General features: G+C 64.0%; 49 protein-coding genes, 1 tRNA gene and 1 pseudogene (1 of these 51 running past the window's edge). 24 read left to right on the plus strand and 27 right to left on the minus strand.

What is annotated here, in order from left to right; genetic code table 11:
* Positions 1-241, plus strand: the 3' portion of a protein-coding gene (locus tag AC07P1_RS06320; protein WP_494694989.1) for a type I restriction endonuclease. The gene continues 848 nt to the left of window position 1, outside the view; the window shows 241 of its 1,089 coding nt (coding positions 849-1,089); the start codon falls outside the window, past its left edge; the stop codon is at positions 239-241.
* A 52-nt stretch (positions 242-293) separates the two neighbouring features.
* Here the strand turns inward: AC07P1_RS06320 and AC07P1_RS06325 are convergent, their stop codons facing one another.
* On the minus strand, positions 294-1,307 hold the full coding sequence (locus AC07P1_RS06325; RefSeq protein ID WP_494694990.1) for a substrate-binding domain-containing protein: 1,014 nt from the start codon (positions 1,305-1,307) through the stop codon (positions 294-296).
* A 189-nt stretch (positions 1,308-1,496) separates the two neighbouring features.
* Here AC07P1_RS06325 and AC07P1_RS06330 point away from each other — a divergent pair, with 189 nt between their 5' ends.
* Positions 1,497-1,850 carry a hypothetical protein gene (locus tag AC07P1_RS06330; RefSeq protein ID WP_494694991.1) on the plus strand — a complete coding sequence of 118 codons (354 nt, stop codon included), beginning with the start codon at positions 1,497-1,499 and terminating at the stop codon, positions 1,848-1,850.
* 9 nt (positions 1,851-1,859) lie between these two features.
* Here the strand turns inward: AC07P1_RS06330 and AC07P1_RS06335 are convergent, their stop codons facing one another.
* Positions 1,860-2,954 (minus strand): MBL fold metallo-hydrolase, encoded by a 1,095-nt coding sequence (locus AC07P1_RS06335; protein ID WP_494694992.1) that lies wholly within the window; start codon positions 2,952-2,954, stop codon positions 1,860-1,862.
* A gap of 86 nt (positions 2,955-3,040) precedes the next feature.
* On the opposite strand from AC07P1_RS06335, the gene AC07P1_RS06340 reads away from it, so the two are divergent.
* On the plus strand, positions 3,041-3,667 hold the full coding sequence (locus tag AC07P1_RS06340) for a TetR/AcrR family transcriptional regulator (RefSeq protein ID WP_494694993.1): 627 nt from the start codon (positions 3,041-3,043) through the stop codon (positions 3,665-3,667).
* Here AC07P1_RS06340 and AC07P1_RS06345 read toward each other — a convergent pair.
* Together AC07P1_RS06345 and AC07P1_RS06350 are read right to left on the minus strand one after the other, a co-directional pair.
* A complete protein-coding gene (locus tag AC07P1_RS06345; protein WP_494694994.1) occupies positions 3,664-4,752 on the minus strand; it encodes a WD40/YVTN/BNR-like repeat-containing protein in 1,089 nt (362 codons plus the stop codon). The two genes, AC07P1_RS06340 and AC07P1_RS06345, sit on opposite strands and share 4 nt — an antisense overlap.
* Position 4,753: 1 nt before the next feature.
* Positions 4,754-5,023, minus strand: a complete 270-nt coding sequence (locus tag AC07P1_RS06350) for a MoaD/ThiS family protein (RefSeq protein WP_494694995.1) — start codon at positions 5,021-5,023, stop codon at positions 4,754-4,756.
* Positions 5,024-5,122: 99 nt separating this feature from the next.
* Here AC07P1_RS06350 and AC07P1_RS06355 point away from each other — a divergent pair, with 99 nt between their 5' ends.
* Positions 5,123-5,434, plus strand: coding sequence for a hypothetical protein (locus AC07P1_RS06355; RefSeq protein ID WP_494694996.1), 312 nt, complete (start codon positions 5,123-5,125; stop codon positions 5,432-5,434).
* 116 nt (positions 5,435-5,550) lie between these two features.
* Here the strand turns inward: AC07P1_RS06355 and AC07P1_RS06360 are convergent, their stop codons facing one another.
* The 4 genes from AC07P1_RS06360 to AC07P1_RS06375 are packed head-to-tail and all read right to left on the minus strand — an operon-like array spanning position 5,551 to position 9,445.
* A complete protein-coding gene (locus AC07P1_RS06360) occupies positions 5,551-5,838 on the minus strand; it encodes a 2Fe-2S iron-sulfur cluster-binding protein (RefSeq protein ID WP_494694997.1) in 288 nt (95 codons plus the stop codon).
* A 55-nt stretch (positions 5,839-5,893) separates the two neighbouring features.
* Entirely contained in the window at positions 5,894-6,820 is a 927-nt protein-coding gene (locus tag AC07P1_RS06365) for an ABC transporter permease (protein WP_494694998.1), read from the minus strand.
* Positions 6,817-7,914, minus strand: coding sequence for an ABC transporter permease (locus AC07P1_RS06370; protein WP_494694999.1), 1,098 nt, complete (start codon positions 7,912-7,914; stop codon positions 6,817-6,819). The genes AC07P1_RS06365 and AC07P1_RS06370 overlap by 4 nt, the downstream gene beginning before the upstream one ends.
* The gene (locus tag AC07P1_RS06375) at positions 7,901-9,445 is read right to left on the minus strand and encodes an ABC transporter ATP-binding protein (protein ID WP_494695000.1); all 1,545 of its coding nucleotides are present in this window, start codon (positions 9,443-9,445) and stop codon (positions 7,901-7,903) included. The genes AC07P1_RS06370 and AC07P1_RS06375 overlap by 14 nt, the downstream gene beginning before the upstream one ends.
* Before the next feature lie 234 nt (positions 9,446-9,679).
* Here AC07P1_RS06375 and AC07P1_RS06380 point away from each other — a divergent pair, with 234 nt between their 5' ends.
* The 7 genes from AC07P1_RS06380 (at position 9,680) to AC07P1_RS06410 (ending at position 15,535) form a co-directional block, all read left to right on the plus strand.
* On the plus strand, positions 9,680-10,453 hold the full coding sequence (locus tag AC07P1_RS06380) for a GntR family transcriptional regulator (protein WP_494695001.1): 774 nt from the start codon (positions 9,680-9,682) through the stop codon (positions 10,451-10,453).
* A 143-nt stretch (positions 10,454-10,596) separates the two neighbouring features.
* Positions 10,597-11,454, plus strand: coding sequence for an outer envelope protein (locus tag AC07P1_RS06385; protein WP_494695002.1), 858 nt, complete (start codon positions 10,597-10,599; stop codon positions 11,452-11,454).
* A 40-nt stretch (positions 11,455-11,494) separates the two neighbouring features.
* The gene (locus AC07P1_RS06390) at positions 11,495-12,577 is read left to right on the plus strand and encodes a BMP family ABC transporter substrate-binding protein (protein ID WP_494695003.1); all 1,083 of its coding nucleotides are present in this window, start codon (positions 11,495-11,497) and stop codon (positions 12,575-12,577) included.
* Positions 12,578-12,625: 48 nt separating this feature from the next.
* Positions 12,626-13,642 carry an aromatic ring-hydroxylating dioxygenase subunit alpha gene (locus AC07P1_RS06395; protein ID WP_494695004.1) on the plus strand — a complete coding sequence of 339 codons (1,017 nt, stop codon included), beginning with the start codon at positions 12,626-12,628 and terminating at the stop codon, positions 13,640-13,642.
* 13 nt (positions 13,643-13,655) lie between these two features.
* On the plus strand, positions 13,656-14,135 hold the full coding sequence (locus AC07P1_RS06400) for a nucleoside deaminase (protein ID WP_494695005.1): 480 nt from the start codon (positions 13,656-13,658) through the stop codon (positions 14,133-14,135).
* Between the two features lie 155 nt (positions 14,136-14,290).
* A complete protein-coding gene (locus AC07P1_RS06405) occupies positions 14,291-14,875 on the plus strand; it encodes a hypothetical protein (protein ID WP_494695006.1) in 585 nt (194 codons plus the stop codon).
* A 264-nt stretch (positions 14,876-15,139) separates the two neighbouring features.
* Entirely contained in the window at positions 15,140-15,535 is a 396-nt protein-coding gene (locus AC07P1_RS06410) for an EF-hand domain-containing protein (protein ID WP_494695007.1), read from the plus strand.
* Between the two features lie 17 nt (positions 15,536-15,552).
* Here the strand turns inward: AC07P1_RS06410 and AC07P1_RS06415 are convergent, their stop codons facing one another.
* The 7 genes from AC07P1_RS06415 to AC07P1_RS06445 all read right to left on the minus strand — a co-directional run bounded on the left by AC07P1_RS06415 (position 15,553) and on the right by AC07P1_RS06445 (position 26,202).
* The gene (locus AC07P1_RS06415; RefSeq protein WP_494695008.1) at positions 15,553-16,752 is read right to left on the minus strand and encodes a hybrid sensor histidine kinase/response regulator; all 1,200 of its coding nucleotides are present in this window, start codon (positions 16,750-16,752) and stop codon (positions 15,553-15,555) included.
* A complete protein-coding gene (locus tag AC07P1_RS06420; protein WP_494695009.1) occupies positions 16,752-17,387 on the minus strand; it encodes a chemotaxis protein CheB in 636 nt (211 codons plus the stop codon). Before AC07P1_RS06420 ends, AC07P1_RS06415 begins: the two co-directional genes overlap by 1 nt.
* A 2-nt stretch (positions 17,388-17,389) precedes the next feature.
* Positions 17,390-18,208 carry a CheR family methyltransferase gene (locus AC07P1_RS06425; RefSeq protein WP_494695010.1) on the minus strand — a complete coding sequence of 273 codons (819 nt, stop codon included), beginning with the start codon at positions 18,206-18,208 and terminating at the stop codon, positions 17,390-17,392.
* A 15-nt stretch (positions 18,209-18,223) separates the two neighbouring features.
* The gene (locus tag AC07P1_RS06430; RefSeq protein WP_494695011.1) at positions 18,224-21,769 is read right to left on the minus strand and encodes a response regulator; all 3,546 of its coding nucleotides are present in this window, start codon (positions 21,767-21,769) and stop codon (positions 18,224-18,226) included.
* Between the two features lie 265 nt (positions 21,770-22,034).
* A complete protein-coding gene (locus tag AC07P1_RS06435) occupies positions 22,035-23,036 on the minus strand; it encodes a hypothetical protein (RefSeq protein ID WP_494695012.1) in 1,002 nt (333 codons plus the stop codon).
* The gene (locus AC07P1_RS06440) at positions 23,033-23,560 is read right to left on the minus strand and encodes a (2Fe-2S)-binding protein (protein WP_494695013.1); all 528 of its coding nucleotides are present in this window, start codon (positions 23,558-23,560) and stop codon (positions 23,033-23,035) included. Before AC07P1_RS06440 ends, AC07P1_RS06435 begins: the two co-directional genes overlap by 4 nt.
* The gene (locus tag AC07P1_RS06445; RefSeq protein ID WP_494695014.1) at positions 23,557-26,202 is read right to left on the minus strand and encodes a xanthine dehydrogenase family protein molybdopterin-binding subunit; all 2,646 of its coding nucleotides are present in this window, start codon (positions 26,200-26,202) and stop codon (positions 23,557-23,559) included. The genes AC07P1_RS06440 and AC07P1_RS06445 overlap by 4 nt, the downstream gene beginning before the upstream one ends.
* A 126-nt stretch (positions 26,203-26,328) precedes the next feature.
* Here AC07P1_RS06445 and AC07P1_RS06450 point away from each other — a divergent pair, with 126 nt between their 5' ends.
* From AC07P1_RS06450 to AC07P1_RS06460, 3 genes are all read left to right on the plus strand, one after another.
* Positions 26,329-27,099, plus strand: coding sequence for a substrate-binding periplasmic protein (locus AC07P1_RS06450; protein ID WP_494695015.1), 771 nt, complete (start codon positions 26,329-26,331; stop codon positions 27,097-27,099).
* A gap of 289 nt (positions 27,100-27,388) precedes the next feature.
* The gene (locus tag AC07P1_RS06455; RefSeq protein ID WP_494695016.1) at positions 27,389-29,410 is read left to right on the plus strand and encodes a putative bifunctional diguanylate cyclase/phosphodiesterase; all 2,022 of its coding nucleotides are present in this window, start codon (positions 27,389-27,391) and stop codon (positions 29,408-29,410) included.
* The gene (locus AC07P1_RS06460; protein ID WP_494695017.1) at positions 29,295-30,713 is read left to right on the plus strand and encodes an ABC transporter substrate-binding protein; all 1,419 of its coding nucleotides are present in this window, start codon (positions 29,295-29,297) and stop codon (positions 30,711-30,713) included. Before AC07P1_RS06455 ends, AC07P1_RS06460 begins: the two co-directional genes overlap by 116 nt.
* Positions 30,714-31,099: 386 nt before the next feature.
* Here the strand turns inward: AC07P1_RS06460 and AC07P1_RS06465 are convergent.
* Positions 31,100-31,175, minus strand: a tRNA-Arg gene (locus AC07P1_RS06465).
* Between the two features lie 203 nt (positions 31,176-31,378).
* Here AC07P1_RS06465 and AC07P1_RS06470 point away from each other — a divergent pair.
* A complete protein-coding gene (locus tag AC07P1_RS06470) occupies positions 31,379-31,945 on the plus strand; it encodes a c-type cytochrome (protein ID WP_494695018.1) in 567 nt (188 codons plus the stop codon).
* 66 nt (positions 31,946-32,011) lie between these two features.
* On the opposite strand, the gene AC07P1_RS06475 is transcribed toward AC07P1_RS06470, so the two are convergent.
* The 6 genes from AC07P1_RS06475 to AC07P1_RS06500 all read right to left on the minus strand — a co-directional run bounded on the left by AC07P1_RS06475 (position 32,012) and on the right by AC07P1_RS06500 (position 38,906).
* Entirely contained in the window at positions 32,012-33,334 is a 1,323-nt protein-coding gene (locus tag AC07P1_RS06475; protein ID WP_494695019.1) for a sigma-54-dependent transcriptional regulator, read from the minus strand.
* Between the two features lie 100 nt (positions 33,335-33,434).
* A complete protein-coding gene (locus AC07P1_RS06480) occupies positions 33,435-35,225 on the minus strand; it encodes a sensor histidine kinase (protein ID WP_494695020.1) in 1,791 nt (596 codons plus the stop codon).
* Positions 35,226-35,371: 146 nt separating this feature from the next.
* Positions 35,372-36,169: an ABC transporter ATP-binding protein gene (locus tag AC07P1_RS06485; protein WP_494695368.1), complete on the minus strand. Its 798-nt coding sequence runs from the start codon at positions 36,167-36,169 to the stop codon at positions 35,372-35,374.
* Between the two features lie 16 nt (positions 36,170-36,185).
* On the minus strand, positions 36,186-37,007 hold the full coding sequence (locus AC07P1_RS06490; protein WP_494695021.1) for an ABC transporter permease: 822 nt from the start codon (positions 37,005-37,007) through the stop codon (positions 36,186-36,188).
* Between the two features lie 24 nt (positions 37,008-37,031).
* On the minus strand, positions 37,032-38,000 hold the full coding sequence (locus AC07P1_RS06495; protein ID WP_494695022.1) for an ABC transporter substrate-binding protein: 969 nt from the start codon (positions 37,998-38,000) through the stop codon (positions 37,032-37,034).
* 348 nt (positions 38,001-38,348) lie between these two features.
* Complete coding sequence (locus tag AC07P1_RS06500) at positions 38,349-38,906, minus strand: hypothetical protein (protein WP_494695023.1); 558 nt, start codon at positions 38,904-38,906, stop codon at positions 38,349-38,351.
* 199 nt (positions 38,907-39,105) lie between these two features.
* Between AC07P1_RS06500 and AC07P1_RS06505 the strand changes: the two genes are divergently transcribed.
* On the plus strand, positions 39,106-40,251 hold the full coding sequence (locus AC07P1_RS06505; RefSeq protein ID WP_494695024.1) for an ABC transporter substrate-binding protein: 1,146 nt from the start codon (positions 39,106-39,108) through the stop codon (positions 40,249-40,251).
* 58 nt (positions 40,252-40,309) lie between these two features.
* Here the strand turns inward: AC07P1_RS06505 and AC07P1_RS06510 are convergent, their stop codons facing one another.
* From AC07P1_RS06510 to AC07P1_RS06520, 3 genes are all read right to left on the minus strand, one after another.
* Entirely contained in the window at positions 40,310-42,409 is a 2,100-nt protein-coding gene (locus AC07P1_RS06510) for a M13 family metallopeptidase (RefSeq protein ID WP_494695025.1), read from the minus strand.
* 44 nt (positions 42,410-42,453) lie between these two features.
* Positions 42,454-44,454, minus strand: a complete 2,001-nt coding sequence (locus tag AC07P1_RS06515) for a M13 family metallopeptidase (RefSeq protein WP_494695369.1) — start codon at positions 44,452-44,454, stop codon at positions 42,454-42,456.
* 104 nt (positions 44,455-44,558) lie between these two features.
* Positions 44,559-46,598: a M13 family metallopeptidase gene (locus AC07P1_RS06520; RefSeq protein WP_494695026.1), complete on the minus strand. Its 2,040-nt coding sequence runs from the start codon at positions 46,596-46,598 to the stop codon at positions 44,559-44,561.
* 180 nt (positions 46,599-46,778) lie between these two features.
* Between AC07P1_RS06520 and AC07P1_RS06525 the strand changes: the two genes are divergently transcribed.
* A complete protein-coding gene (locus tag AC07P1_RS06525) occupies positions 46,779-46,994 on the plus strand; it encodes a hypothetical protein (protein WP_494695027.1) in 216 nt (71 codons plus the stop codon).
* Between the two features lie 23 nt (positions 46,995-47,017).
* On the opposite strand, the gene AC07P1_RS06530 is transcribed toward AC07P1_RS06525, so the two are convergent.
* Positions 47,018-47,641, minus strand: a complete 624-nt coding sequence (locus AC07P1_RS06530; protein ID WP_494695028.1) for a hypothetical protein — start codon at positions 47,639-47,641, stop codon at positions 47,018-47,020.
* 365 nt (positions 47,642-48,006) lie between these two features.
* On the opposite strand from AC07P1_RS06530, the gene AC07P1_RS06535 reads away from it, so the two are divergent.
* From AC07P1_RS06535 to AC07P1_RS06565, 7 genes and pseudogenes are all read left to right on the plus strand, one after another.
* A complete protein-coding gene (locus tag AC07P1_RS06535) occupies positions 48,007-49,431 on the plus strand; it encodes a S41 family peptidase (protein ID WP_494695029.1) in 1,425 nt (474 codons plus the stop codon).
* 172 nt (positions 49,432-49,603) lie between these two features.
* Positions 49,604-50,725 carry a beta-ketoacyl-ACP synthase III gene (locus tag AC07P1_RS06540; RefSeq protein ID WP_494695030.1) on the plus strand — a complete coding sequence of 374 codons (1,122 nt, stop codon included), beginning with the start codon at positions 49,604-49,606 and terminating at the stop codon, positions 50,723-50,725.
* A gap of 10 nt (positions 50,726-50,735) precedes the next feature.
* The gene (locus tag AC07P1_RS06545; protein ID WP_494695031.1) at positions 50,736-50,975 is read left to right on the plus strand and encodes a hypothetical protein; all 240 of its coding nucleotides are present in this window, start codon (positions 50,736-50,738) and stop codon (positions 50,973-50,975) included.
* Positions 50,963-51,247: a type II toxin-antitoxin system RelE/ParE family toxin gene (locus AC07P1_RS06550; RefSeq protein ID WP_494695032.1), complete on the plus strand. Its 285-nt coding sequence runs from the start codon at positions 50,963-50,965 to the stop codon at positions 51,245-51,247. Before AC07P1_RS06545 ends, AC07P1_RS06550 begins: the two co-directional genes overlap by 13 nt.
* Positions 51,244-51,831: pseudogene (locus AC07P1_RS06555) on the plus strand (GntR family transcriptional regulator); the annotation flags it as partial. The gene AC07P1_RS06550 and the pseudogene AC07P1_RS06555, both read left to right, overlap by 4 nt.
* Before the next feature lie 148 nt (positions 51,832-51,979).
* On the plus strand, positions 51,980-52,111 hold the full coding sequence (locus AC07P1_RS06560; RefSeq protein WP_494695033.1) for a hypothetical protein: 132 nt from the start codon (positions 51,980-51,982) through the stop codon (positions 52,109-52,111).
* 123 nt (positions 52,112-52,234) lie between these two features.
* Positions 52,235-53,959 (plus strand): cation:proton antiporter domain-containing protein, encoded by a 1,725-nt coding sequence (locus AC07P1_RS06565; protein WP_494695034.1) that lies wholly within the window; start codon positions 52,235-52,237, stop codon positions 53,957-53,959.
* An 88-nt stretch (positions 53,960-54,047) separates the two neighbouring features.
* Here the strand turns inward: AC07P1_RS06565 and AC07P1_RS06570 are convergent, their stop codons facing one another.
* On the minus strand, positions 54,048-56,093 hold the full coding sequence (locus AC07P1_RS06570) for a 2,4-dienoyl-CoA reductase FMN-binding domain-containing protein (RefSeq protein WP_494695035.1): 2,046 nt from the start codon (positions 56,091-56,093) through the stop codon (positions 54,048-54,050).
* Positions 56,094-56,239: the final 146 nt, after the last annotated feature.

The following is a 56,239-nucleotide window of genomic DNA, read 5'->3' on the forward strand; positions in this document are numbered from 1 at the left end:
TCGCAGAATAGTCATGCGCGACTCGCAGAGCTATTGCGCAATTCTTCTTGACGACAATAACCGCAAGCCGGTTTGCCGTTTACGGTTCAACAATCTTCAAAAATTATCGTTAGGTCTCTTCAATGACAAAAAGGAGGAGGAACGCGTCACGCTGGAGCATCTCGATGACTTGTACAAGTACACCGAGCAATTGAAAGCGACCGTCTTGTTTCACCTTCCGACAGAGCGAGTAGCATCGTAAGAACCCGGAGGCGAGGCATGCCTCGCCCCTCCCTCTCACATCTCGGTATGTTTTACAGCGGCAGACAAGGTCCGACCGTCGTCCCGGCCAAAAACACCGGCTGCCACAGCTCGTGCAACTCGCCGGCCGGCGTGCCGTCGATCAGCGCCAGCAGCATTTGGATCATGCGCGCGCCGGCCTTGGCCGGCTCCGGCTGGTCGATGGTGGTGACGTTGGCGCCGGCCAAGGTGTCGGCCATGCTGCCCCAGACGATGATGGACATTTCCTTGCCCATTTCCACACCGGCGTCGCGCAAGGCGCGCACCGCGCCGATGCCGGCGATATTGTTGTCGACGATGACGGCGCTCGGGCGCGGCGAGCACGCCAGCAATTGCTGCATCGCCTGATATCCGCTGCGCCGGTCCAGCTTGCTCTCGATTAAGTAGCGCGGATCGACCGCCAGCCCCGCCGCCGCCATCGAGGCGACGAAACTGTCCCGGCGCTGGCGCGCGAAGTTCATCTCCAGCGGCGCGCTGATCAAGGCCACGCGCTTGTGTCCCCATGCCAGCAGGCGCTCCATCGCCATGCTGGTGCCGGAGGCGTTGTCGTAGTCGAACCACGCGTACGGGGCGTCGAGCTCGGTGCGGCCGTAGGCGACGAACGGAAATTTGGACTTGCTCAAAAAGGCGACGCGCTCGTCGCGCACCAGGGTGCGGGCCACCACCAGGCCGTCGACGCGACGGCCCAGCACGGTCTGCTGATAGGAGCGCTGCTCGGCGTTGGGCGACACCGGCGCGATGATGAGGTTCTTACCGACGTCCTCGAGCGCGGCCGACATGCCGGACACCACGTCCAGGAACATCGGATCGCCCAAGTCCGACGGCAGCAGCGGATAAATGATGCCGAACACGTTGGTGCGGCCCAGCGCAAGGCTGCGCGCGAGCGGATTGGGCTGGTAGCCGGCTTCCTGCGCGGCCTTCAGAACACGTTCGCGCGTGCGGACATTGACCTCAGGGTAACCGTTTAACGCCCGGCTCACAGTGGTCTTCGACATGCCGAGGAACTTTGCGAGGAGCTGGAGATTCATAGAGAAACGCTCAATGTTGATCATTGATTATAGCGGCGCGGATGAGCCTGCCGCCACAGTGATCGCCGCCACCATTGAGAAATACAACACTCGGCCGGCCTTGCCTTTTTGTCCGTCATCGCCTAATCTTCAGGCATTGATGTCAATTCTGCATCATCGCGTCCAGCGTTTTGTAACCAGGAGAATATCGTGGCCACCGTAACGTCCGTCAATGCACTGCAAGCTTCGGTCGCACAAGCTGAAAGGCAAGTGCAACAGGGCCAGTCACGCGTGAGCCAGGATGCCAGCCGCCTGGAGCAGAGCCGCAGCCAATTGACGAAAGACCGGCAAACCCTGGCCGATACCCAGCGGCAAAGCACCCAGGCGCAACAGCAGCAGGCCCCGGCAAGGTCGCCCGCCATCCAACTTGGCGCCGCGCTGAGCGGCGCGATCGAACGTCCCAACCGCGCCGAGCAACTGCTGGCGGCCATTCCGACGGCCGCCAGGCCTCAACTGAACGCCCAGGGCCAAACCATCGGCAAGCTGATCAACGTTACCGCCTAGGCGCCGAGCCTAGGCACCTGCCGCCGCAGCTTCGGCCGCCGCCGTTTCCCGCTCCACCAGCGGCACCCACCATTTGCCATCCAGCGCCGGCCGCGCGATATCGAGCGCGAGCCCGATCTCCGGCGTCGCCAGCGGCAAGCGACGCTCGCCCGCCAATTCCGAGATGCGGTTGAACGGATCGTGCCACGCGTGCATCGACAGATCGAAGGTGCCGTTATGGATCGGCATCATGACCTTGCCCTGCAAGTCTATATGCGCCTGCAACGATTCCTCCGGCTGCATATGGACGTCCGGCCATTGCGGATCGTAGGCGCCGGTCTCCACCATGGTGAGGTCGAACGGCCCGAATTGGCGCCCGATCTCCTTGAATCCATCGAAATAACCGCTGTCGCCGCTGAAAAACACCTTCAGGCCACGGTCCTCGATAACAAACGAGGCCCACAGCGTCTTGTTACGGTCGTTCAAGCCGCGGCCCGAGAAATGCTGGGCCGGCGTGGCGACCAGCTTCAGGCCGGCGACCTGGGTGCTCTGCCACCAGCTCAGTTGCCGCACCTTGGCGCGCGGGATGCCCCAGGCGATCAGGCGGTCGCCCACCCCAAGCGGCGTGATGAAGTGCTCGGTCTTGGCCGCCAGTTTGATCACCGCCGCCTTGTCCAGATGGTCGTAATGGTCGTGCGACAGGATGATGCCCTTGATCGGCGGCAGCTCGTCGATGCTGATCGGCGGCTTGTGGAAGCGCTTGGGACCGGCCCATTGCACCGGCGAGGCGCGCTCGGAGAACACCGGATCGGTCAGCCAGAAGTTGCCGTTAAGCTTAAGCAGCACGGTCGAGTGGCCGAGGCGGAACAGGGTGCGATCCGGAGCATCCAATAACTGGCGCTGCGTGATCGCATGAACGGGAATGGCCTGGCGCGGCACGGTGTCGGCCGGCTTGTCGAACAGCACGCGCAGCATCAGGCCCAGGCCTTGCATCAGGCCCATCGCGTGCATCTTGACCGGATTGCGGAACTTGCCGGTGCGGGTGCGCGGGGCGGTGGGCACGGACAGGCCGTCTAGGCCGTCAAGACCTGAGGGGGATTTGGCGATAGCGGTTTGATAAGTCATCGGAACGCTCCAGGACGGATAATGTACACTACACAGTGTAGTTCTAATTTTTGAAAAAGTAAACCAGACGGTGTAAAATAATTGCCATGAACCTTCCCCTCAAGCTCACCGACCGCAAGCGCCAGGCCGTCGTCGACGCCGCCATCGCCGAATTCCGCGCCAGCGGTTTCGAAGCGACCAGCATGGACAAGATCGCCGCCACGGCCGGGGTATCGAAGCGCACCGTGTACAACCACTTCCCCAGTAAAGACGAACTGTTCGCGCAAATATTGCATCAGTTGTGGAGCAGCACGGCGGCGCTGATGGAAACCCCGTATGTGCCGGAGCTGCCATTGCGGCAACAGCTGATGGAGATTCTGGGCAAGAAGATGGCGATGCTGCAGGACGCCTACTTCCTGGATCTGGCGCGCGTGGCGATCGCCGAGACGATCCATTCGCCGGCGCGCGCGCACGAGATGGTGGCGCGGCTGAGCGCCAAGGAGGAAGCCGTGACGCAATGGCTGCGTGCGGCCCAGGCCGACGGCAAGCTGCGCGAGGCCGATCCGGCACTGGCCTCGCAGATGCTGCAGGGGCAGCTCAAGACCTTCGCCTTCTGGCCGCAGGTCACGCTGAACCAGCCGCCGCTGGACCCGGCCACGCAGCAGAAGGTGCTCGACGTCACCGTCGACATGTTCCTGGCCTACTACGGCCGTGAGGCCGACTCAGCCGACTAGGCGAAGCTGACCGCGTAAATCGGCGGCAAGGTGGTGGAGACGGTTTGCCACTGGCCGCCGCCGTCCTCCGACAGCCAGGCGCCGCCGGTCGTCGAGCCCATCAGCAATAATTGGCCGTCGTCGCTGACCGCCAGCCCGTGCCGGTAGACCAGGTCGTAGCAATGCTGCTGCGGCAGGCCGCCGCGCCACGCGGTAAAGCTTCCGCCGCCGTCGATGGTGCGGGTGACCGCCAGCGCCGCGCGCGGCGGCACCCGCTTGCTGTCGGCCTCGGCCGGCACGAACCACGCGGTCTCGCCATCCCGCGGATGGACCGCCACCGCGAAACCGAAATTCGACAACGGCGCCGCGCGCACCTCGGTCCAGTGGGCGCCGTTGTCGACGCTGCGCCAGATGCCGTTGTGATGCTGGCACCACAGCTTGTCCGGCTCGCCCGCGCAGCGCACGATGCGGTGCGGGTCCTGCACCGCCTCCACCTCGGCCAGCTCGGGCGGCATATAGGTCGCCACCATGCCCTTGGCGCGCGGCGCCCAGCTCTCGCCGCCGTCGTTGGTCAGCCAGGCGCCGCCGCACGACACGCCCACCAGCACCGACCGGCTGTCGCGCGGATCGACGCAAATGCTATGGATGCCCGGCACGTCGTAGCCACCGCCCATCCACTGGCTGCGCTCGGGAATGTTCCACAGCGGCTCCACCAGATGCCAACTGTCGCCGCGGTCGTTGGAGCGGAACAGGCCGCCCGGCAGGGTCCCCGCCCACAACACGCCCGGCTGGTCGGGCCCGCCGGCCGCCAGCGACCAGATTTGTTTGACTGTCCACTCGACCTTGTCCTCGCTGTCGGCCGGCTTGGGCGGAAGCGCCGGCGCGGCGATCTCGGTCCACTCGGTCGCGCCCGGATCGAGCCGGTGCAGCTTGCTGCCGAAATGGCCCAGGCTCAGTGCGGCGTACAGGGTGCCGTCGCGCCGGTCCGGCAGCACCATCGACACCGGATCGCCAAGAAAATGCTGCCGGTCCACATGCCACGCCTCGTGCGTGCGGTAGACTTCGAACAGCCCTTTGCGGGTCGCCAGATAGGCGCGGTCGGACATATCAGCCTCCTGATAAAGCTTGCAAGATATAGACTTGGGAGAGGGGGGCGAGCGCGTCGTCCAGGCGTTCGCGCTCGCGGGCGCGCTGGCCGTCGATGAAGATGACGACGTTCTCGCGCAGGCAACCCTGCTCGTCGAGCACGTAACCGCGCAACCTCGGATGGGCGTCGAACGCCTGGTCCAGGGCACTTCGCAGATCGGCCGCGTCGGTCTCCACCTGCGGCACGGTCATGAATCGACCCAGTTGCTGGGTAAAAATCAGTTGCGCCATGTTTATTTTCTCATTGGTCGACTGGATTCAGCACAGATTCTAACGCGGATTGGCGCCGGTTTCGCTAAAATGAAAACGCGTCAACTACCGGAGCACCGCATGTCGATTACGCCGCAAGAGCTGGAACTGCTGATGCAAGAGGTGGAGAAGGAGGACCCGATCGATTTCGCCGACCTGCCGTTCGACGAGCATGATCTGCGGGGATTGATTTCGAACCACCTGTGCGAGATGGCCGACGCCATGGAGAACTTCAGCGACGAGGACAAGCATTTGACCTTGCTGGCCGTCGCGGCCAAGCTGGTGCTGGAGAACATGGTGCTCAACATCCAGCTGTTGCGGCGCCACGGCGTGCCGCTCAGCGAATCGGCCGACGCGCTGCTGAGCCGCCTGCGCAAGGGTGGATCCACGTAGGGCGGATTAGCGTAGCGTAATCGGCCATGCATGCGTGGCCGGCGGCTCATGCAATGGCCGATTACGGCGTTCCGCCTAATCCGCCCTACGTGTTTTAGATTTATGCATGCATTCCATCACGGCAGGCGCCTGGCCGCCGGCGCCACGATCACCAGGTCTGTTTCCGCCACGGCCACGCACGGCAAGATATACCCTTCGCGCTTCTCGTCCAGGCTCAGGCCCGGCCACTCGATCTTGTAGCGCACCGCGCCGCCCGTGCTCAGGCAGATGCAGGTGCGGCAGGTACCGTTGCGGCACGAACTGGGCAAGCGCACGCCGGCCCGCTCGGCCGCCTCCAGCACCGTCGCCGGCGCCGCCGCGTCGAAACTCCAGCCCTGCCCCTCCAGTGTCACCGTGCCGCCCATGCCGTCGATTCCAGATCGTCAAAACATCATCATACAATCCGCGCGGGCCGCGACCTCAATCCGCCTTGAAGTTCTGCCCCAGCGACATCGGTTTATTCAGCAAAATGGTCTGCGGATTACGGCAGATAATCACCAGCACCACGATGGTGGCGAGATATGGCAGCATCGACAGGAACTCCGACGGAATCGCCAGTCCCAACCCCTGGCCGTGGAACTGCAGCACCGTCACGCCGCCGAACAGGTAGGCGCCCACCAGCACGCCGCGCGGCTTCCACGTCGCGAACACCACCTGCGCCAGCGCGATCCAGCCGCGTCCCGCCGTCATGCCCTCCACCCACATCGGCGTGAGCGCCAGCGACAGGTAGGCGCCGCCCAGGCCCGCCATGGCGCCGCCGAACAGCACCGTGCCGTAGCGCAGCGCGATGACCGGAAAGCCGATCGCGTGGGCGCTGTGCGGCGACTCGCCGACGGCGCGTATCACCAGCCCCAGACGGGTGCGCGCCAGCATCCAGCCGATCGACACCACCAGGACCACCGACGCGTAGACCATGCCGTCGAAACGGAACAGCAGCGGGCCGGCGAACGGCATCTCCGACAGCAGCGGAAAACTCAGTTGCGGCATGCGCTCCACCGTCTGCCCGACGAAGCCGCGCCCCATGAACGCGGAGACGCCGATGCCGAACAAGGTCAACGCCAACCCGGTGGCCACCTGGTTGGTTTGCAAGGTCAGCACCAGGAAACCGAAGATCAGCGACATCAGCATCCCCGCCGCCATCGCCGCGAGAAGACCGAGCCACATCTGGCCGGTGGCCAGCGTGACGCCGAATCCCGTCACGGCGCCGACCAGCATCATGCCCTCCATGCCCAGATTGAGCACGCCGGAACGCTCGGTCACCAGCTCGCCCATCGAGGCCACCACCAGCGGCGTGGCGGCGCCCGCCGTGCTGGCGAGGAAAGCGATTAACAGCGCGGTATCGATCATGCGGTTTCTCCAACGGCGGCGGCGGTGACGGGTATAGGGCGCTTGCGCGGTTTGAACCGGTAGTGGATGAACAGATCGGCCGCCAGCAGGTAAAACAGCAGCAATCCCTGGAACATGCCGGTGATGGCCGACGGCACCTGCAGCTCGATCTGCGCCGTCTCGCCGCCGATGTACAGCAGCGACATCAACAACGCCGACAACACCACGCCCAGCGGATGCAGGCGGCCCACATAGGCGACGATGATCGCCGCGAAGCCGTAGCCGGCCGACACCGACGGCTGCATCTGCCCCAGCGGACCGGCCACCTCGCCGACGCCGGCCACACCGGCCAGCGCGCCGCTGACCATGAACGCCAGCCACACGTTGCGCGGTTCGCTGAAGCCCGCGTACAGCGCGGCGGCCGGCGCCATGCCGCTGACCTGCATGCGGTAGCCGGCGAAGGTGTGCTTGCAGAAGAACCAGGCCGCCGCCGCCGCGACCAGCGACAGGATGAAGGCGGCGTTGACGCGCAATCCCTCCACCAGCAGCGGCAACGTGGCCGACTCGCCGAACATCTTCGACTGCGGGAAGTTGAAGCCGTCCGGATCGCGCATCGGCCCGTGCACCAGATAACTCAGTAGATGATAGGCCACGTACACCAGCATCAGGCTGACCAAAATTTCGCTGGTGTTGAAGCGGGTGCGCAACAGCGCCGGTATCGCCGCCCACAGCATGCCGCCCAGCGCGCCGGCGGCCAGCATCAGCGGCAGCACCCACCAGGCCTCGACCTGGTCGAAGTACAGCGCCACGGCGCCGCCGGCGATCGCGCCGACGGTCAATTGGCCATCGGCGCCGATGTTGGCGACGTTGGCGCGGAAACCGATCGCCAGCCCCACGCCGCACAGGATCAGCGGCGTCGCCTTCAGCAGCAACTCGCCGACCCCGTACATGGTGGTCCACGGCTTGATGAAGTAGACATGGAAGGCGTGCAGCGGCTCCTGCCCGAGGAAGAAGAACATCGCGGAGCCGGTCAGCAGCATGGCCGCCGCCGCGATCAGCGGCGACGCCAGCATCATGCGGCGCGAAGGTTCCGGGCGTCGTTCAAGCCTGGACATGGTCCGCTCCCTGGTAGTCGAAATCGCCGCTCATCCACACGCCGATCTGGTTGATGCTGGTGCCGGCGGCCCGCACGGCGCGCGACAGGCGGCCGTCGGCCAGCACCGCGATGCGGTCGCTCAGCATGAATAATTCGTCGAGCTCCTCGGACAGGACCAGTACCGCCGCGCCCTGGTCGCGCATGTCGAGGATGGCCTGGCGTATCAGCATGGCGGCGCCGACGTCCACGCCCCATGTCGGCTGCGCGAACACCATCACCCTGGGGCCCAGCGCGATCTCGCGGCCGACGATGAACTTTTGCAGATTGCCGCCCGAAAGGCTGGAGGCGGCCGAACCCTCGCCGCCGCACTTGACGTTGAAGCGGGCAATCACCTTGCGCGCGAAGTCGCGCACCGCGCCACGCTGTATCAGGCCGTTCCTGACCATGCCGGTCCTGGCGGCCGGCAGATAGCCGGTCAGCAGCGCGTTGTCGGCCAGCGACAGCTCCGGCGCGGCGCCGCGTCCCAGCCGCTCCTCCGGCACGAAACCCAGACCCAGTTGGCGGCGGCGCGCCGCGTCGAGCGCGCCCACGTCCAGCGTCCCAAGGCGGATGCGGCCGGCGCCACCGCGCAGCGGCCGCTCGCCGGATATGGCCTTCAACAACTCCTGCTGGCCGTTGCCGGAGATGCCGGCGATGCCGACGATCTCGCCGCCGCGCAGTTCCAGGTTGATGTCCTTGAGCCGCGTGCCGAAGGGATCTTCGCTGTCGACCGTCAGGCCCTCGAGGGAGAGCATCATCTCGCCCGGCGCGCGCGGCGTGTTGACGCACACCGGCAGCTCGCGCCCGATCATCAACTCGGCCAGCGAGCGCGCGCTTTCCTGTTTCGGGTTGGCGGTGCCGGAGACGCGCCCGGCGCGCAACACCGTCGCCTTGTCGCACAGCGACTGGATTTCGTCGAGCTTGTGGCTGATATACAGGATGCTCACCCCTTCGGAGGCCAGGCGTCGCAGCGATTCGAACAATTTGAGCACCGCGTCGGGCGTGAGCACCGAGGTCGGCTCGTCCATGATCAGCAGCCGTGGCGACTGCAGCAGGCAGCGCACGATCTCCACCCGCTGCCGCTCGCCCACCGACATGCTGTGCACCAGCCGCTGCGGATCGAGCGGCAGGCCGTATTGTTCCGAAACGGCCCGGATGCGCGGCGCCAGTTCGGCCGGCGCCACCTTCTCGTCCAGCGCCAGCGCGATGTTCTCGGCCACCGTCAGCGTCTCGAACACCGCGAAGTGCTGGAACACCATGCCGATGCCCAGTTTGCGCGCGTCGTGCGGGGAATTGATATGGACCTGGCGTCCCTCCCATATCACCTGGCCGTCATCGGGCTTCGTCACGCCGTAGATGATCTTCATCAGCGTACTTTTGCCGGCGCCGTTCTCGCCCAGCACCGCATGGATCTCGCCAGGCATCACGGTCAGGTCGACATCCGCGTTGGCGACCACGGACGGGTAGATCTTCGAGATGCCGAGCATCTGCAGACGGGGTGCTTCCTTCATCCGCTGTCCTTATCGTATACAAAGTAGTTACGCCACCAGACGCAATTAGCATGCCACGAACATGCCACGCGCGATCCCGGGCGGCGCGCCCATCTGGACAGCACTGCGCACTAAAGATGACGAAAACATCACCAAAAACGTGCGCCGCATCCTCCGGGTTGTACACAAAGCGCCCGCCGGCGTGAGCACACTTCCTGCTTATACAGGCGTGTGTATCCAACGGAGATTCAATAGATGTCATCCACCAGTTCCGCACGCCCACAAGGCAAACGCACCAGCGCAGGCAAGGCCGAACCGGCCGCCCAGGCAACGGGCAAAGACATGCCGCTCAAGCGCGGCACCACCGGCGTCGACATGCGCATCTACCGCGCCGTCGTCAACGCCGTCATGAGCCACCGCCTGCCACCCGGCACCCATCTGGGCGAAGCCGATTTCTGCGAGCTCTATCAGGTCAGCCGCACCACCGTGCGCAAGGCGCTGCAACGGCTGGCGCACGACCACATCATCGAGCTGCGCCCCAATCGCGGCGCCGTCATCGCCTCGCCCACGCCGGAGGAGGCGCGCGACATCTTCGCCGCGCGCCGCGCCATCGAGCGCGAGATCATGCCGCTGGTGATACGCAACGCCACGCCGGCGTCGCTGCGGCAGATACGCGCCGCGCTCGAAGCGGAGGACCAGGCGCGCCGCACGGGCGACCGCGCCGGCTGGATACGGCTGGGCGGCGAGTTCCACATCCTGCTGGCCGAACTGGCAGGCAACCACGTGCTGCTGCGCTTCATGGCGGAACTGGTATCGCGCTGTTCGCTGATCATCGCGCTCTACGAAAAGCCCGGCGCGCCGATGTGCGGCAACCACGAACACCAGGATCTGGCGACCCTGATCGAGCAGGGAAAAGTCGCCGAGGCGACGCACCTGATCGAGCACCACCTGCTGGAAATCGAAGCGCGCCTGCGCCTCGACACCACCCACAAAAAGGTCAACCTGGCCGAAGTCCTCTCAGGTTTTTAAGGCGCATGCAAAAAACATCTGGCCCCGTCTGGCCCGCAAATTGCTAGAAAAGAGAACGAGATTGAATCCAATCCTCAAGCGGGATTGGATACAAAAATAGTTCGTTCATACCGCCTCTTCACCCACTGACTGGAGTTCGCATGATGTCTCAACTCGTAACCCGTACCGCCGCAGTACTAGTGGTTCTCGCCGGCTGCGCCGGCGCCGCCCAAGCCGCCGACTGGAGCGATACCTACCTCGGCTACCGCTACGGCACCAGGTTCGCCGAGCCGTTCAACGACACGGACATCACCAAGAACATCGTCAACTTCAGCCACGTCTCGGGCTACAAATACGGCAAGAACTTCATCAACGTCGACTTCCTGATGTCGTCCCACGACGACCCATCGTCGGCGGGAGCGGCCAGCGGCGCGCACGAAGCGTACGCCGTGTACCGCCACACGCTCGACCTGGGCAAGGTCACGGGAAGCAATTGGGCCTTCGGTCCGGTGCGCGGCGTCGGCGCCACCCTCGGCTTCGACTACAACAGCAAAACCGACGCCGGCTACAACTCCAAGAAGCGCATGGTCGTCGCCGGGCCCACCCTGATGATGGACGTACCGGGCTTCCTCGACATCAGCCTGCTCGCGCTATGGGAGAGCAACGCGCCGTTCAACACCTACACCAACGTCGCCACGCCGCGCTACCGCTACGACACCCACGCCATGCTCACCGCCGCATGGGGCATCCCGTTCAACATCGGCATTCCGCTGTCGTTCGAGGGTTTCGCCAATTTCATCGACAAGAAAGGCAAGGACGAATTCGGCGGCGACACCGCGCGCGAAACCAACATCGACATGCAGATCATGTACGACGCCAGCGCCGTCGTCAGCGCGCCGAAGAACACCTTCAAGATCGGCGTCGAATACCAGTACTGGAAAAACAAATTCGGCAACTCGGACAAGAACAACCCGGGCGCCACGGCCAGAACGCCGATGGTCCGCGCGGAATACCATTTCTAGTCCACTCTCAATCCAATCTCGATACCGCTAAAGGAACCGCATGATGAATCGTCGCACAATGATCGCGCTGGCCACGCTGGCCGCCTCCCTCGGCGCCGCCGCCCTGCCCGCGCTGGCGGCCGAACCGCTGAAGATCGGCTTTGTCTACGTCGGCCCGGTCGGCGACGCCGGCTGGACCTACGCCCACGACCAGGGCCGCCTGGCGATGGAAAAGGCGCTGGCCGGCAAAGTCAAATCCACCTACGTGGAAAACGTGCCGGAGGGCGCCGACGCCGAACGCGTGATCCGCAAGCTCGTCGCCGAAGGGAACAAGCTGATTTTCACCACCTCGTTCGGCTACATGAACCCGACCGAGAAGGTGGCCAAGTCGGCCCCCGGCGTGGTGTTCCTGCACGCCACCGGCTTCAAAAGCGGCAAGAACCTGGGCACCTACGAATCGCGCCTGTACGAGGGCGCGTACCTGAACGGCATCCTGGCCGGCAAAATGACCAAGTCCAAGACCTTGGGCTTCATCGCCTCCTTCCCGGTCCCTGAAGTGATCCGCAACATCAACGCCTTCACCCTGGGCGCGCAAAGCGTCAACCCCGGCATCAAGACCAAGGTGATTTGGGTGAACTCGTGGTACGACCCGGCCAAGGAACGCCAGGCGGCGGAAACCCTGGTGGCGCAAGGCGCCGACGTCATGGCGCAGAACACCGACTCGCCGGCCACCTTGCAGGTCGCGCAGGAAAAAGGCGTATATGCCTTCGGCTGGGACTCGGACATGTCGCGCTTCGCGCCGAAGGCCCACCTGACCGCCGCCACCAACGACTGGTCCGGCTACTACATCGACGCCGCCAAGGCGGTCCTCGCCGGCACCTGGAAAACCGGCGACTATCGCGGCGGCCTGAAAGAAGGCATGGTCAAGATGTCGAAGCTGAACGCCGTGGTTCCGGCCGACGCGGGCAAGATCTTCGAAGAGAAGAAGGCCGCGCTGACGGCGGGCACCTTCAACCCGTTCACCGGTCCGATCAAGGACCAGTCGGGCGCGGTCAAGTACGCGGCCGGCGTCGCCGTGCCGCTGAAGGACCTGCTGTCGATGAACTTCTACGTGCAAGGCGTGGACGGCGCGATCCCCAAATAAAGCACCGGCAAAAGCGGGGCGCGCCACGGCCCCGCCAATCGGACACACATGACAATCGATCCCGTTTTATTCAACGACTGGCATCCGGTGGCGCTGTCCGCGCGGATCGTGGCCGGCGCCATCACCGCCACCGACCTGCTGGACACGCGCATCGCCTTGTGGCGCGACAGCGGCGGCGCCGTCCACGCGTGGGAAGACCGCTGCCCGCATCGCGGCACGCGCCTGTCGATGGGTGCGATAGTGGGTGGCACACAGGGCGACACGCTGCGCTGCGCCTACCACGGCTGGCGCTTCGACGGCGAGGGCCGCTGCCGGCACATCCCCGCGCTGCCGGCGCTGCAAGCCGACAAACTCAAAGCGCGGGTCGACGCCTTCCACACGCATGAAAAATACGGGATGGTATGGGTTTGCATCGGGTCGCCTGCCGACTCCGGGCCGCCGCGCTTTCCGGAATTCGCGGACGAGCGCCTGCGCAAGGTCTGGTGCGGCCCGTACGAGGTGCGAAGCAGCGGGCCGCGCATCGTCGAGAACTTCCTCGACATGGCGCACTTCGCCTTCGTGCACGACGGCATACTGGGCGTGCCCGAGCACGCGGCGATTCCCGACTACACGGTCGAAACGTTCGACGATGCAGACCATGGCAGCGGCGTCCGGGCCAAGCAATGCCGCGCGTGGCAGCCGCAAGCCAGCAAGGCCGCCACCGGCGGCAGCGACATCGAATACACGTATCGCGTGGTGCGGCCGCTGACGGCGATACTGACCAAGCATCCGCCGGGCGGCATCGCCGAAGCGATCGCGCTGCTGCCGCAACCGCTGACCGAGACCACCACCCGCGTGTGGATCATCATGGCGCTGAACGATTTCACCTCGGACGACGACGCCCTGCGCGGCTTCCAGGACACCATCTTCCTGCAGGACCTGCCGATTTTGGAAAGCCAGAGCCCCGCGCGGCTGCCGCTGATCCCCGGCGCGGAAGTGTCGGTGGCGTGCGACCGCATGTCGCTGGCCTACCGCAATTACCTGAAGCGGCAGAACGTGCGCTACGGCGTGCTGCGCGAGGACTAAACAAAGGAACGATATGACGACACCGACCGCGCAAGACCACGCATTCCTCACCCGCGTATTGGCGCTGGCGCAGCGCTCGCGCGACGAAGGCCACCACCCGTTCGCGGCAATGGTGGTCGCCGCCGACGGCAGCGTCATCGCCGAGGCGATGAACGCCTCCAGCGGCGACCGCACCGCGCACGCGGAGATGAACGCGCTGCGCATGGCATCCCAAAAACACAGTCCCGCGCAACTGGCCGGCGCCACCTTGTACGCCAACGCCGAACCGTGCGCCATGTGCGCCGGCGGCACCTACTGGAGCGGCGTCGGCCGCGTCGTCTACGCGATGTCGGAAGCGAGCCTGCTGGAACTGACCGGTAGCGATCCCGAAAATCCGACCTTGTCGCTGCCGTGCCGCGACGTCTTCGCGCGCGGCCAGCGTCCGACCGAAGTTATCGGTCCGCTGCGCGAGGACGAGGCGCGCGTCGCCCACGCCGGCTTCTGGCGCAAATAGCGCTTGAGAATGGCGGATGAAAAACGCAGCACCCGGGCAAAAGTGCCTATTTTCAAGGTAGTGAGTTGGTTGACGCACCTTAAAGCTGAGCGTCGGCGACGGTCTAGTCTTGAAGGCATGCGGGCCGGTCCGGTCTGCCCTTTCAAGGAGTCGCCATGTTCCCACTTAAATCGCCCAAACTCTTAGCGTCGCGCGTCGTACGCCCGCTGGCCCTGCTGGCCATCGCCGCGCTGGCCGCACCTGGCGCCGCGCTGGCAAACAGCAACTGGACGTCGGTCGGCTCGACCGGCATCGTCGATGAATCGTGCTACTTCGCCGTACAGATGGAAAACTTCGAGGCGAGGTTGATGCCCGGCCTGCTGGTCCCCTGCAAGGTGCGCTACCAGGTCACCGACACCTACGGCACCCCCGGGGGCCTGGTGCCGGCCCGCGCCCTGTTCGCGCACATCCGTGACACCAATGTCAGCCCTGGACGGGTCACGGCGCGCCTGCTCGCCTATCCCATCGCGGGCGGTGCGCCGGTCTCGGTGGCATTCATCGACAGCGACGCGCCCGGCCCCATCCCCGTCCCTCTTGCGAACGGGTTCAGGGAGTACCGCAACCCCGCGACCTGCATCGGCGCTTTCAACCTCAACTTCTCGTTGAACAGCTATTGGATCGAGGTCGATCTGGTCCCCGCGCTGCTCCCCGCGATACCGGGGCCGCTGGCGATCGGCATGCTCCAGATACGTAACTGCTAGGCCGGAGCGCCGCAGCCAAGGGTGGCGCCGCATCGCCGCAGCGCCGCCCTCCGCCGCCGAACAGCGCCAATTCAATGCTCTCTGGCATACATTGCACACTTACCGATTAGACAAATTTCCCTTAAAAACAAAGACTTAAGCCAAAAGATTAATGTTTCCTGGCGACAAAATCGCGCCGCACCATAGAAGGTATTTGATTAATCCGCGCTTTCGGATCAAAGTGTCAACCTGAGCCGTGCATCGATCGATGGCGGGGAGACAACCGTGAACCTTTTGCATCCGACCCTACTGACAGCGCTGCTGGCCACCGCCAGCGCCGGCGCCCAAACCCCGCAAGCGGAAACGCCGGCGTCCGCCGCAGGCATGTCCACGCCCTATTCGGATTCGTACGTGCCGCGCTCGATGCGCCAGCCGCAGCGCGACATCGCGCCGGGGCCGGTGCTGCTGCGCTTCACCACGGTGCAAAAGCTGAAAAAACGTTTTGAGGACGCCGACACCGACCACAGCGGCACGTTGAGCCGGGAAGAGGCGCGCCAGGCCGGCCTGGGCGTGGTCGACAAGAATTTCGACAACATCGACACCGCGCAGCGCGGCAACGTCAGCTTCGACGACCTGAACGCCTATCTGATCCAGCGCCGCGAGGAATCGCGCTCGCGCTGACCGGCGCCGGCCCGCCTTTACAGCGGCGGCGCGTCCCTGCGCGGCAAAGTCAGGCTGAACGCCGCGCCTTCGCCCGGCGTGCTGGCGACCGTCAAGGTGCCCTCGTGCACCTCGGCCAGCTCGCGCGAAATATACAAGCCCAGTCCCAGGCCCGACGGCACCTCGTTGCCGACGCCGCGCTCGTACGGTTCAAAGATCTTGGCCTGTTGCTCGGGCGCGATGCCCGGCCCCTGGTCGCGCACCTCGACCCGCACCAGATCCTGCTCCACCACCAGCGACACCGCCACCGGCTGCTGCGCGCCGTAGCGCAGCGCGTTGGTCAGCAGGTTGACGACGATCTGCTCGATGCGGAACTCGTCCCACCAGCCGCTGACCGGGGTGTCGGCGTCGAGGCTGATGGTGCAGCCGGCCGTGGCGGCCTGCGGCGTCAGGTCGTGCACCACCCGCCGCAGCAGGCCCGACAGCTCCACCCAGCCCGGCCGCAGCGACAGCTTGCCGCTGCGGATGCGCGAGACGTCGAGCATGTCGTCGATCAGGCGGATGATGCTCTGGATCTGGCGGTCGTCGCGCGCCACCATGCGCTGCAACTGTTCGGCGCCGAAGGCGGCCATGTTGCCGCGCTCGAGCTGCATCTTGCGCAGCTGCGTTTCCAGGTACAGGGTGTTGAGCGGCGTGCGCATCTCGTGCGACACCATCGACATGAACTCGTCGCGCATCGACAGCGCCCGCTGCAGTTGCGTCTGCGCCGCGTTCAGTTCGGCCAGGGTGGCCTCCTGCTTCTGCCGCGCCAGCTCCAGCGCCTGCACCTGGCGCCGCGTGGCCTCGCGCTGCTCGTACAACTGGACGAAGACCTCGACCTTGCTGCGCACGGCGCGCGAGTCGAGCGGCTTGTACAGCACATCGACGGCGCCGGCCTCGTAGCCCTTGAAGGAATAGTTCAGTTCCTTGCCGGCGGCGGTGACGAAGACGATCGGGATTTGGCGGGTGCGCTCGGTGCCACGCATCAGCTCGGCCAGTTCGAAGCCGTCCATGCCGGGCATCTGCACGTCGAGGAAGGCCATCGCGAAGTCGTGCTGCAGCAGCAAGGCCAGCGCCTCCTCGCCGGAACCGGCCTGGAAGATCTCGCGCCCGTCGCCGCGGATGACGGCGTTGAGCGCTTGCAGGTTTTCCGGCAGATCGTCGACGATCAGCAGTTTGGTCGGGTGCTCGGCTTGCATCAATTATTCTCCAGCATCAACAGCATTGTGTGTATCGCGTCCAGCGGCAGGACCAGGTCCGGCGTCCGCAGACGGATTGCTTCTTTCGGCATCGTGGCCACTTCGGCCTCGTGCGGGTCCTGCACCACGGTCAGGCCGCCGGCGCGGCCGATGGCGGCCAGGCCGGCGGCGCCGTCCTGATTGGCGCCGGTCAATAAAATGCCCAGCAAAGCCGGGCCGTAGGCGTCCGCCGCCGATTCCATGAGGAAATCAATCGCGGGGCGGGCGAAGTGCAGCGGCGCCTCGCAGCTGAGCGAAAAGCTGCGGTCCGACTCAACCGACAAATGGTAGCCGGAACCGCCGAAATACAGCGTCCCGGATGACAGCTGTTCCTTGTCGCCGGCCTCGCACACCCGCAGCGCCATGCGCTGGCGGAACACCTCGGCCAGCTGGCTTTGGCGGTTCTCCGGCAGGTGCAGCAGCGCCACCAGCGGCCGGCCGTAACCGGCGGGCAGGCCCGGCAGCAGCTTGAGCAGCGCGCCCACGCCGCCGGCCGAGGCGCCGATCACCACCGCCTCGATCTTGCGGCCGGCCAGCGCGGCGGCGATCGCCGCCGTCGTCGGCAAACCTGGTGGCGCCCCCGTCGTCCGCACCATTTTCAACGCTTCCTGAACAGCCGCTCGCGCTTTTGCACCGGCTCGAAACTGGGCGCGTAGGCGGAAAAATCGATGCTTTCCTTGCTGCCGAGGCCGAGAAAGCCGCGATGGCACAGCGACTCGTGGAACAAGCCGAACGCGCGCTCCTGCAGCCTCTTCTTAAAGTAGATCATGACGTTGCGGCAGCTGATCAAGTGGGTCTCGGCGAACACGGCGTCGGTCGCCAGGCTGTGGTCGGCGTAGGTGACGTTCTCGCACAGCGAACTGTCGAACAGGGCCGCATCATAGGCCGCCGTGTAGTAGTCGGAAAAACTGCGCGTGCCGCCGCCGGCCTGGTAATTGGCCGTGTATTCGCGCATGGCGTCGAGCGGAAACACGCCCTTGCGCGCCTTCTCCAGCGACTGCGGATTGATGTCGGTCGCGTAGATCATGCTGCGCTCGAGCAAACCCTCCTCCTTGAGCAGGATGGCCATCGACACCACCTCTTCGCCGGTGCTGCAGCCGGCGATCCAGATCTTCAGCGACGGATAGGTGCGCAGCACCGGCACCACGTGTTCGCGCAGCGCCTTGAAATAGCCGGGGTCGCGGAACATCGACGTCACCGGGATGGTGAGGTATTGCAGCAACTGGCTGAACGCGGCCGGCTCGTGCATGATGCGCGCCTGCAGCGCCGAGATGCTGGCGCACTCCATTTCCTTGAGCGCATGCAGCACGCGGCGCTTCTGCGAGGCGCCGGTGTAGTCGCGGAAATCGTAGCTGTACTTCATGTAGATGGCTTCCATCAACACTTTAAGCTCGATGTCGGTGTCGCTATGTTGCATACGCTCCCCTCCCCATCATCCGCCGCGCTCGCCGTTGGGCATCCACACCCGCAGCAGGGAATACAGGCGCGACAGGTCGATCGGCTTGGCCAGGTAATCGCTGGCGCCGGCGGCCAGGCATTGTTCCTGGTCGTCCTTCATCGCCTTGGCGGTGATGGCGATGATAGGCAGGCGGGCGAAGCGGGCGTCGGCGCGGATGTGGCGCGTCGCCTCCAGCCCGTCCATGCCCGGCATCATCACATCCATCAGCACCAGGTCGATGTCGGGATTCTGGTCGAGTTTTTCAATCGCCTCGAAGCCGTTGCGGCCCACCTCGACCAGCACGCCCTTCTGCTCCAGCGCGCTGGTCAGCGCGAAAATGTTGCGCACGTCGTCGTCGACCAGCAGGATGCGCCGGCCTTCGAACACGCGGTCGCGCGAGCGCACCGTGCGCAGCATGGTCTGGCGCTCGGACGACAGGTCGGCCTCGACCTTGTGCAGGAACAAGGTCACCTCGTCGAGCAGGCGCTCCGGCGAACGGGCCCCCTTGATGATGATCGAGCGCGAATACTTGTGCAGGTCGGCCTCCTCGGCGCGCGACAGGTTGCGGCCGGTGTAGACGATCACCGGCGGGAATGCCGCCAGCTGCTCGCCGGCCATGCGCTGCAACAGCTCGTTGCCCTGCATGTCGGGCAACTTGAGGTCGATGATCATGCAATCGAACACGGTGGTGCGCAGCAGCGCCAGCGCCTCCTCGCCGCTGCCGACGTCGACGATGTCGACATCGTCGTCGGAGATCAGCCGCACCACGCTGTCGCGCTGGCGGTCGTCGTCCTCGACCAGCAGCACGCGCTTGATCTTTTGCGTCAGCTTGGTTTCGATGCGGCGGAACACTTCCATCAACTGTTCGCGCGTGGTCGGCTTGAGCGCGAAACCGATCGCGCCCAGGTGCAGCGCGGCCTCGCCGGCGTCGGTGCCGGACACCACGTGCACGGGAATGTGGCGGGTCTGGGCGTCGTCCTTGAGCAGTTGCAGCACCGACAGGCCGGAGCGGTCGGGCAGGCGGATATCGAGCAGCACCGCGTTGGGGCGGTGCAGGCGCGCCAGTTCCAGCCCCTCGTCGGCGTCGAAGGCGACCAGGCAGCGGTATTGTTTTTCATGCGCCAGGTCGTACAGGATGCGGGCGAAGGCGGGATCGTCCTCGATCACCAGCACCGAGCGGGCGTTGTCGGCGCCCGGCGGCAGCTGCTCGCGGTCGTCGTCGAAGGCGCGCACGCGCGGCGTCGCTTCTTCTTTATCGGCGCCGTGGCCTTGGGACGCGGGCGGCGACGTCGCGGCGATAGCCAGGCCGAGCGACGTGGCCGCGTAGGCGCCGACGCCGCCGTTGTCATCCATGGTGGCCGGCGCGCTGGCGCTGCCGATGCGCGGTCCCGGCTCGGGCGCGGTCCAGCGCAAGGGCATCGTCAAGGTGAAGCAACTACCCTTGCCCGGCTCGCTGACCAGGCTGATGGCGCCGCCCAGCAGATGCGCCAGGTCGCGCGAAATCGACAGGCCCAGGCCGGTGCCGCCGTACTTGCGGCTGGTGGTGCCGTCGGCCTGCTGGAAGGCGTTGAAAATGCCCTGCTGGTCTTCATGGCGGATGCCGATGCCGGTGTCCTGCACCGAGAAGCCGACCGCGCCCTCGCCGGCGGCGTGCACGGCCAGGGTGATCTGCCCGCTGCTGGTGAACTTGAGCGCGTTCGACAGCAGGTTCTTGAGTATCTGTTCCAGGCGCTGGCGGTCGGTGACCATGTGCGTGGCCAGGTCGTCGGCCACCTGCACGTGGAAGGCCAGTTTCTTTTGCTGGGCCAGCGGTTCGAACACCATCGCCATGCCTTCGACCACGTGGCGCAGCGACAGCTGCTCCGGCACCAGCTCCAGCTTGCCCGCCTCGACCTTGGAAATGTCGAGGATGTCGTTGATCAGGTTCAGCAGATCGTTGCCGGCCGAGTAAATCGTGTTGGCGAAGCGCACCTGCTCGTCGTTCAGGTTGCCGGCGCTGTTTTCCGACAGCAACTTGGCCAGGATCAGCGAGCTGTTCAAAGGCGTGCGCAACTCGTGCGACATATTCGCCAGGAACTGCGACTTGTACTGGCTGGCGCGCTCCAGCTCGCGGGCGCGCTCCTCCAGGTCCAGCTGCGCCTTGACCAGTGCGGCGTTTTTCTGGTCCAGCGCGGTGCCCTGCTCGGCCAGTTGCTCGTTGGTCTGTTCCAGTTCAGCCTTCTGGTTCTCCAGGCTGGCCTGCGATTCTTCCAGCACGCGCGACTGTTCTTCCAGTTCCTCGTTGGCGGTGCGCAGTTCCTCCTGCTGCACCTGCAATTCCTCGTTGAGTTGCTGGGTTTCCTCCAGCACTTCCTGCAAGCGCTGGCGCGACTGGCTGGCCTCGATGGCGTTGCCGATGTTGCCCTTGACCAGGGTAAGGAAATCCATGTCGCGCACCGTGATCGGACGCAGCAGGCCGATTTCGACCACGCCGTTGATCTGGCCGTCGTTGTCCAGCGGCGCCAGTAGCACGCTGGCCGGCGTCCCGGAACCCAGGCCGGAGGCGACCTGGATGTAATCGGCCGGCACCTTGTCGAGGCGGATCAGGCGCCGTTCCAGCGCGGCTTGCGCCACCAGGCTCTCGCCGGATTTGAGCTGCTGGTCGCGCCGCTCCCACTCGGCGCTGAAGCCGTAGGACGCCACGCGGCGCAGGCTGCCATCCGGGTTGCGCAGATACAGCGCGCCGACCACCGCGTTCATGTAACGCGCCAGGAATTGCAGCAGCACCGCCGACAGTTGCGGCAGGGCCAGCTGGCCGATGCCTTGCTGCGCCAGCTCGCTCTGGCCGGTGCGCAGCCAGGCTTGCTGCTGCAACAGATCGGCGTGCTCGGTGTGCTGGCGCAGCACATCGTTATAGGTCTTCGACAGGCCGAGCAGCTCGCGCCGTCCGAACCAGGCCAGCGCGCCGCCCACGCCCAGGGTCAACACCAGATACACCGCCGCCACCATGCCCGTCACATTGCGGGCCGAGGCGTTGCGGTCCTGGCGCATGCGCATCTCGACATCGATGAAGGCGTCGAGCTGGCGGCGGATCTCGTCAAACTGGTTCTTGCCGCGCCCGGTCTTGACCGGCCCGGTCACATCGCCGTTGGCGGCGCGCAACCGTATCATTTCCTGCGCATACTGGTCCCATTGCAGATGCTGGGCCTCGATCAGGCGCAGGCGGTCGACCTGGGCGTGGTTGTCTTCCACCAGTTTCAGCAAACTGGCCAGGCTGGAGGCCACCTTCGGCTTCGCGAGCACATAGGGTTGCAGGAACGATTCCTCGCCGGCCAGCATGTAGCCGCGCAGGCCGGTCTCCATATCGACCATTTCCTTGCTGATCTCGCTGGCGTTGCCGATCACGCGCTCGCTGTGCTCGACCCAGTTCATGGTCGTGACCAGGTACACCAGCAGCACGACGAACACGCCGGCGCTGACGACGCCGGCCGCCAGCGGCAAAGTGATGTTACGGGCGAGAATACGACGGAAACCGACGTCGTCGAGCGTTTTATTGGGCATGGCGCGGACCAAGATAACTGGAGAAGCAAGAGTTTATCTCAAATGCAAGCTTAACCAGAGGGCCACTCCAACCGTGCGTGTGGGAAATAACATAGTCCCCACGCACATCTTGCCCTACAACCAACACCCGGACCGCTGAAAGTGGAATTTTCGCGCAAATACGTAGGGCGGATTAGGCGGAACGCCGTAATCCGCCAATGCATGAGCCGTCGAAACGCAGGCATTGGCGGATTACGCTTCGCTAATCCGCCCTACGTGTTTCAGATTAACGCTTCGGCGGCGTGACGATGGGCTTGATCGTGCAAATCGGATTCTTCGGATCGGCGCAGCAGGTCAGCAGCTGGTTCAGCGACTCCAGGTTGGCCTGCTCCCAAAACTCCTTGCTTTGATCGTTGTTGACCGGCATCCAGTGGCTCAACGGATAGCTGTTGGCCAGCGCGTTGCCGTCCTTGGCCGGTATCCTGCCGGCCGCCATCGGCACGAATTGCGAGCAGCTGGCCTGGTCGCCGATGCGGTGGCAGCCGATGCAGGTGTTGTCGCGCGTGCTGATGCTGTTCGAGTGCCACTGCGCGAACTCCTTGCCGATGTTGCTGTAGCGCCCCAATGGATCGGCCGGCAACAGATACTTGAGCTGGCCGATCCACGGGCTGTACATGAAGGGATCGGCGTCGTGGCAGCTCAGGCAGTTTTTCGACGCGGTGGCCGCCGGCGCCCACCAGAACTGGCCGGCGGAGATGCGCTGCGGCGGCGGCGCCTTTTCGTTGGGCGGCGGCACGCGCGAGGCGTCGAAGCCGGTCTTCTGACCCGGCTTGCCCTCGGCATGGAACCAGCAGGTATCGCCGGTGTCGACGTTGTGGGCGACGATGTCGACCTCGTCGAAGAACTTGCTGTTCGGATCGCGCAACTGTTCGCGCCGGCACATGGCCGAGATCTGCGTCTTGCCGTAGGACAGATTCAGCAAGCGGGAATACGGTGTGCACTGGCCGAACGAGCCGTCCGGATACGGCAGCAGCGCCGGACGGTCGCAAGTCATGCCCGGCTTGTACTCGGCCGGGATCTTGCCATCGACGGTGATCGGCACGATGGTACCGTCCAGACAGTTAAAGGCCGGAATCTGCCCGATCATGTCGGCACAAACCTGGCCGTACTCGACGGCGCTCTGCTTGCTATATTTGCTGACGGCGGCCTTGGGCGCCGCCTGCGCAATGCCCACCGTGACGGCCAGCAGCAGGGCGGGAATCAATGACAGCAGGGAAGGCAGGCTCATAATTTCCCCCCGCCACCTTGCGTGTAGGGCAAGGCCACCTTGCGGATCGCCTCCATATAGCGCACGTAGCCGGTGCAGCGGCACAGATTGCCGCCGACCCACGTCTCCATGACCTCGTCGAGCTGGGAGGCCGGCACCGGCGCGCGCTTCAGGTGCGACAGCATGGCCGTGGCCGCCATTAGGAATCCGGGCGCACAGTAGCCGCACTGGAACGAGAAGTTCTCCAGGAAGGCTTGCTGCAACGGCGCCAGCGCCTGTTCCGAGCCCAGGCTTTCAACCGTGTAGATCGACATGTTCTCGACCGCGCAGACGGGCGTGGAGCAGGACAGCGTCTTCTCCAACACCTCGTCCGTGCCCTCGCGGGTGGCGACGGTGCAGGCGCGGCAGACGCCGATACCGCAACAGAATTTGGTGCCGGTCAAGTCCTGGCGTTCATGCAGAAAATCAATCAGGGCCATGTCGGCGTCGCCGGCGTCGGCCTGCACCGGTTTGTCGTTGATGTGGAAGCGGATGGGCTGTGTCATTTCAGGGACTCCAGGACGGCACGCGCGGTGACCGGCGTCGTTGTATAGCGTTTACCGCCGGTGGCCATCGCCAGCGCGTTCAGGATGGAAGGACCGATCGGGCACATCACCGCCTCGGCGATGCCGCGCGCGGTGGTTTCGCCCGGGGCCGGCGGCAGCACGATCAATTCCTGCTGCGGAATATCGGTCGAGCGCGCGATGGCGTAGCGGTTCAGGTTCCAAGTGCCGTTGCCCGGCCCGGTGCGGTCGTTCGGACAATGCTCGAGCAACACGTTCCCCAGCGCCATCGCGATCGCCCCCTGCGACTGGCCGGACACCATCTGCGGGCAATGCTGGACGCCGGCGCTGAGCACCGACACCACCGACTCGACCGCGATCACGCCGGTGCGCGGCTCGATCGTGGCCGCCACCAGCGAACCGCAAGGCGCGTACGTGGTGCGGCCGAAGCGGAAGTTGATCGACGGCGGGTTGGCCACTTGGCCGCGCGGAATCGGCTGCAAGGTATCGACCGTCAGGCCCATGGCGACATAGTCGAGCGGCAAGGTCGTGGCGCCGCTGCGGAAGGTGAACGGCGCCGTGGCAAAGCCGCCGACATAGCTGGCGTGCACCACCGCCACCATCGGCAGCCGCATGCGCGTGGCCTGCTTGACCAGCGCCGACCACGGCAGCGACGACACGCCTTGCGCGTGCAGCCGGTTGTCCTTCCAGCTCAGCGCGGCGGCCGGCACCTCCCTGCCCCAGATGGCGTTGGCCGCCGGCAGCAAGGTCTGCAAAACCAGCGCCAGCCCCGCCTGCTCGACCACGTGGTACTGGTAGAAGGCGCCCAGGCAGGCGCTGGCCGAGCCGGACGCCTTGAGCACGTAGTTTGGCGGCACCGGCGCGGGCGGCTTGGGCAAGGCGGTCGTCAGTTTCAACGAATCGAACAGCTGGGTCTCGCCCATGTTGATGCTGTTGGCGTTGCGTCCGAGGTAGGACGCCGGCGCCAGGCCGAGTGCGGTGGCGGCGCCGTTGCCCATGTCGATGTACGGGGTGTAGATGGTGATGGTGCCGGTCGGCTCGATCTGCACGGCGCCGAACATGCCATCGCCGGAGGTGCCGTAGGCCTCGTTCGACAGCGCGAAACCGACGCCGTACAGCAATCCCTGGCGCTGCTTGGCCTGCTGCGTCAGCTTGCGGTTTTGCCACAGCGGATGCCGCTCCAGACGCTGCAGCATCTCCTCCAGTTGCAGGTCCTGCAGAATCGGCGCGCCCGTCACGGTGGCGCCACGGCCCTTGCCCAGCAGGTTGCGCCGGCGCAGCTCGAAAGGATCGATGTTGAGGGCCTGCGACGCCTCGTCGAGCAAGGTTTCGATCGCCATGAAGGCCTGCGGCCCGCCGAAACCGCGCTGCGAGCCGCCCATCAGTTGCGGCGTTTGCAGCGACCTGGCGTTGGCGATCGCGCGCGGGATGTTGTAGCAGCTCATGGAACTGAGCGCGGCCAGTTGCGCCACGAACGGCGTCAGGTTCATCTGGTCGCCGCCGTTGAGCGTGAAGTCGCAGCGCAGCGCCTGGATCTTGCCGTTGGCGTCCACCGCCAGGGTCTCGCTGAAATCCGTCTCGCACCGCTTCAGGCCGACCTGGAACTGCTCGAAACGGCTTTGCGCCCAGCGCAGCGGCCCGCTCGAGAACGGCGCGGCCAAGGCCAGGTACATCGAGAACAGCGACGAATCGCGCCCGCCGAAGCCGCCGCCGGGATAGCAGGACAACAAATCGATGTCCTTCACCGGGTAGGCGCTGCCGTCGAAGATATCGGCCGCGTTGCGCAGGTCGCCGCTGGGCGACTGCGTGCCCAGCACCAGGTTCAGTTGCCGGGTGGCCGGGTCGTACCACGCCATGCCCGACTCCGGCTCCATGAACATCGGATCGATGGTCTGCGTGTAGAACCGGCGCGTGAAGGTCGGCCAGGTCTTGCCGTCGATCGCCGCCGAGATGCCGGCGGACACCGCGTCCTTGTTCGCCGCGTAGTTTGGCGTGTAGACGTAGTTGAAGTTCTTGGCGTCGTCGCGGATATAGCTGGTGACCGGCGTATAGGTGCCGGTCGCGGTGGCGGCCGGCGCGCCGTACTTGATCACGGCCGGATTGAATTGCAGAATTTTAACGGCGCGGCGGTAGGCGTCGAAATTGGCGAAAATCAGCATCGCCACCGGCTGCCCGAAAAAATCGGCCGGCTTGCCGATGGTGGCCAGGAACGGACTGTTCATGCCGTCGGCCAGTTTCAGCTTTTTATCGACCAGGGCCTGGGCGTCGATCACCGCCACCGGACGCAACTCGGCGGGCAACATGCCGAGGTCGTATCCCGCCACCACTTGGTCGTAGCGGTCGCAGCGCACCGCGTACAGGAACTGCTCGTTCTGCGGCCAGTCCTTGAAGTCGCGTGCCTTGAAATCGCGCGCGTAGATTTTTTGCCCCAGCACCTTGGGCAGGCCATCGATGCGCCATCGGGCCCGGCCCGGCTCGGGCGCCCAGGCCGGCACCTCGGTCAAACGCGGCCGGGACGCGTTCATCGCCATGCCGGGCAGGCTGGTCACCGACAAACCGACGGTCGCCCCGCTGGCCAATACTTTTAAAAAGGTACGACGAGTCACTTCTGGAGTAATACCCATGATTCCGTTCTCTGGTAGTCGGACTGCGACGATATCGGAATTGCCAGTGGGAATTATCGTACCATTGGGGTTGGGCGTGAAAAATATCGAATTGTCACAATGCAAAATTGCAACACTTGGCGGACTATGAAAAGACTGGCAGCACTGTGCACCCTGGCCTTCGTGAGCTTGACCGCCCTCGCGAGTGCGGACGAGCTGGTGGCGGTCTACCAAGGTAGCCGGCCTCCGTTCTCGTTCCGCGACGCGCAAGGCAAAGCCGGCGGTATCGAGGCGGACGTGGTTGCAGAAGCGCTGCGGCGCGCCGGACGCCGCGTCACCTTTCGCGAAACACCCAACGTGCGGCTGCTGCCGTTCAGGGAGGGCGACGGCGTCGACCTGGCCGTGAGCGTGCGCGGCAGCGACGGACGCGGCGTGTATTTCTCGGACGAGTTCGTCACCTTCCACAACGTCGCCATTTCGCGACGGGACCGCCACATCGTGCTCAAGACGATCGCCGATCTGGACCGCTACACTTTCGCCATCTGGCAAAACGGCTGGCGCGACCTGGGTCCCGCCTTCGAAGCGCGCTACCGGCCGGGCGCCGATGGCCGCTTCCCGGGCAACTACTTCCAGCCTTCCAACCAGCAAGCCCAAAACAAGATGTTCTGGTTCGGCCGGGTCGACGTGATCGTCGTCGACAAACAAGTCTTCGAGTGGTATCGCAAGCAGTTCAGCACCCAGTTCGACACGCGGGTGGCGCTCGACTACCATGCCATTTTCGACGCGACCACCGGCTTCAAGGTCGGCTTCCGCAGCCGCGACCTGCGCGACGCCTTCAACCGCGCGCTGATCGAGATGCGCAAGGACCACAGCTACTCGCGCATCCTCGCGCGGTACGCGCTGCCCTCGCGGCAGTAAGCTGCGCGGCGGGGGGCGGGGTCGACGGGGTGGACCGCGCTTGTAGGGCTTGTTTCGCGAATCACCCGCCTTTCCTGACGAGACAATCAGGATTTCCTGATATGGCACTTGCACCAATGCCATTATAATTTCCAAAATACAATTTAAAACAAATGAGCCGGCGTGTTCGGCGATGCGATGGGCGCGGCCGGGACGAGCTGCCGGCCATACCGCCAAAGTCTTGGCTCGGCAAGCGATGCCCACCTCGCCTACCGTGTCTCCGGAAACCTAACGCTAGTCAGGACACACCATGAGCCTCGGCGATTTCAATAAAAATCATTACTCGCTCGATCGGCACATAAAGACCATCTCCCATTACTATCTGGGCACTTTGGCGGCGGTCATCGTCATCATGTTGATCATTTATGCCTCCATGCAGACCGTTCTTGAACGTCATTCCGTACAACAAAACATCAGCTTTCTGACCAGTAATCAATTTATCGAGTTCCAGCAACTCAAAGGCACCGCGCGCGCGTTGATGCGCGGCTCCACGGCCGACGTCGTGCCGGCCAATGTGCTCGACCACATGATCGAGGACATGAATCAGCAAATCGCGAAAATCAGGGACACCGGCGCGCAACTGCAACGTCTTCGTCTCCAGCTGGACAAGGACGCCAAGCCAAGCGATCTCGACATTCGTCTTCGCAGCTTCATCGATCGGGCGGAAAAACTGAGCAAGTTCGACAACGTCAGCCGCAGCAAGCATTACTCCTTTTGGGGCCCCATCGATTTCGCCGCCGCGTCGGACGGCGCCATCATGCGCGGCTTTCAACTGGAGGTCGCGCAATCGTTCAGCAAGAGCCAGGAGAGCATCGTCGCGGCCAAGCGGATCAGCGCTTTGTTGATCTTGTCGCTGTTGATCGCTCTGTGCGTCGTTGGCGCGCTGATGATCTTCCCGCTGCTGAAGAAACTGCGCATCGAGTACGAAAAGAAGAAAGTCTTCGAACATGAGCTGTCGGTTCTCGTCAACAAGGATAGCCTGACCGGCCTGTGCAATCGCAGGTCGTTCAATCAAACGCTCGCCGGACTGGTCGCGCCCCGGTATTCGGCTGAAGGCTATCCAAGGGATGGTGCATTCGCGCTTCTGCTGATCGATCTCGATGATTTCAAGGCGGTCAACGACACCTTCGGGCATCAGACCGGCGACGGCTTGCTGATGGAAGTGGCGCACCGCATTGCCTCGACCGTGGAAGCCGGCGCCATCGCGGCACGCCTGGGCGGCGATGAGTTCGCGATCCTTGTGCCCGACCTCGCGGGCAACGCGGCGGCCGGGGCGCTTGCCGCACGCATCCTCGAGAGCCTGTTCACGCCTTTCAGCTTCGAGGGACACACCCATCGCATCTCCGCCAGTATCGGTGGCGCGGTGTTTCCCGATCACGGCGCCGACGCCCAAGCCATCATCCGATGCGCCGATCTGGCGCTGTACGCCGCGAAAACGCAACGCAACAGCCAGATCATCTTCAACGCGGCGATGATGGCCGACCGCCTTGCGGAAAGCCAGCTGCGCGCCGCCCTGTTCAAGGCGGTCGAAGACGACGAGTTCCTCGTGTATTACCAACCCAAGATCGACCTCCGAACCGGCCAGCATCTGGCGTTCGAAGCGCTGGTGCGCTGGCGCCATCCGCAGTTCGGCATCCTGCCGCCGGGACGCTTCCTGCATCTTCTCGACACGGCGTCATCGATGACAGCGATGACCGAGATTGTCGTGAACCGGGTGGCCCGTGACATCCGCGCCTGGCGCGATGCCGGCCTCGATTGTGGAACCGTGGCCATCAACATGCCGGAAATCGCCCTCATTTCCGACGCCGGCTATTTTATGCTGGCAAACGCGGTGACCCGTTACGCGCTCGATTGGAACGATCTCGCCATCGAAATCACCGAAGACGTCTTTGTGAACAAATATACGGAACAGATACTGGCGACCGTGCACAAGCTGCGTGAACGGGGGGTGTCGATCGCCCTCGACGATTTCGGCACCGGTTTCGCCTCCCTGACCAACCTCAGAAACTTCCATTTCGACGACATCAAAATCGACCGCAGCTTCGTCTCCGAAATCGGCAAGGATGTCAAATCGGAGCAGATCATTAAAGCCATGATCGATCTCGCCGCCAGTCTGGGAAAAAGCTGCGTTGCCGAAGGCGTGGAGACGGAGGAGCATGTCCAGTTCTTGCGGCAGGCCGGTTGCCCCATCGCCCAGGGCTATTTCTACGCGCAGCCGCAGCCATTCGAAATCGCGACCCTCGGCCTGGACGCGGCCTTGGTCATTTCATGACGGAGCAGGTTCGACCATGACGACACGCAGACAGCTTCTATTCCCGGGATACGCGAGCTTGATGCTTGCGATGTCGCTCACGCCGCTCGCCCGCGCGGAGCCGCCATCGGTTCCCAAGCCCGGGACGGGCGTGTTTAAGCCGGCGGTGGAGGTGGCGCACTACTGGATTTCGCCCAGCGAGCGCAAGGCCCTCGACGTCTATCGCGACGCCTGGAAGGGTCTGGGCGGCAAGTGGGTCGATATGCCGTCCAAGAACAAGCTGGCGCAAAGCGGCCTGGCCACCGACATGATCGCCAACGGCTATCCTCCCGCCGTCATTCAGTGGAATGCCAACGGCGAAAGCATGGAGCTGGCGTCGATGGGCGTCATCGAGGATATCGAAGAAATCGCGGCCGCCGATCATTGGCGCGACTTCCTGCCGCAGAATTTGGTCAACCACATCAGCTACAAGGGACACATCTATTTTGCGCCGGTCAGCATCCACGCCGAAAACTGGGTCTGGACCAACAAGAAGATATTCGATCAGTTAAAGCTGTCGCCGCCGACAACCTGGGACAGCGTTCTGTCCAGCGCCGCCAAAATCAAGGCCGCCGGTTATATACCGATAGCACTCGGATCCGGCGCGTGGGAAATTTCCCTGCTCTTCAATGACATCGTCTATTCCGTCTATGGCGCCGAGGGCTACACGCGCCTGTTGGCCGGCGGCGATTCGAACGCCGCCATGGACCCGGCGATGCTGAAAGCGCTGGACATCCTGCGGCGCTTAAGCGTTTTCGTCGATCCCGCCCGGAGCGGCAAAACCTGGGTCGACGCCACCCTCTCGGTCGGGCGGGGCCGGGCGGGCATGCAATTCATGGGCGACTATGCGAAGGGGGAGTTGAAGGAAGCAGGGCTGGTGGTCGACAAGGATTTCCGCTGCACGCTGGCGCCGGGGACGAATTCGATTTATTTCGTGGTGATCGACGCTTTCGCCTTTCCGGTCTCCAGCAATGAGCAGGTGCGCCGTTCCCAGCGGCTCTTCGCGCGCCAGATCATGAACGTCAACAACCAGCTCGCCTTCAACAAGATCAAGGGGTCGATTCCGCCGCGCACCGACATCCAGCGCGACAATCTCGATACGTGCGGGAAGATCGGCCTGGATCTGATTTCGCGCAAGCACGGGCAAGTGTTCGCGCAATCGATGCTCATGCCACCGCAAATGTCGCAGGGATGGATCGATATCGTCGCCGACTACTTCAACAATTCAAACATATCGCCCGCGCACGCCCAACGGCAGTTGGCGGAGGTGTTGGCGCAAAAATGATCACAGGCGGCCACAGGATCTGGAAGCCCGGATGGATCGTAGCTCCCGCAAAAATGGAGCGGCTCTTCGAAATCCTTTTACTCGCATCGAAAAACCTTCATTTTTCCGTGAATTCGAGCTTCCGCTTCGAGGAAATCTAACTTTCTGAGGGATCGTCGGTTGACTTGCTTGCTTCAAACGCCTGCCGAACCACCGCCTCGACACGGTCGAGCACCTCATCAGGCAGATGGGCATACCGCTTCCTGCGTTTGGCCGAGAGCGTATTCTGGTTCGACTGTATTATCCCGGATCAGGGCGGCGAGATCTTTCTGAGGTAAGTCCAGTTCGTTGTTCAGTAGCTCAACAACGTCCTTTAGACGTAAGCTATTGATATATTTGGGGAATTTTGGTGCGGCTGGCGGGGATCGAACCCACGACCCTTGGCTTCGGAGGCCAATACTCTATCCACTGAGCTACAGCCGCGTAGGGGGATTTCTTGAAGTGAGCCGTAGGATACCGTTTTTATCGCTTCCCGTCCACGGAAAGTGTCGTTTTGAGCACCTTTGCGTTTCCATACAGGGATTTTTGAGTCTATAATCGCCCGTTTGGTGAAGGTTTTGCAAGGCAGCTGCTTGATCAGTTTTTCGCACGCCACCCCGGCTCGACAATAGTCTGTTAAGGAAATCATGAGCGACGCACATAACGAACACGAATCCGCAATCAGAACACCCAAACAGCTTGCAGCTGCTGTGATCGGCTTTTTCTTAGTCACCGTCTTAGGCATTGTCCTGCTGGTCAAGTACGTCACGGAAGATAAATTGACCGGCGCCGGCTCCAACAGCCAGGCCCCGGAACAAATCGCCGCCCGCCTCTCCCCCGTCGCCGATGCCGGCTTCACCTTCAAGGACGTGAACGCGCCGAAGGTGCTGCAATCGGGCGAAGCCATCTATACCTCCACCTGCGCGGCCTGCCACGGCGCCGGCGTCGCCGGTGCCCCGAAGGTCGGCGACGCCGGCGGCTGGGCCGCCCGTATCGCACAAGGCTACGGCACCATCGTCAAGCACGCGGTCGAAGGTTTGCGCGCGATGCCCGCCAAAGGCGGCAACCCCGACCTGGACGATGTGGAAGTGGCACGCGCCGTGGTCTTCATGGCCAACCAATCCGGCGCCAAGTTCAAGGAGCCTGAAGTGCCGGCCGCTCCGGCGGCCGCACCGGCAGCGGACAAAGCCGTCGATCCGGCCCAGCCGAAGTAAGCTGCACGCGACATCATCGAAACCGGTCTGAATGGCCGGTTTTTTTACGTCCGAACATTCGCGAGCTTACTTGCGGCCGGTGCCGATCTGGTATTTTTTCAGCTTGTCGTACAGCGTCTTGCGCGGCACCAGCAGGTTGTCGGCCGCCAGGCCGACGTTGCCGTCGACGGCGGCCAGCGCCTGGACGATCAATTCGCGCTCGTGGTGGTCGACCTGCTGCGGCAACGACATGGCGTCGCCGGCCACGGCGGCGGGCGCATTCACTGGCGCGGCGACGATACCCAGCACGAGCCGCTCGGCGAAGTTGCGCAGTTCGCGGACGTTGCCCGGCCACTCCTCGGCCTGCCATTGCGCCATTTGCTGCGCGGTCCAGGCCGGCACGGGGCGCCGGTAGCGGGCGGCGGCGTCGGCGGTGAAGTGCGCCAGCAGCAGCGGAATATCCTCGCGCCGGTCGCGCAGGCGCGGCAGGTCGATGCTGACCACGCCAATCCGGTAATACAAATCTTCGCGGAAGTGGCCCTGCGCGCTTAGCTGCAGCAGATCGACCTTGGTGGCGGCGACGATCGAGCATTCCAGCGCGACCGAGTCGTTGCCACCCAGGCGCTCAAGCTTGCGTTCCTGCAGCACCCTCAACAGCTTGACCTGCAAGGCCATCGGCATGCTTTCGATTTCGTCGAGGAAGACGGTGCCACCCTGTGCGAACTCGAGCTTGCCCACGCGGCGCTTTTGCGCGCCGGTGAAGGCGCCCGCCTCGTGGCCGAAGATCTCGCTTTCAAACACCGATTCGGGCAGGGCGCCGCAGTTGATGGCGACGAAGTTGCCCTTGCGTCCGCTTGCCGCGTGCAGCAGGCGGGCCACGACTTCCTTGCCGGTGCCGGTCTGGCCGTTGATCAGCACGTCCACGCCGGCCGGGGCGACGTTGCGCACCAGAACCTTCAATTGTTCGATGGCGGCCGAGCGCCCGATCAGGTCGGGCAGGTCCGGATGCTGGGCGCGGTCGGTGCGCAGTTGGCGGTTTTCCAGCACCAGCCGGCGCCGCTCCTGCGCGCGCCGCACGGCGTCCAGCAGGCGGCCGCTGGCGAAGGGCTTTTCGATGAAGTCGTAAGCGCCGCCGCGCATGGCGGCCACCGCCATCTCGACGTCGCCGTGGCCGGTGACGACGATGACCGGCAACTCGGCGTCGAGCGCGGCGATCTGCGCCAGCAGGTCCAGGCCGGAACGGCCCGGCAGGCGCACGTCGGTGACGATGACGCCGGCGTAGTCGGCGCGCAACAGCGCTTGCGCCTCCTCCGCGCTGGCGCAGGCTTGCACGCTGAAGCCGCCCAGTTCCAAGGTCTGGCTGGTGGCGAGGCGCAGCGCGGCTTCGTCTTCGATCAGGATGGCCTGCACGTCATGCTCCTTGTTGTAGTACGTAGGGCGGATTAGGCGAAACGCCGTAATCGGCCATCGGTGCGCCGTTCGCGACTCAACCATGGCCGATTACGCTTCGCTAATCCGCCCTACGTGTTTCAGATGATTCGTTTTGTAGCGGCAGCCGCAGCTCGAAGCGCGCGCCGCCGTCGGTCTGATTATGCGCCGTCAGCTGGCCGTTCATCGCCTGCACGATCGACGACGAGATCGCCAGCCCCAAGCCCAGGCCCTTGCCGGAAGGCTTGGTGGTAAAAAACGGTTCGAACAGGTGCGCCACCACCTGCTCCGGGATGCCTTCGCCGCTGTCGCAGATGCTGACCAGCGCGCTGTCGCCGTCGCGCGCGAGGCGGATGGCGACGAGGCGACGCTCGGCGCTCTCGACCGCGTCAAGGGCGTTGCGCAGCAGATTGATCAGCACTTGCTCGATGCGCACGCTGTCGCCGGTCACTTTCAGATTCTCCACGCCGACGTCGATATCGAGGGTGACGGCGTGGCGGCGGAATTCGCTCTCGAGCAGGAAGGCCGACGCCCGCACCGACGCGGCTAGCTCGACCGTGCCCAGGGTTTCATCCTTGCGCGCGAAGCCCTTGAGCTGGCCGATGATGGCGCCCATGCGCGCGCTCGCCTCGCTGATGTGGCCGAGATTGCCCGCGACCTGCTCGCCCTGCCCGCGCTCAAGGAAAACGCGCGCGTTGTCGGCGAAGGCACGAATTGCGGCAAGCGGCTGGTTCAGTTCATGGGTGATCCCTGTCGCCATCTGTCCCAGCATCGCCAGTTTGCCTGCCTGGACCAGTTCATTTTGCGTCGAGCGCAGCAGGTGCTCGGTTTCCTGCAGCTTGGCGTACTTGCTTTCCAGGTGCTGGTTGGTGGTGCGCAGCTGCTGCGTGCGTTCGACGATTTTGTCGTTCAGCTCCAGCTCGGCCTTTTGCAGCGCCGCGCGCGATGCCAACCGTTCCTCCAGCCGGCGCCGGCGCTGGTGCGAAGCCCAGCCCGCCAGCGCGGCGCAAGCCAGCAGCAGGACCGCCGCCAGCGCCCATTGCAGGCCGGCGCGCAACACCCGCGACTGTCCGGGGAACAGCATCAGCTGCCAGCCCAGCTGCCCGACCGACTGCGTGACGAACAGGTCGGGCTGGCCGTTCAGCGGCGTGACGGTCTTGCCCATGTATTGCTGGGTATGGGCCAGTTGCCGCTCGGTGGCCGCGTCCAGCGGGGTCAGGCTGCGGTAGATCCAGTCGGGGCGGTTGCTGAGGAAAATGACGCCGCTGCGGTCGGCCAGCACGATGGCGTCGTCGCTGCTGCGCCAGGTGCGTTCGAAGTCCGCCAGGCTGATCTTGACGGCGACCACGCCGGTGACCGGTCCGCCGGCGCTGCCGTTGCCGTAGACCGGCTGGGCGATGAAGTAGCCGGCCTCGGTGGTGCTGGTGCCGATGCCGTAGAAACGCCCGGCCCTGCCCTTGAGCGCGGCGTCGAAATAGGGGCGGTAGGAGAAGTTTTTGCCGACAAAGCCCAGCGGCTGGTCCCAGTTGCTGGCGCCGATGGTCAAGCCGTCGCGGTCCATCACGTAGATGGCGCCGACGTTGGCTTGTTGCTGGATGGTTTTCAAGGTGCTGTTGAGGCGGCTGATGGCGCGCGTGTCGGACGGGTGCGCCAGCGCTTCGATCAGGTCGGGCTGGAAGCCGAGCACGAATGGCAGCGTCTCGTATTTTTGCAGCAGCGATTGCAGGTCGGGCGCCATCAGCTGCAGTTGCCGCTGGCCCTGCAGGCGCAGGTCGGCGCGGGCGCGCGAGGTGCCGGCCAGATACGAACCGGCGATGACGCCCACCGCGCAGATCAACGCGAACAGAAGGAGCAAGGTTTTTTTGGCGCGCATCAACGGATTCTACTTCACACGAGCTCTTCTGAAACACGTAGGGCGGATTAGCGCAGCGTAATCGGCCATGCATGCGTGTCGACGGCGCACACATTGGCCGATTACGGCGTTCCGCCGGATCCGCCCCACGCGGAACAGAGGTGGCCTTAATCGACTGCGGCCATCCGCATCTCGTCGTTGTGGTGGCGCTGCTGCTCTTCCATCACCAACTGTCCCAGTTCGCGCTTCAACGCGTTGAACTCGGCGGCCGCCGGGTCGCGCAAGCGCGGCAGATCGACGATCATGTCGCGCTTGACCGTACCGGGACGGTAGGTCATCACCACGATACGATCAGCCAGGTAGATCGCCTCCTCGATACTATGGGTGACGAAGATGATGGTCTTCTTCAGCTCGGACCAGATGCGCAGCAGCTCGTCCTGCAGGTTGCGGCGCGTCAGCGCGTCCAAGGCACCGAACGGCTCGTCCATCAACATGATCGGCGAGTCCAGCGCCAGCACGCGGGCGATGGCGACGCGCTGGCGCATGCCGCCCGACAGGTCTTTCGGGAAGCGGTGACGGAAATCGCTCAGCGACAGCATCGCCAGCAACTCGTCGACCTTGGCCGTGATAGCGGACTGGTCCATGCCCTTGATCTCCAGGCCGAAGGCGATGTTCTTTTCCACCGTCATCCACGGGAACAGCGCGTATTCCTGGAACACCATGCCGCGCTCCGGTCCCGGACCGGTAACCAGCTTGCCATCGGCGGTGATGGTGCCGGACGACGGCAACGAGAAGCCGGCGACCGCGTTCAGCAGGGTCGACTTGCCGCAGCCCGAAGGTCCCAGCAGACAGACGAACTGGCCCTGCGGAATGTCGAGGTTGATTTCCTTCAGTGCGACGACTTCGCGGCTGTCGGTCTTGAAGACCTTGTGGACGCCGCTGACTTGGATGTGGGTCGGATTCATATCATTAACCTTCATCTTAGTTCTCCAGACCACGGTGCCACCGCAGCAAATGATTGTTCAGTTTGTTCATGCCCACGTCGATGATCAGACCCAGCAGACCGATGCTGATCATGCCAGCGATAATCTTGTCCGACCAGAAGTACTCGCGCGCCTCGAGGATGCGGAAACCGAGGCCGTTGTTCACCGCGATCATCTCCGAAACGATCACGACGATGAAAGCGGTACCGATGCCGATCCGCACGCCCGACAGGATGTACGGCACGGCGGCCGGCAGCATCACGCGGATGAACATCGTGCGCTGGTTGACGCCCAGGTTGCGGGCGGCGCGGATGTAGATGCCGTCGACCTGGCGCACGCCGGCGATGGTGTTGACCAGCACCGGGAAGAAGGCGCCGAGCGCGATCAGGAACACGGCCGGCGCGTTGCCCAGGCCGAACCAAAGGATGGCCAATGGAATGTAGGCGATCGGCGGAATCGGGCGCAGCACCTGCATCAGCGGATTGAGCCACGCATACATGCGCTGGCTGGCACCCATCATCAAGCCCAGCGGCAAGGCCAGGCCGGCGCCCACGGCGAAACCGACCACTACGCGGTACAGGCTGCTCAAGGTATCGCCCAGCAACTCGCCGGAAAAAGCCCAGCTGATCCACGAGCTCGCGGCCGGATCGTAGACGGTCAGCGGCAGCAGATACTCGACCCACTTGCTGACCACGGCCACCGGCGACGGCAGCACCTGCGGATTGACCCAGCCGAGCATGGCGCTGGCCTGCCACAGCACGACGATCAGAATCGGGACCACGGCCCCGGTGGCGCTCTGGCGCCAGTCTTGTTTGTTCATGGTGTCTCCTGCTTTTTGATGGGTTTATTTGATGCCCAGGCTTTTCTTCGAAGCGTCCAGCAAATCGGTCTTGACCCAGTCCTTGGCGACCGGCGGCTTGCTCATGCGGCCGACGCCGGTCTTGAGCATGATGTCGGTGGTGATCTGGATGTGCTCGGCAGTGACGTCATAGCTGTACGGCGAATTGCTGATCGCGTCCTCGAAGTCGTCCTTGGTGATCTGGTTCTTGAACATCGATTCGCGCACGTATTTTTCGGCCACGGCCTGGTTGTCGATGAACGTCTTGGTGGCCTGGACGAAGCAGTTCATGAACTTCTGCGCCAGCGGACGCTTCTCGTTGTAGAACTTCTCGCTCATCACCAGGGTGCGCACCGGCTCGCCGATGGCGGTGTCGTACGGCTTCATCACCTCGACGCCGTAGCCCTTGTTGATGGCTTGCGACGACTGCGGCTCGCTCTGCATGATGGCGTCGAGGTTCTTGCCCATCAGCGCCTGGTTCAGGTCGGCAAAGGCGAGGAACACCAGTTGCACGTCCTTGCCCGGGCGGTCGGAGGAGGTCAGGCCGGCCTGCGCCAGTTCCGCGATCAGCAGCACCTCGTGGATGCCGCCGCGCGTGACGCCGACTTTCTTGCCTTTCAAATCCTTGATGGACTTGATGCCCTCGTTGGGGCGCGCGACCAGGCGGGCGCCGCCTTTGGCGAAGCCGGCGACCACGTAGATCGGCGCGCCGTTGGCGCGGCCGGAGATGGCGGCTTCGGAAGCGGTGGCGCCGACGTCCAGCTCGCCCGCCAGGATGGCTTGCATGACGTCGGGGCCTTTGGCGAAGATGTGTTCCTCGACCTTGAGGCCGCACTTGGGCGCGATTTCCTTGATGTACGAAACGGCGCCGTAGTGGGCGAATTTGAGGTTGCCGAGGCGGACGACTTCCTGTGCTTGCGCGGTGGATGCGAAGGCGATGGCGGCGGTCAGGGCTAACAGACGGAATTTGGGCATTGCTGGTCTCCATTGTGGTTGTTGTTGGTGGAGACATTGCAGCTTCTGTGCCAGCGCCGGCGCGGATGGCAAGTGCTTGATTCTAAAGGGACGAGGGGATGAACGGGCCGGAGGTTACTGCGGCAAACCGCAATCGGCGAAGGCGGCTTTGCGGAAATCCGCGCAAGAAAGCTGCACCGGAGACACGTAGGGCGGATTAGGCGGAACGCCGTAATCGGCCAATGTATGCGTCATCGACGGCTCATACATGGCCGATTACGCTTCGCTAATCCGCCCTACGTGTCTCCGCGTTATGCGGATCTCGCCGACACATGGGGCGTGTTTCCCCAGGTGTGCGGATGTCGCTGCCTAGCTGCACAGCCCGAACGCCTTGCGTTCCGGGAAATAGCGGTAGGTGAACGTGCGCATCGGATACTCCTTCAACCCGATCTCAAACGCCGGCGGCACGATGTCGAAGCGCTGCGGCAGCTTGTCCTTGACCCGCACCCGCACGCGCCACAACGTCTCCTCGCCAGCCGCGCTGGCGACGAACATGTCCGGCACCTTGGGGATCGAGTCGACGATCTCCGGCCGGGAGTTGGTCGTGCGCTGGTACAAGGTGACCAGCTCGGCCTTGTGCAGCACCGGCCCCTTGGGCGCGGTGACGTTGTAATCGCGCGTGAGGAAACGCGCGCGCTCGCCGCGCGGGATGATGTACACGAACGTGAACTCGGCGCCGCCCTCCGGCAACGTGACCGGCGGCGTGGTCGCCACGCTCATGCCGCGCGGTAGTTCAAAGCGCGAGCCGTCCTGCCACGTCTTGCATTCCGGCGTGGTCGCCATGTAAAGATTGCCGGGCGTATAGGATTCGCCGCAGCCGCTGAGCAACAGCGGAAAAAATATCGGTGCCAGGTAACGCAGACGCATGAAGACGGCTTTCCTATGAATAGAACCCCCAGTTTACCAGTACCCGGCCATCCCGGGCGACTCGCATATGGCTAGCCATGCGTTGCAAAACCGGCCTTGTCACGCGACACACAAAGGACTATGGTGAGGTAACAGTTCTTGTCGGGCAATTATTCGATTTCGGAACGCCGGTGCGCCGGCATACTATGGAAGCAATAATATGAAAAACAAATTGTTTACCGCTGCACTGGGTTTGCTGTTGTCAACGCTGGTGTCGACCGCCTCGGCCGAACCCGGCGTCACCGCCACCGAGATCAAGATCGGCATGGCCAACGCCCAAACGGGACCGACCGCCGGGCTGGGGCTGGGCATCAAGGCCGGCAGCGAGGCCTACTTCAAGAAGGTCAACGCCGCCGGCGGCGTCAACGGCCGCAAGATCACGCTGGTCAGCGAGGACGACGGCTACGATCCGCCGCGCACCGCCGCCGCGACCGAAAAGCTGATCAAGAAGGATGGCGTGTTCGCGCTGTTCGGCTATGTCGGCACGCCGACCAGCAAGGCCGCGATGTCGCTGGTCAACGAGGCGAATATTCCATTCTTCGCGCCGTTCACCGGCGCCGAATTCCTGCGCTCGCCGCTGAACAAAAACGTCTTCAATATCCGCTCCTCGTACTTCAATGAAATCGAATTGCAGGTCGAGCGGCTGGTCACCGATGCCGGCGTCACCAAGATCGGCCTGTTCTACCAGGAAGACACCTACGGCAAGGTCGGCAAGGAAGGGCTGCAGATCTCGCTGCAAAAACGCAAGATGACGATGGCCGGCGAGGGCTTCTACCAGCGCAACACCGAGGACGTCGATGCCGGCCTGGCCGCGCTGATCGCCGCCAAGCCGGAGGCGGTGCTGATGGTCGGCACCTACAAGGCCTGCGCGGCGTTCGTGCAGAAAGCCGCCGCCGCCGGCTTCAAGCCGAAGTTCTTCAACCTGTCGTTCGTGGGCACCGCCAACTTCATCAAGGCGGCCGGCGACGCGGCCGAAGGCGTCTACATCACGCAGGTGGTGCCGTCGCCGTTCGACGAATCGATTCCCATCGTCAAGCAGTACCGCGCCGACATGAAGGCCGCCGGCGTCAACGACGGCGACTACACGTCGCTGGAAGGCTACATCAACGCCGTGGCGCTGGTCGAAGCATTGAAGAAGACCGGCCCGGACCTGACGCGCGCCAGCTTCCTGGCGGCGATGGAAAAACTGAGCGTCAACCTCGGCGGACTCGACATCGCCTTCAGCGCCACCGACCACCAGGGCCTGAACACGGTGTACCTGACTAAGGTACAAAAGGGCAAGCCGGTGCCGGTCAGCAAGCTCTGACCGGAACGCACCGGCCAAAAAAAACCTCGCCGCGGCGAGGTTTTTTTTTACCTACTTTTTACCACATGATGACGCGGTCTTTAGGCGGCAGGTACATCTTGTCGCCCGGTTTGACGCCGAAGGCGTCATAGAAGCCCGGCTGGTTGCGCATCGTGCCGTTGGCGCGGTACTGGCCCGGCGAGTGCGGATCGGTCTTGATCTGCTGGATTTGCGCCGCTTCGCGCATCTTCATGCGCCACACCTGCGCAAAGCCCATGTAGAAGCGCTGGTCGCCGGTCAGGCCGTCGATCACCGGCGCCGGCTTGCCGTTCAGCGACAGTTTGTAGGCCTTGTAGGCGATCGCCACGCCGCTGTTGTCGGCGATGTTCTCGCCCAGCGTCAGCTCGCCGTTGACGTTGTAGCCCGGCAGGGGGCTGAACTCGCTGTACTGCTTGACCAGCATCTTGGTCTTGGCGGCGAAGTTCTTGTGGTCGGCCTTGGTCCACCAGTCGCGCAGGTTGCCGTCGCCGTCGTACTGGGCGCCCTGGTCGTCGAAGCCGTGGCTGATCTCGTGGCCGATCACGCCGCCGATGGCGCCGTAGTTGACCGCGTCGTCGGCGTCGGCGTTAAAGAACGGCGCCTGCAGGATGGCCGCCGGGAACACGATCTCGTTCATCTCCGGGTTGTAGTAGGCGTTGACGGTTTGCGGCGTCATGCCCCACTCTTCGCGGTCGATCGGTTTGCCCAGCTTGTTCAATTCCTTGTTGTACTCGAATTGGGTCGAACGCATGACGTTGCCCACCAGGTCGTCCTTGGCCACTTCCAGCTTCGAGTAGTCGCGCCACTTGTTCGGATAGCCGATCTTGGTGGTGAACTTGGCCAGCTTGATTTGCGCCTGCTTCTTGGTGACCGGGCTCATCCAGTCCAGCTTGTCGATGCTGGTCTTGTACGAGGCCAGCAGGTTCTTGACCAGCGCTTCCATGCGCGCCTTGCGGTCCGCCGGGAAATGCTGCTCGACGTACAGCTTGCCGACCGCCTCGCCCAGCGCGCCCTCGGCCACCGAGACGCCACGCTTCCAGCGCGGACGCTGCTCGGTCACGCCGCTCAGCACGGTGCCGTAGAAGGAGAAGTTCTCGTCCACATAGGCTTTGCTCAGGTAGGGCGCGAACGCGCGCACCGTCTGCCAGTGGAAATAGGCTTTCAAGGTTTCCAGCGGCGTCTCGTCCAGCAAGGCCGCCATGCCTTTCAGGTAGCTCGGCTGGCTGACGATCACATAGCTGGCCTTGCCGGCGATGCCGGCGCCGCCCAGGTAGGCGTTCCAGTCGTAGCCCGGCGCCATCGCCCCCAGCTTGGCGACCTCGACCTTGTTATAGGCCTTGATCGGATCGCGCAGCTCGACCTTGGTCCATTGCAGCTTGGCCAGTTCCTTCTCGAACTCGACGATGCCGTGCGCGGTGACGGCGCCGTGCGGGTCGCCCGCCAGGGTCAGCATCTTGCCGACGTGCAGTTCGTACTTGGCCAGCACGTCGGCCAGCTTGGCGTCGTCGGCTTTCAGGTAGTAGTCGCGGTCCGGCAGGCCCAGGCCGCTCTGGTACAGGTCGGCCACGTACTTGGTCGAATCCTTGTTGTCCTGGTGGATGCCGAAGGTGTAGGGCGCGCTGACGCCGATCTGGTTGAAGTGCGCGATCAGCGCCGGCAATTGCTTCTTGTCGCCGACGGCGGCGATGCGGTCGAACTCGGCCTTGAGCGGCGTCACGCCCAGCTGTTCGAGCTTGGCCTCGTCCATGAAGCTGGCGTAGAAGTCGCCGATGCGCTGGGCGTCGGAACCAACAGCCTTGTTCGGCTGGTTGGCGGCGCCTTCGATGATGGCGCGCAGTTGCGGCTGGATATCGTCGCGCAGTTTCGCGAAGCTGCCCCAGCTGGCCTTGTCGGCCGGAATTTCCGTCGTGGCCAACCATTTGCCGTTCATGTGGGTGAACAGGTCGTCCTGCACGCGCACGGCCGGGTCGATGTATTCGGTGGCGATGCCGGAACTCATTTTTCCGGGAGCTACCTTGGCGCTGGCCGGAGCGACACTTTTGGTGTCGTCGGCGGCGCCGGCAAAGCCCGCGATCAGGCTCAGGGTCAATGCACTTAATAGATGACGTTTCACGAGATTTTCCTTGTTGAGTAAAACCATAAAAGACCCGCGCTGCGACGGGCCGTGCAGCGATTTATATCACATCACCACATGATGACACGGTCTTTGGGCGCCAGATACAGCTTGTCGCCCGGCTTGACGCCGAACGCCTCGTAGAAGCCCGGCTGGTTGCGCACCGTGCCGTTGGCGCGGAATTGTTCGGGCGCGTGCGGATCGGTTTTCAGATAAACGATCTGCTGCGCGTCGCGCGTCTTGGAACGCCACACCTGGCCAAAGCCCATGTAGAAGCGCTGCTCGCCGGTCAGGCCGTCGATGACGGGCGCCGGCTTGCCGCCCAGCGAAATCAAGTAAGCCTTATAAGCGATGGCCGCGCCGCTGTTGTCGGCGATGTTCTCGCCCAGGGTCAGCTCGCCGTTGACGTGGTAGCCGGGCAGCGGGCTGAACTCGCCGTACTGCTTGACCAGCATCCTGGTCTTGGCCGCGAAGTTCTTGTGGTCGGCCTTGGTCCACCAGTCGCGCAGGTTGCCGTCGCCGTCGTACTGGGCGCCCTGGTCGTCGAAGCCGTGGCTGATTTCGTGGCCGATGACGGCGCCGATGGCGCCGTAGTTGACCGCATCGTCGGCGTCGGCGTCGAAGAACGGCGGCTGCAGTATGGCCGCCGGAAACACGATCTCGTTCATCTCCGGGTTGTAGTAGGCGTTGACGGTTTGCGGCGTCATGGTCCACTCGTCGCGGTCGATCGGCTTGCCGAGCTTGTTTAACTCCTTGTCATAGTTAAAGGCGTGCGAGCGCAGGACGTTGCCGACCAGGTCGTCCTTGGCCACGACCAGCGTTGAATAGTCGCGCCACCGGTTCGGATAGCCGATCTTGGTGGTGAACTTGGCCAGCTTGGCCTGCGCCTGCAGCTTGGTTTCCGGGCTCATCCAATCGAGCGTATCGATGCTTTGCTGGAAAGCCGCCAGCAGGTTGCGCACCAGCGCCTCCATGCGCGCCTTGCGCTCGGCCGGGAAATGCCGTTCGGCGTATAGCTTGCCCAGGCTCTCGCCGAGCGCGTCGTTGGTGGCGTTGACCGCCCGTTTCCAGCGCGGCTGCCGTTCCTTGACGTCCCGCAGTACCGTGTTGTAGAAGGCAAAGTTCTCCTGCGCGAAGTCTTTGGACAGATAGGGCGCGTTGGCGTGGATCAGCTGCCATTGGAAGTAGGCCTTCCAGGTCGCCAGCGGCGTTTTGGCGAGCAACTTGTCAAAGCCGCTGATGAAGCTCGGCTGGCTGACGATGACATAGTCGACCTTGCCGGCGATACCGGTATCCTTCAGCCACGTGCTCCAGTCATAGCTTGGCGCCAGCGCCGCCAGCTTTTCCAGCGGCACCTTGTTGTAGGCCTTGACCGGATCGCGCAGCGCGACCTTGGTCCATTGGAGTTTCGCGATCTCGGTTTCCAGCGCGACGATGGCGCGGGCCTCGGCCGCCGCGTTGCCGTTGCTGGCCAACCCCAGCATGGCGCCGATGTGGCGCTGGTATTTGGCCAGTGTGTCGGCCATCTTGCGGTCGCTCTTTTTCAGGTAGTAGTCGCGGTCGGGCAAGCCCAGGCCGTCCTGTCCCAGGTCGACGACATACCTGGTCGAATCCTTGTTGTCCTGATGGATGCCGAAGCCGTACGGCGCGGTCGCGCCGTAACGGTTGAAGTGCGCGATCAGGGCCGCGATATCCTTCTTGTCGCGCAGCGCGGCGACGCGGTCGAGCTCGTCCTTGAGCGGCGCCAGGCGCAGCGCCTCCAGCCTGGCCTCGTCCATGTAGCTGGCGTAGAAATCGCCGATGCGCTGGGCGTCGCTGCCCTGCGCCCGGTTCCCGTCGGCCGCGGCCGCCTCTATGATGGCGCGCAGTTGCGGCTTGGTGTCGTCGTCCAGTTTTTCAAACGAACCCCAGCTGGACTTGTCCGCCGGAATCTCGGTCCTGGACAACCACTTGCCGTTCAGATTGGCGAAAAAATCGTCCTGCGGACGCACCGAAGCGTCGATGTTGCCCAAATCCACGCCCGAGCTTTTTTGCCGGGCCTGAACGCCGGCCGAGGCCAGCAGCGCCAGCATCAGCGCACTTAACAACAGATGTGCTTTCAAATCGACTCTCCACTTGAAGAACGGCGAAGAGGCCACACCATGTGGCCTCTTGATAACCTGCTCGTTTTAATCATTTACCAGATGATGACACGCTGCTCCGGCGCCACGTACATCTTGTCGCCCGGCTTGACGCCAAAGGCGTCGTAGAAGCCCGGCTGGTTGACCATGGTGCCGTTGGCGCGGAACCGGCCCGGCGAGTGCGGATCGGTTTTCACCTGCAAAATCTGCTGCTCGTCGCGCATGCGCACGCGCCACACCTGGCCGAAGCCCATGAAGAAGCGCTGGTCGCCGGTCAGGCCGTCGATCACCGGCGCCGGCTTGTCGCCCAGCGACAACTTGTAGGCCTTGTAGGCGATCGCCACGCCGCTGTTGTCGGCGATGTTCTCGCCCAGCGTCAGCTCGCCGTTGACGTTGTAGCCCTTGATCGGGCTGTAGGCGCCGTACTGCTTGACCAGCGCGTCGGTCTTGGCCTTGAAGTTGGCGCGGTCTTCCTTGGTCCACCAATCGCGCAGGTTGCCGTCGCCGTCGGCCTGGCTGCCGCCGTCATCGAAGCCGTGGCTGATCTCGTGGCCGATGACCGCGCCGATGGCGCCGTAGTTGACAGCGTCGTCGGCTTTGACGTCGAAGAACGGCGGCTGCAGGATGGCGGCCGGGAACACGATCTCGTTCATCGTCGAGCTGTAGTAGGCGTTGACGGTCTGCGGCGTCATGCCCCACTCCTCGCGGTCGATCGGCTTGCCCAGCTTGTTGATCATGCGCTGGTTGGCGAAGTTGGCCGCGCGCAGCACGTTGCCGATCAGGTCGGACTTGACGATCGCCAGCGACGAATAGTCGCGCCACTTGGTTGGGTAGCCGATCTTGGGCGTGAACTTGGCCAGCTTGGCCTGCGCCTCTTTTTTGGTCTCCGGCCCCATCCAGTCGAGCGCGTCGATGCTGGTCTGGTACGAGGCCAGCAGGTTCTTCACCAGCTGGTCCATGCGCGCCTTGCGCTCCGGCGGGAAATACTCGGCCACGTACAGCCGGCCTAGACCCTCGCCGATCGAGCGCTCGACCAGCGCCACGCCGCGTTTCCAGCGCGGCTCCTGCACGGCCACGCCGGTCAGCACGGTGCTGTAGAAGTCGAAGCTGGCGTCGGCGAAGTCCTTCGACAGGTAGGGCGAAGCGCTGCGCAGCAACTGCCATTCGAAGTAGGCCTTCCACGTCGCCAGGTCGGTCTTCTCTAGCGCCGCGCTGAAGCCGGCCAGATAGCTCGGCTGGCCGACGATCACGTAGTCGACCTTGTTGGCCACGCCGGCCGACGCCAGCGCGTGGCCCCAGTCGTAGGCGGGCGCCAGCTCGGGCAGCTTGGCGATCAGGGTTTTGTTATAGCGTTTGACGGGGTCGCGGTTTTGCACCTTGGTCCACTGCGCCTCGGCCAGCGCGGTTTCCAGCGCGACGATGGCCTTGGCGTTGGCTTCCGGATTCTTGTCGCCGCCCAGCTTCAGGGTTTTGGCGATGTGCGCCTCATACTTGACCAGGATGGCGGCCAGTTTGGCGTCGTCCTTTTTCAGGTAATAGTCGCGGTCCGGCAGGCCCAGGCCGCTTTGCGAAATGCTCACCGCGTATTTGGTCGATTCGCGCGCGTCCTGGCGCACGTTCAGGCCGTATGGGGTGGCGACGCCGAGCTTGTCCAGATGGGCGATCAGCATCGGGAAGGCTTTCTTGTCCTTGATCGCGCGGATGCGGTTGAGTTCGCCCGTAAGCGGGCGGATGCCCAGCGCGTCCAGCTTTTTCTCGTCCATGAAACTGGCGTACAGGTCGCCGATCTTCTGCGCCTCGCTGCCGGCCTTCTTGCCTTGTTGCGCCTCGGTCTTCTCGACGATACCGCGCAGTTCGGACAGGGTGTCGTCGCGCAGCTTGGCGAAGGTGCCCCAGCTCGACTTGTCGGCCGGGATCTCCGTGGTCTTCAGCCACTGGCCGTTGAGGTGGGTGTAGAAGTCGTCCTGCACGCGCACGCCCGGATCGATGTTTTTCACTTCGATGCCGGAAGTCAGCGGCGCGTTGTCATCGGCGGCGGCGGTGGCGAAGGCGGTGACCAGGCTCAGGGTCAGGGTACTCAGCAGAAAGCGGTTCACGGTGGTCCTTTAATGAGAACTTCAAGTCGTATTGTCGGCCGCTTGTGACGGCCGCGCAAATATTCTACCGCTTGAGACCGTGTCGAAATAATACCGTTCCGCTTTTTTACTTTACGATACACACCCGCATGTATCGCGGGTGTAGCATCGGTCGCGTGTTAATTCACCAATGATATTCATATGAAAATTCAGGCGATACTGGCAGACAAACTGCTGCTGCTTGGCACCGGGCTGATTTGCGCCGCGCTGGCCTGGCTGTTCTGGTGGTATTTTCAGGCGACCGCCTTCGAGATTTTCACCTTCTACATGTTGATCATGCTGCTGGTGGAAAATCGGCGGCTACGCCGGGCACTGCGGGATGCCCGCGCCGAAAAGGGTAACCGGCACGCCACCTGAGACGGGCGTGGGGCCGCTCGGCCTTAACCGCCGCCCGGCAGGTTGATGCTGGCGCCGCCCGCGCCGACACCGACACCCATGCCGCCGGCGCCACCACCCCTGCGCCCGCCACCGCGCCGTTCGCCACCCTCCTCCTTGCGCTCGCTGGCGCTGTGCGGGCTGGCGCCGTTGTCCGGCACCCGCAGCAGATGCTCGTCGACCTGCTGCGCGACGATCCGGCGCTGGCTTTCATTTAACGCATCGTTGACGGTCAGCCACCATTCGCGCAGCAGCTTCTCCTCGGCGGCTGCTGCGTCGGTTTCCACGTCGATGGCCTTGGTCAGATCGCGCAGTTCGACGTTGGCGTCCTGCGTGCCGGCCTGCGTCGCCGCCTGCAGGCGCTCGCGGCGGGCTTTGCGCTCGCGCAGCAGGTTGCGAGTCTTGCTCTCGGTTTGTTGCCAAAGTATCTGCTGGTTGGGATTCAGGTTCAGCGCCTTCCTCAAATCGTCCGCCATCGGCAGAAAATCCTCGGCATGCATGTCGAGGACGGGAACCGCGAGCGCCGGCGACGGCAAGGACGCGGCGAGCAACAGCGCGCCAACCAGGGCCAGGGCGCGCGCGGCCGAGGGGTAGGAAAAAGACGACGGGTGAAGCGGCGAAAAGCGCATGGAAGCTCCGTAGATAAAAAAAAGCCTGCGCTTGGGGCGCAGGCGAAAACCACTTCAGGGTAGAGAGAAATACGAGTTCAGTGTAGGCCGCGCCTTCGGCCGTGGCGGCACTTCTTACAAATGCTTACCGACGTGAACGTAGGGGAAACACTGCGTAAAAATATGCAAACTTGATGTAACGCCAAGCGGGCGTTGGTGTGGATTCAAAGTCAACGTCAACCGTTGTAAAATTCCGTAAAGGTATAAATCATTTCGTGACGGCTACTACGATTGCTCGAAATCAGGTTTATACTCAGCTCATGCACATCGCGCGCGCAATCGCCCGCTGTTGATGGCTCTCTGTACATTGTTCCAACAGGTGAAACATGGGCAAGAAACTCAAGAATTCCGGTTTGGTCGGCCTCGGTGTCGTCGCCGGCATCGCCGTCTCCCTTCAATTTTCCGCCATGGCGCAAAAGCCGGTCGAGCCTTCGCTGCCGCTCGAGGAGCTGCGCCAGCTGGCCGACGTGTTCGGGCTGATCAAGTCCGACTACGTCGAGCCGGTCGAGGACAAGAAACTGCTGACCGAGGCCATCTCCGGCATGGTCGCCTCGCTCGACCCCCATTCCGCCTACCTGGACAAAAAAGCCTACGCCGAGCTGCGCGAAGGTTCGCAGGGCAAGTTCGTCGGCCTGGGCATCGAGATCGGCCAAAGCGAGGACGGTTACATCAAGATCGTCGCCCCGATCGAGGATTCGCCGGCCTGGCGCGCCGGCATCAAGGCGGGCGACCTGATCAGCCGCCTCGACAGCACAGCCGTCAAGGGCCTGAGCCTGGACGAGTCGGTCAAGAAGATGCGCGGCGAGCCGCACTCCAAGGTCAGCCTGACAATCCTGCGCAAGGGCGAGGCCGATCCGCTGGTGTTCAACATCACGCGCGAAGAGATCCATCAAAAGAGCGTCAAGGGCAAGATCGTCGAACCGGGCTATGCGTGGCTGCGCATTTCGCAGTTCCAGGAGCCGACCATCGACGACATGGCCGCCAAGATTGTCGAACTGTACAAACAAGACCCGAACATCAAGGGCCTGGTGCTGGACCTGCGCAACGACCCGGGTGGCGTGCTGCAGGGCGCCATCGGCGTGGCCGCCGCCTTCCTGCCGAAGGACGCGGCGATCGTCTCGACCAACGGCCAGTTGCCGGACCAGAAGCAAATCTTCTATGGCCGTCCCGAGTACTACACCCTGCGCAGCGAGACCGACGCGCTGGCCAAACTGCCGGCCGCCATCAAGCAGGTGCCGATGGTGGTGCTGGTCAACACCGGCTCGGCGTCGGCGTCGGAGATCGTCGCCGGCGCGCTGCAGGATTACAAGCGGGCCGACATCATCGGCACGCAAACGTTCGGCAAGGGCTCGGTGCAAACGATACGCCAGCTCACCGCCGACACCGCCGTCAAATTGACCACGGCGCGCTACTACACGCCGCACGGCCGCTCGATCCAGGCCAAGGGCATCACGCCGGACCTGGCGGTGGACGAGAACGCCGACGGCGACGGCCTGAACGCGCTGCGCACGCGCGAGGCCGATCTGGACAAGCACCTGAGCAACGATCGCGAACAGGAAATCGCCAAGACCAAACGCGACGAACTGGAAGAGCAGTTGCGCATCGTCGCGCTGGAGAAGACCCGCAAGCCGCTCGAATACGGCAGCGGCGACGACTTCCAGCTGGCGCAGGCGCTGAACCACCTCAAGGGCCTGCCGGTGCAACTGGCCAAGCAGGAAACCAAGGTCGTGCAAAACGACATCAAAAAATAACCGCGGGGTCAGGTCCGACATTCGGACACGAACCCATCGCTAACGACGGCGCCAGACGGCGCCGTTTTTATTTCCTCGCGATTTCATCCCTTTATTACGCGGATCGTGCGGCCATTGTGTAGAATTTGACTCATTATTGGCGCAAGCCATTGCCAAATTCGAAAGTTTAATCATGAAACAAGCCGTCATCAGCGGTACCGGCCTCTTCACGCCGGCCCAGTCGATCTCCAATGAAGAGCTGGTCGAGTGCTTCAACGCCTATGCCGAGCAGTTCAACGCCGACAACGCCGCCGCCATCGCGGAAGGCACCGTCACGCCGCTGGAGCTGTCGAGCGTGGCTTTCATCGAAAAAGCGTCCGGCATCAAGTCGCGCTATGTGATGGAAAAATCCGGCATCCTCGACCCTGAGCGCATGGTCTCGCGCATCCCCGAGCGCGCCGACGAGGAACTGTCGCTGCAGGCCGAAATCTGCGTGGCCGCCGCCCACCAGGCGCTGGACCGCGCCGGCCGCGTGCCGGCCGACATCGACATGGTGCTGGTGGCCTGCTCGAACATGCAGCGCGGCTATCCGGCGATGGCGGTCGAGGTGCAGGGCGCGCTCGGCATCGACGGCTACGGCTTCGACATGAACGTGGCCTGCTCGTCGGCCACCTTCGGCATCCAGCAGGCGGTGGCGGCGGTGCAAAGCGGCCAGGCGCGCGCGGTGCTGGTGCTCAATCCGGAAATCACCAGCGGCCACCTGAACTGGCGCGACCGCGACAGCCATTTCATCTTCGGCGACGCCTGCACGGCGATGGTCATCGAGGCGGCCGACACGGCCAAGGGCTCGCAGCGCTGGGAAATCCTCGACACCAAGCTCAAGACCAGCTTCTCGAACAACATCCGCAACAACTTCGGCTTCCTCAACCGTTTCGACGAGTCGGGCATCGGCCAGCCGGACAAGCTGTTCCGCCAACAAGGCCGCAAAGTGTTCAAGGACGTCTGCCCGATGGCGGCCGAGATGATCAAGACCACCATCGCCGGCGCCGGCCTGGAGGTGCCGCAGGTGAGCCGCTACTGGCTGCACCAGGCCAACCTGAACATGAACCTGCTGATCAGCCGCCTGGTGCTGGGCCGCGACGCCGAGCCGGGCGAAGCGCCGGTGATCCTGGACGAATACGCCAACACCTCATCGGCCGGCTCCATCATCGCTTTCCACAAGCACTCCGACGACATGGCGCCGGGCCAGCTGGGCGTGATCTGCTCCTTCGGCGCCGGCTACTCGATCGGCTGCGTGGTGGTGCGCAAGGTCTGAGGGGAGCGGCATGATCACCCTGATGATGTCCGATGAACTCGAAGCGGCGGTGATTGAAGCGGCCGGCCGCAAAGGCTTGTCGGTCGATGACTTCATCGCGGCGGTATGCAAGGACGCGCTGTCGCTGGAGGTGGACCGCCAGCGCTTGCAAGCGTATCGCGATGGTGACGTGGCCGGCGTGTCACAAGAGCGCGCCGACGCCTGGCTTTCCGATCTCGAGGCCGGGAAGTGGAGCGAATGCCCGCGCTGATCTGGCATCCCGATGCGCTGGCGGACGTCGCCAGACTCCATCAGTTCCTTGCGAAGCAAAACCCGGCTGCGGCCCGTCGTGGCGCCGCAGCCATCATCAGCAATACCGCCAGAATTATGAAGAATCCTGAACTCGGCGCGCCGCGCGCCGAGTTCAGGGAGTGGCCTGCCAAATTTGGCAAGCGCGCCTACGTTATCCGCTACGCCATCCTCGAAAATGGCGATGTCCTGATCACCCGCGTTTGGCATAGTCGTGAGCAAAGGCCGTCGTGAAGGCATCCCCGGACTTCCTCCAGCTGGACCACGGTGCGACCGAGCCGCTGTACCGCCAGATCTACATGCGCTTTCGGGCCGCCATCGCGAGCGGCATGCTGCGGCCGGGCGCCCGCGTACCTTCGGCACGGGCGCTGGCGCTGGACCTGGGACTGGCGCGCGGCACGGTGGAAGCGGCCTACTCGCTGCTTGGCGCCGAGGGCTACCTGCAAACACGCGGCCAGGCCGGCACCGTCGTCACGCCGGCATTGGTGCGCCACGCCCCGGTGGCGCTGCCCGCCCGGCCGAACGACGCCACCGCCGACCTGCGCGGGTCGCCGACGGCGTCTCACAAACCGTTTCAAATGGGACTTCCGGCGCTCGACGCGTTTCCGCGCAAGGTGTGGGCCGCGCTGGCGGCGCGCGCGATCCGCGCCACGCTGGCCGCCGACATGGCCTACCCGCCCTATTTCGGCACGCCGGCGCTGCGCACGGCCATCTCCACCTACCTGCAACTCTCGCGCGGCATCGACTGCGCGCCGTCGCAGGTGTTCGTCACCTCCGGCTACCGCAACTCGCTGGAACTGGCTACGCGCGCGCTGCTGCTGAGCTTTACCAATATCGAGACGCCACGGCGCGCGCGCGAACTGGCCCTGCGAATCATGGCCCAGCTAAGTTGACCGGTCTTGGCACTTCATGGCTAAGCCATGAAATCGCACAATACGGCTATCCGCAATCAACCAAGGAAACGCCATGACCGCACGTCTCGACATCTTCACTCTCTCCCCGCAGGCCTACAAGGGCCTCGCCATCGCAAAAACCGCCTTGCAGGAATCCAGCCTGCCGCGCGAGTTGCTGAGCTGGTCTGCGTCGGCATGCGCCTAGTGCCGGCCGCACTGACCATATAGGCAGCGCGCGCGGCTTTACATCAAAGGTTGGGGTGTTGTCGTCGGCCTCTCGTGTGCTACCCTTTGGGCTGTCGCCCATCTCTAGAGGAGCCCCCCGCGCATGCCCCACAATATCAGTCTGATCACCACAATCGCAGCGGCACTGGGCTTCGGCCTGGTGTTCGGCTACCTTGCAACGCGCCTTAAACTACCGGCGCTGGTTGGTTATCTGGCTGCGGGTATCATGTTGGGACCCGCGACACCAGGCTTCGTGGCCGACGCCGCGCTGGCGTCGCAGCTGGCCGAAATCGGCGTGATGCTGATGATGTTCGGTGTCGGCCTGCACTTCTCGCTCGACGACCTGTGGGCGGTGCGCAAGGTGGCGCTGCCCGGCGCGGTGCTGCAAATCGCCGTCGCCACGGCGCTCGGCATGGCGCTGGCCCACTTCTGGGGCTGGAGCATCGGCGGCGGTTTGGTGTTCGGCCTGGCGCTGTCGGTGGCCAGCACCGTGGTGCTGCTGCGCGCCCTGGAGGAACGCGGCATCCTCGATACGTTCAACGGCCGCATCGCGGTCGGCTGGCTGGTGGTGGAAGACCTGGTCACCGTCATGGTGCTGGTGCTGCTGCCGGCGCTGGCCGGCTCGCTGGGCGGCGTGTCGCTCGATGAACACGGCGTCGCCATCCCCGCCGGCGAAGTCGATCTGTGGGGCACCCTGGCCGTCACGCTGGGCAAGGTCGGAGCCTTCATCGCGCTGATGCTGGTGGTCGGTCGCAAGCTGTTCCCGTGGCTGTTGTGGCAGGTGGCGCGCACCGGTTCGCGCGAGCTGTTCACCTTGTGCGTGATCGCCGCCGCCGTCGGCATCGCCTACGGCTCGACGCATTTCTTCGGCGTCTCGTTCGCGCTGGGCGCGTTCTTCGCCGGCATGGTGCTGCGCGAGTCCGAACTGGCGCACCGCGCGGCGCAGGAATCGCTGCCGCTGCGCGACGCGTTCGCGGTGCTGTTCTTCGTTTCGGTGGGCATGCTGTTTGAGCCCACCATCGTGACGGAGCAGCCGCTCAAACTGCTGGCGGTGGTGGCCATCATCGTGTTCGGCAAATCGCTGGCCGCCTTCGTGCTGGTGGTGCTGCTGCGCTATCCGGCCAAGACGGCGCTGATGGTGTCGGCCAGCCTGGCGCAGATCGGCGAGTTCTCCTTCATCCTGGCGGCGCTGGGCTTGTCGCTCAAGCTGATGCCGATCGAGGGCCAGAGCCTGATCCTGGCCGGCGCCATCATCTCGATCGCGTTGAATCCGGTGGTGTTCCGTCTTTCCAAGCCGCTGGAGCGCTGGATGAGCAAGGACGGTTCGATCATGTCGAAGTTCGAGCGCACCGCCGATCCGCTGGCGGAGTTGCCGATGTCGGTGCCGCACGAGCATCTGGACGGGCAGGTGGTGCTGGTCGGTTATGGCCGCGTGGGGCGCCGCATCGCCGAGGTGCTGGTCAAGCACGGCATCCCGTTCGTGGTGGCGGAGCAGAACCGCGAGATCGTCGACCAGCTGCGCAAGGACGGCATCCACGCGGTGGCCGGCAACGCGGGCGAGCCGGCGGTGCTGATCCAGGCGCACATCGCGCGCGCAGGCATGCTGGTGATCGCCACGCCGGATACCTTCCACGTGCGGGCGATGGTGGAGACGGCGCGTTTGCTCAACCCGCACATCAAGACCGTGGTGCGCACGCATAACGAAGAGGAAGCGGAGCTGCTGCGCAGCGAATTGGCCGGCAAGATCTTCATCGGCGAGGAGGAGTTGGCCAATGGGATGACCGAGTTCGTGGTCACCAATTTCGAGCGCAAGAGTGGTGGGCATTGAGCGGCCGAGGATATCGAATAACCACGGAGACACGTAGGGCGGATTAGCGCAGCGTAATCGGCCCTACGTGTCTCCCATGACCGTTACTTTAAAGGCTCACGGCCAACTCCGCGCCTTCCTTGATCGCGCGCTTGGCGTCCAGCTCCGCCGCCAGCGCGGCGCCGCCGATCTTACGGAAGCGCGGCCACGACGGATTCGCTTTCACTTCCTCCTCCGACGGCATCAACTCGGTCAGGCTGTCCTGTCCCGCGCACACCACCACGTTATCCACCGACAGCAAGCGCTGCTCGCCGCCGACCGTGATATGCAAGCCCTGATCGTCGATCCGGTCGTACTGCACACCCGCGAGCATCACCACGCCATTGCGCGCGAGGACCGCCCGGTGCACCCAACCCGAAGTCTTACCCAGCCCCACCCCCAGCTTGGACGTCTTGCGCTGCAGCAGATACAACTGCCGCACCGGCTCCGGCGGCTCCGGCGCGACCAGGCCGCCCGGCGTATCGCCCTTCAAACCAACGCCCCACTCCTTCGCCCAGACATCCAGCGCCAGCGGCAGCGGATGCTTCGGGTCATGCAGCAGATACTCGCCAACATCGAAGCCGATGCCGCCGGCGCCGATGATGGCCACGCGCTTGCCCACCGGCGCCTTGTTCTGCAGGACGTCGATATACGACAGCACCTTCGGATGATCGATGCCCGCGATCGGCGGACGGCGCACCTTGATGCCGGTGGCGACCACCACCTCGTCGTAGCCTTCCGCGATCAACTGCTCGCGCGTGACGCGCACGCCCAGCCTGAGCTTCACGCCGGTCAAATCGATCTGGCGGCGGAAGTAGCGTATGGTCTCGGCGAATTCCTCCTTGCCCGGAATTTGCATGGCGATCTTGAACTGGCCGCCGACGCTGTCGCTGGAATCGAACAGCGTGACATCGTGGCCGCATTCGGCCGCCACCGTCGCCGCCGACAATCCCGCCGGCCCGGCGCCGACCACCGCCACGCGGCGCGGCCTGGCCGTCTTGGCGTACACCAGTTCCGTCTCGTGGCAGGCGCGCGGGTTGACCAGGCAGCTGGCGCGCTTGTTGGAGAAGGTGTGATCGAGGCAGGCCTGGTTGCAGCCGATGCAGGTGTTGATCTCGTCGGCCTTGCCCTGCGCGGCCTTGGCGACAAAGTGCGAGTCGGCCAGGAAGGGCCGCGCCATCGAAATCATGTCGGCCTCGCCGCGCTGCAAAATACCTTCCGCCTCGGCCGGCATGTTGATGCGGTTCGACGCCACCACCGGTATAGTCACCTCCAGCCGCAGGCGGCCGGCGATGCCGGCGAAGGCCGCACGCGGCACCGACGTGACGATGGTCGGGACCCGCGCCTCGTGCCAGCCGTAGCCGCTGTTGAGGATGGTGACGCCGGCGTGTTGCAGCGCCTTGGCCACCGCCACCACATCCTCCCAGGTGTTGCCGCCGTCGACCAGGTCGAGCAGCGAGTGGCGGTACATGATGATGAAGTCATGACCGACTTCGGCGCGGATGCGCTTGACGATTTCCACCGGCAGCCGCATGCGGTTCTCGATGCTGCCGCCCCAGCGATCGGTGCGCAGGTTGGTGCGCGCGCACAGGAACTGGTTGAGCAAGTAGCCTTCGCTACCCATCACCTCGATGCCGTCGTAACCCGCCTCGCGCGCCAGCTTCGCGCAGCGGGCGTAATCGCGTATGGTCTGCTCGATACCGGCCTCCGTCAGCGCGCGCGGTTTGAACGGCGAGATCGGCGATTTCTTGTCCGACGCCGACACCACGAACGGCTGATACCCGTAGCGGCCCGCGTGCAGGATCTGCATCAGGATCTTGCCACCCTCCTCGTGCACCGCGCTGGTGACGCGGCGGTGATTGTGCACGTCGCCCTTGAAGTTGAGCGTTCCGCCAAAGGGCAGCAACCATCCGGAGCGGTTGGGGGAAATACCGCCGGTGACGATCAGCCCCACGCCGCCGCGCGCACGCTCCCGATAGAACGCCGCGAGCTTGCCGTAGTTGTAGAAGCGGTCTTCAAGACCGGTGTGCATCGATCCCATGACGACGCGGTTGCGCAGCGTCGTGAAGCCCAGGTCGAGGGGTGCGAGCAGGTGGGGGTATGGTGTATTTGTCATTATGGTTATATGGTCCAGACGCGATGTCCGCATTAAAACCCAATTCCCTAGACCCGGGCTTCTAAAGGCCCGGCGCCGCGTGTATTTTGTAACGTGATGGCGCTTCGCTTGTATTCTGCCACCCTTTCCCTTACGCTGGAAAGATG

The sequence above is a fragment of the Duganella sp. GW821-FHT07F09 genome, assembly GCF_059418705.1.

Bases quoted from the DNA above. Each gene is read 5' to 3' on its own strand.
- AC07P1_RS06325 (WP_494694990.1), bottom strand. From the start codon at position 1,307: ATGAATCTCCAGCTCCTCGCAAAGTTCCTCGGCATGTCGAAGACCACT.
- AC07P1_RS06335 (WP_494694992.1), bottom strand. From the start codon at position 2,954: ATGACTTATCAAACCGCTATCGCCAAATCCCCCTCAGGTCTTGACGGC.
- AC07P1_RS06340 (WP_494694993.1), top strand. From the start codon at position 3,041: ATGAACCTTCCCCTCAAGCTCACCGACCGCAAGCGCCAGGCCGTCGTC.
- AC07P1_RS06345 (WP_494694994.1), bottom strand. From the start codon at position 4,752: ATGTCCGACCGCGCCTATCTGGCGACCCGCAAAGGGCTGTTCGAAGTC.
- AC07P1_RS06350 (WP_494694995.1), bottom strand. From the start codon at position 5,023: ATGGCGCAACTGATTTTTACCCAGCAACTGGGTCGATTCATGACCGTG.
- AC07P1_RS06355 (WP_494694996.1), top strand. From the start codon at position 5,123: ATGTCGATTACGCCGCAAGAGCTGGAACTGCTGATGCAAGAGGTGGAG.
- AC07P1_RS06360 (WP_494694997.1), bottom strand. From the start codon at position 5,838: ATGGGCGGCACGGTGACACTGGAGGGGCAGGGCTGGAGTTTCGACGCG.
- AC07P1_RS06365 (WP_494694998.1), bottom strand. From the start codon at position 6,820: ATGATCGATACCGCGCTGTTAATCGCTTTCCTCGCCAGCACGGCGGGC.
- AC07P1_RS06370 (WP_494694999.1), bottom strand. From the start codon at position 7,914: ATGTCCAGGCTTGAACGACGCCCGGAACCTTCGCGCCGCATGATGCTG.
- AC07P1_RS06375 (WP_494695000.1), bottom strand. From the start codon at position 9,445: ATGAAGGAAGCACCCCGTCTGCAGATGCTCGGCATCTCGAAGATCTAC.
- AC07P1_RS06380 (WP_494695001.1), top strand. From the start codon at position 9,680: ATGTCATCCACCAGTTCCGCACGCCCACAAGGCAAACGCACCAGCGCA.
- AC07P1_RS06385 (WP_494695002.1), top strand. From the start codon at position 10,597: ATGTCTCAACTCGTAACCCGTACCGCCGCAGTACTAGTGGTTCTCGCC.
- AC07P1_RS06390 (WP_494695003.1), top strand. From the start codon at position 11,495: ATGATGAATCGTCGCACAATGATCGCGCTGGCCACGCTGGCCGCCTCC.
- AC07P1_RS06395 (WP_494695004.1), top strand. From the start codon at position 12,626: ATGACAATCGATCCCGTTTTATTCAACGACTGGCATCCGGTGGCGCTG.
- AC07P1_RS06400 (WP_494695005.1), top strand. From the start codon at position 13,656: ATGACGACACCGACCGCGCAAGACCACGCATTCCTCACCCGCGTATTG.
- AC07P1_RS06405 (WP_494695006.1), top strand. From the start codon at position 14,291: ATGTTCCCACTTAAATCGCCCAAACTCTTAGCGTCGCGCGTCGTACGC.
- AC07P1_RS06415 (WP_494695008.1), bottom strand. From the start codon at position 16,752: ATGCAAGCCGAGCACCCGACCAAACTGCTGATCGTCGACGATCTGCCG.
- AC07P1_RS06420 (WP_494695009.1), bottom strand. From the start codon at position 17,387: ATGGTGCGGACGACGGGGGCGCCACCAGGTTTGCCGACGACGGCGGCG.
- AC07P1_RS06425 (WP_494695010.1), bottom strand. From the start codon at position 18,208: ATGCAACATAGCGACACCGACATCGAGCTTAAAGTGTTGATGGAAGCC.
- AC07P1_RS06430 (WP_494695011.1), bottom strand. From the start codon at position 21,769: ATGCCCAATAAAACGCTCGACGACGTCGGTTTCCGTCGTATTCTCGCC.
- AC07P1_RS06435 (WP_494695012.1), bottom strand. From the start codon at position 23,036: ATGAGCCTGCCTTCCCTGCTGTCATTGATTCCCGCCCTGCTGCTGGCC.
- AC07P1_RS06440 (WP_494695013.1), bottom strand. From the start codon at position 23,560: ATGACACAGCCCATCCGCTTCCACATCAACGACAAACCGGTGCAGGCC.
- AC07P1_RS06445 (WP_494695014.1), bottom strand. From the start codon at position 26,202: ATGGGTATTACTCCAGAAGTGACTCGTCGTACCTTTTTAAAAGTATTG.
- AC07P1_RS06450 (WP_494695015.1), top strand. From the start codon at position 26,329: ATGAAAAGACTGGCAGCACTGTGCACCCTGGCCTTCGTGAGCTTGACC.
- AC07P1_RS06455 (WP_494695016.1), top strand. From the start codon at position 27,389: ATGAGCCTCGGCGATTTCAATAAAAATCATTACTCGCTCGATCGGCAC.
- AC07P1_RS06460 (WP_494695017.1), top strand. From the start codon at position 29,295: ATGTCCAGTTCTTGCGGCAGGCCGGTTGCCCCATCGCCCAGGGCTATT.
- AC07P1_RS06470 (WP_494695018.1), top strand. From the start codon at position 31,379: ATGAGCGACGCACATAACGAACACGAATCCGCAATCAGAACACCCAAA.
- AC07P1_RS06480 (WP_494695020.1), bottom strand. From the start codon at position 35,225: ATGCGCGCCAAAAAAACCTTGCTCCTTCTGTTCGCGTTGATCTGCGCG.
- AC07P1_RS06485 (WP_494695368.1), bottom strand. From the start codon at position 36,169: ATGAATCCGACCCACATCCAAGTCAGCGGCGTCCACAAGGTCTTCAAG.
- AC07P1_RS06490 (WP_494695021.1), bottom strand. From the start codon at position 37,007: ATGAACAAACAAGACTGGCGCCAGAGCGCCACCGGGGCCGTGGTCCCG.
- AC07P1_RS06495 (WP_494695022.1), bottom strand. From the start codon at position 38,000: ATGCCCAAATTCCGTCTGTTAGCCCTGACCGCCGCCATCGCCTTCGCA.
- AC07P1_RS06500 (WP_494695023.1), bottom strand. From the start codon at position 38,906: ATGCGTCTGCGTTACCTGGCACCGATATTTTTTCCGCTGTTGCTCAGC.
- AC07P1_RS06505 (WP_494695024.1), top strand. From the start codon at position 39,106: ATGAAAAACAAATTGTTTACCGCTGCACTGGGTTTGCTGTTGTCAACG.
- AC07P1_RS06510 (WP_494695025.1), bottom strand. From the start codon at position 42,409: ATGGTTTTACTCAACAAGGAAAATCTCGTGAAACGTCATCTATTAAGT.
- AC07P1_RS06515 (WP_494695369.1), bottom strand. From the start codon at position 44,454: ATGCTGGCGCTGCTGGCCTCGGCCGGCGTTCAGGCCCGGCAAAAAAGC.
- AC07P1_RS06525 (WP_494695027.1), top strand. From the start codon at position 46,779: ATGAAAATTCAGGCGATACTGGCAGACAAACTGCTGCTGCTTGGCACC.
- AC07P1_RS06530 (WP_494695028.1), bottom strand. From the start codon at position 47,641: ATGCGCTTTTCGCCGCTTCACCCGTCGTCTTTTTCCTACCCCTCGGCC.
- AC07P1_RS06535 (WP_494695029.1), top strand. From the start codon at position 48,007: ATGGGCAAGAAACTCAAGAATTCCGGTTTGGTCGGCCTCGGTGTCGTC.
- AC07P1_RS06540 (WP_494695030.1), top strand. From the start codon at position 49,604: ATGAAACAAGCCGTCATCAGCGGTACCGGCCTCTTCACGCCGGCCCAG.
- AC07P1_RS06545 (WP_494695031.1), top strand. From the start codon at position 50,736: ATGATCACCCTGATGATGTCCGATGAACTCGAAGCGGCGGTGATTGAA.
- AC07P1_RS06550 (WP_494695032.1), top strand. From the start codon at position 50,963: ATGCCCGCGCTGATCTGGCATCCCGATGCGCTGGCGGACGTCGCCAGA.
- AC07P1_RS06560 (WP_494695033.1), top strand. From the start codon at position 51,980: ATGACCGCACGTCTCGACATCTTCACTCTCTCCCCGCAGGCCTACAAG.
- AC07P1_RS06565 (WP_494695034.1), top strand. From the start codon at position 52,235: ATGCCCCACAATATCAGTCTGATCACCACAATCGCAGCGGCACTGGGC.
- AC07P1_RS06570 (WP_494695035.1), bottom strand. From the start codon at position 56,093: ATGACAAATACACCATACCCCCACCTGCTCGCACCCCTCGACCTGGGC.